Source organism: Stappia sp., assembly GCF_040110915.1.
Taxonomy (GTDB): Bacteria; Pseudomonadota; Alphaproteobacteria; order Rhizobiales; family Stappiaceae; genus Stappia.
The window spans coordinates 1,136,313-1,193,983 of the sequence record NZ_CP157793.1 but is presented as its reverse complement, the minus strand read 5'-3'; the positions used below and the strand labels follow the sequence as shown (position 1 = coordinate 1,193,983).

The following is a 57,671-nucleotide window of genomic DNA, read 5'->3' as shown; positions in this document are numbered from 1 at the left end:
GAGAACGCCGTGGCCGGCGACGGCAACGACACCCTGATCGGGAACGCCGGCAGCAACAAGCTTCACGGAATGCGCGGCGACGACACGCTGATCGGTGGCGCGGGGGGCGACCATCTGGCTGGAGGCGCGGGCCTCGACACGGCCGACTACTCAGCCTCCGACGCCGGTGTGAATGTCTCTCTGATGACCGGCTTCGCCGCGGGCGGCCATGCCACCGGCGATAGCTTCGACAGTATCGAGAACCTCATCGGATCGGACTACGACGATCTGCTCAACGGCGACGACACCGCCAACATCCTGCGCGGCGGCGCCGGCGGCGATTTTCTCAACGGCCGCGGCGGTTCGGACACCGCCGATTACACGGGGTCCGACGCCGGCGTGAACGTGTCCCTGCTGACCGGCTTCGCCGCCGGCGGTCATGCCGCAGGGGACAGCTTCAGCAGTATCGAAAACCTCATCGGGTCGACCCGCGATGATCTGCTCAATGGCGATCACGACGCCAACATCCTGCGCGGCGGCGCCGGCGGCGACTTCCTCAACGGGCGCGGCGGTTCGGACACCGCCGACTACACCGGCTCCGACGCCGGCGTGAACGTGTCCCTGCTGACCGGCTTCGCTGCCGGCGGACATGCCGCAGGCGATACCTTCGACAGCGTCGAGAACCTCATCGGGTCGGCCCACGACGATCTGCTCAACGGCGATCACGACGCCAACATCCTGCGCGGCGGCGCCGGCGGCGACTTCCTCAACGGCCGCGGCGGTTCGGACACCGCCGACTACACGGGCTCCAACGCCGGGGTGAACGTGTCTCTGCTGACCGGAACCGCCACGGGCGGACATGCCGCCGGGGATACCTTCAACAGCATCGAGAACCTCACTGGATCGGCTTTCGGCGACATTCTGAGCGGCGGTCACGACGCCAACATCCTGCGCGGCGGCGCCGGCGGAGATGTCCTCAATGGAGATGGTGGGGCCGACACCGCCGACTACACGGGCTCCGATGCCGGCGTGAACGTTTCCCTGCTCACCGGGTTTGCCGCGGGCGGGCATGCTGCAGGCGATACCCTCAACAGCATCGAGAACCTCATCGGGTCGGCCTTCGACGACCTTCTCAACGGCGATCACGGGAACAACATCCTGACCGGCGGCGCCTCGAACGATGTCCTGCGCGGGCGTGGCGGCGCGGACACGCTCGTCGGTGGAACCGGCTCGGATACGGCCGACTATTCCGACTCCGATGCAGCCGTGAACGTCTCCCTGCTGACCGGCTTTGCCGCCGGTGGCCACGCCGCGGGAGACACTTTCGACAGCATCGAAAACGTCACAGGATCGGCCCACGACGATCTGCTCAACGGCGATAACACCGCGAACATTCTGCGGGGCGGCGCCGGCGGCGACTTCCTCAACGGGCGCGGCGGTTCGGACACCGCCGACTACACCGGCTCCAACGCCAGCGTCAACGTGTCCCTGCTCACCGGCTTCGCTGCCGGCGGGCACGCCGCAGGCGATACCTTCAACAGCATCGAGAACCTCATCGGGTCGGCCCACGACGACCTTCTCAACGGCGATCACGGCGCCAACGTCCTGCGCGGCGGCGCCGGCGGCGACTTCCTCAACGGCCGCGACGGTTCGGACACCGCCGACTACACCGGCTCCGACGCCGGCGTGAACGTGTCCCTGCTCACCGGATATGCAGCTGGCGGGCATGCCGCCGGGGATACCTTCAGCAGCATCGAGAACCTCATCGGAACCGCCTTCGACGACATTCTGAGCGGCGATCACGAGGACAACATCCTGACCGGCGGCGCCTCGAACGATGTCCTGCGGGGGCGCGGCGGTGCAGACACGCTCGTGGGCGGAAGCGGATCGGATACGGCCGACTACTCCGACTCGAATGCGGCTGTGAACGTCTCCCTGCTGACCGGCTTCGCCGCCGGTGGCCACGCCGCGGGTGACACTTTCGACAGCATCGAAAACGTCACAGGATCGGCCCACGACGATCTGCTCAACGGCGATAACACCGCGAACATTCTGCGGGGCGGCGCCGGAGGCGACTTCCTCAACGGGCGCGACGGTTCGGACACCGCCGACTACACGGGCTCCGACGCCGGGGTGAATGTGTCCCTGCTCACCGGATATGCAGCCGGCGGACATGCCGCAGGCGATACCTTCGACAGCATCGAGAATCTCACCGGATCGAGCCACGCCGATATTCTGAACGGCGATCACGCGGACAATATCCTGACCGGCGGTGCCGGAGATGATGTGCTCCGGGGACGCGCCGGTGTCGACACTTTTGTCTTTCACGAGAATTTCGGCAATGACACAATTGTCGATTTCGAAGACGGCATGGAGTTCCTCGACTTCAGCGAACACAGTGGTGTGAACAACATCGGAAATCTGACAATTGCCGCGTCATTCGGCGATGCGACGATCTCCGACGCATTTGGGAATTCGGTGACCATAACCGGAGCAGCCGGCCTGATTGACGGCTCTGACTTTATCTTCTGATCGACCATGTAAGCCCGCCCCGCTCCTCCCGCGAAGCCGGACCGGGGAGCGGGACGCGCGCCTCAGCCCGGCGAAACTGGCCCGCTGACCCTAACGGAGGATATGCGCGAGCACGACAGAGCATGGCCATGCCGTCTGACCGAAGAAACACGGCGTAAAACCCTTTGATGTTTCATCTGGCAGCACTGTCATCGGACACTGATTGTGCGCCGGCAGACAGGCATTGCATATGCGGCACCTGCCGACCCCGGCCATCCATCCCCTCCGCGCGATCCTGGCTTCGGCTTCCATGCCGGCCTGAATGTCGACCGCCGTGCAGCGCAAACACTTGCCTCAGCCCCAGTCCGGTAAATGGCCGGAACTGCACCACGGCACCAGAATGCTCGCGTCGACCAATCCCTCTCCACGACATTTTCCGGAAAATGATTCCTGATTTCTGGAGGCATGCGCATTTTCTCAGGCGATACTGTCTCAGCCCGACGCGCAGTATCGACAAAGGCCACCATCTGTCTCGCGGCGCAGCAATTGAAAGGATGTCGCGATCCGGCGACACTGTTGAGGCTCCTCTGCCTGCCCCACCCCACGGCTCGCCAACTCCCACGACATCAGCAGACCAACCCAACCACGGTGTATTCCCCATGGTACGCTTCATGTCATTCGTCACTCGACACGGCAAAGCGGGCAGGTAAAATCAACCCGAAGTGTGACGACTGCCCATACTCTACATCCGCGGCGTCTTGCCCACGCCTGACGATCCCCGCAATGCATCATCACAGGAAAACTATGCATTCTTGATAAGATTGATCAATATCAACATGATTTGTATATTTCCAAACCTGCCTATACGGTGACTGCTATGCATTGGCAGCTTAATTTCATCGCCAGGATCGAAATTGCATTTCAACCGGACTGAGAGGACGCAATTCTTGAACGCAAATCCATCCGACCCGATCGAGACACCTGTGCCACACTCTTCTCCCGAGGGCGCCGGGACGACCGCCCAACCGGCCGTCCCCCATCAAATAAAAGAAATGACGGATACGGACCTCCTCCGCCGCCTCAATCTCTCACAAATCAGGTTGGAGCAAGTAACTTATCTAACCACCCTCGACGCACTGTTGGAGTCGCTGGAAGATCGCGTTACCCATGCGCTGGATGACGGATTCTCAAACGACAGGTTAAAAGGACTCTGCGGCACCACAAATCGGATGGCATGCTCGTATCGTATTGCGACCGGCCACTTCATGCGACAAGGCGGCATAAATATTTCTGGCGACGAACGTCTTCTCAGGATATTCAATCTCTTAGATCGCATTATTTATACTATTGAGAAACGCTCTAAAAAAAAGGCTGCATCAATTGAAGATTGGGCAAATCAGCGCCTTGACATATCTTCCACACTTCGAATTCTCGTAGCCCGCGCACTTTCTTTTCTTCTTGCTCAATCGTATGAGTACAACTTAATCCATGTCGCGATCCCTAATGCAATAAATATAGTCGAACAACGTTTGGATCTGGCTATATACGTGCCATCATTTCATTTTATCCGATTCCAATCCAGCAAAGACCCACTTCTAAATATCCTCAACGAGAGACGAGACGATTTATGTAATCTGTTTTTTGGCGTTAGATCAAACACGAAATCAGAGAAACCGGGCTTCATTCATATCGCCAATCATCCGGCGGAATACAAATTGATATTTGACGACCTTGTTCGAAACCTCATTCAATTTAAATCCTTGGATGCATTTTCCCAGTGGGCGCGACGGCACTATTTGGATTGCGGCCGCACAGACGAATTTGCAATTAACACACTTCACCGAGATGCATACTTTATCGACAATGCAACATTGGACTCGGGCAATGATCTGATTGAGACGGAATTGCGAAATCCCCGGCTCTTATTTCAGAACAATCTCGATCTCGCGCGTGCCTTCCTGAACTCCGGCCACTACAAACTGGCGAAAAACCTGGCGCGTGAAATCGACGTGACAGCTCTCGCGCCCACCGATATCCCCTCCTACCTTGATATCGCACGCCTCCTCGACTTCGATGATCGCTTAATCAAATTCTTCCAAAAGGAGATGGCTGAACCCACCGATGAAGCGACAACTTCCCCGGACCCGTTTCATGTTTCAAGACGAATGATTTACGAGCGAGAAAGTATCGACCATTTGGTGATAAAGGATTATCGGGACCTAACCGAATTTTTTATTCGAAACGGCCTCATTGATCCGAATTCCGGAGAAAATTTGTCCGAAGGAGACCATATTCTCCTTTTTTGCACTCAAGAGGACCGAGTGGGGCCGAACCTTGTAGCGCCCCTACTTCCTATTTTGAGTAAGAATGGCATGAAATTCAGAAACTTGGTCGAGGATGAATACTCCAATACTTTTGTAAAGAATTGGGAATATGGCCCCCGACTTTCGTTTGATTTTCGACACGTGTCTGGGAAGCCAGCCGACGACAAAACCTACCTCATGAATTGGGAAATAAATCCGAAAGAACGCATCATTTCCGCGGATGGAATTAACGTATTCGAGGGAATATATGAACGTGTATCCAGATGTCTCAAGGTTTTTGACATTGACTGGAATGCGCCTGCAACAAGGCACTATTTTTCATTCTGGATGAGACAAACAGATAGACTTCTCTTTTGCCTTAATGATGTTTTAAGGGTCGCTAAAGAAAAAAATATTCGGATCACCCTGTTTAGCCTTCTGGGGCACTACGCGCCATACTTTGCAATGAAGGCCTTTGCGGAAGTGCATTCAGACTACTTTTCTCATGTAACGCTCAGTTCCGCATACGAGAACTGGAGAAGCAATGTTTCCGGTCATCCCCTGACAACGCTCGCTTTCATTAATAACACTCGCAATCCAACGCCATCGCAAGCGTCGTTCGGGACGAGGAATTCTTTCGAAACGTGGTACGAAAAGCAATATCTTCCCAACAAGTCTAAGTATGACGAGATTTCAGACAGCGTCACCCTGGTGAACCGGTCCGGCGAAACAAATGACTATGCAAAGGCGTTACTGACCGAACTGGCTTCCCACAAAAATAACGGTAAAACGATCCTCTGCGCGTTGGGCAAGATCCCATATGATCTTGCGGTTCCTTACCAGGGCGGACCTGCACATAGAGATATGAAGGACTGGCTGAATCATACTGTCAGTCTCGTCAATGATTGCAGTGACACGATACTTCTTGTAAAGCCGCATCCGCACGAGGTGAACTTCAGTATTTCGAACTGTGCCAACCAGGGGTTCCTGGATCTTGTTGAGGTTGATTGCGGTCAAAACATCACCAGGTTGGCACACCGGGGTCTCAACCTTCAGGATTTGGCCGAGTACGTGGACCTGTTTTTGTGTTGGAACGGGTCGTCCATCGCCGAACTCGGCGCGCAAGGTCACAAGATCGTTGCGGCCGACGATTGGGCTGCAAAAAATTATCCGATCAACGTTTTCATGCCCAACGATCGACCGCACTATGAGAACATTATTTCAAACCCGAAGACGGTTCAGATGAAGGATGATTTTTTTGAATTGAGCCGTGCCTATACAGCATTTCTTGTGGAGGCATCTTTTGCAATTGATTATCCCTACTGCAAGCGATCATCGACCAATGTCGATTTCAATCGATGTTGGATCAACTGGACAGAAATTAGCAAGGAGAGCCTTGATCGCTTACAAATGAGGGAACAGGAAATTGTTGATGCTTTTATATGGATGAGATAACATTTATTAATCGAAGCGATATTTTGAATTCAGTTTTTGAATGGTTTCGCACACGACTTTGTTCAGGATTTGTACAATACCGAAAGCGATATAGCCGGAGGACGAGTATGTCGCGTCTTCGCAAAGGAGTCATTGCTCAAGGCCATCGCAACGTTCCAGAAGCGCAGCCGGCTACCGGGCGCTGCAAAGTGTCTTGTTCCGCCATTTACACCAACAGATGGCATGTCGGTTTCCACCGACCGCGGAAACAGGTTTCGGCGCCTCCGGGGCGCGTGCTCGGCGTCGCGGCGAACGAGCCGGCCGGCAGGGTCACCCCGCTGCAACTTGGGATGTTACGCCAATAGGGATCTTCGCCCGTCTGGCTCTGGCTTCAAGTGCTGGATTTCCATTCATTGCGCCTCGGCGGGCAAGTGTTTCGGCGCCAGCTGGCGTCTCGCACGCCGCAGTGCTGTGCGGCAGGCTTTTGCAGGCTCAGCCCATGCCCCACCATCCCGCGCGCGGTGTAACGCATCGGCACCAGTTTTTGCGGCAGAGCATCATTTCATGAAAACTTTCTCCACTGAAAACAGCACACAAAGAGGGCTGGCCTGAAACGTGGATCATCGAGCGAGAGGCTCAACCAAAGACACCTTTTCGTCGGCATCAACTCTTCCCGTCTATTTTCAACTTTCCTCTTCAGTAAGTTTGCCACCACCCAAAATTTGTTTGATTCTATTTATTCCCCCAATCTCTACGAAGCTTTCCACAAAAGCAAACTCTGCTATTACACTATTTATGAATTGTCTTGCATCACGGCCTGAGTTGTATAGAAACAAGCATAGTGCATTTGATATTGTGAATAGGACCCATGAACAGCGGAAAAAGCGGAAAGACGCTTCCAAGCGTCGTCAAGCTCGGCAAAAGCATCGGCTTTCTTCAGCGTGCGGTGCGGTCAGTCACCGAGTCGGTTGGGCACAAAAACGCGATCGCGACACACGAAAGTTCCGGCCTGTCCGGATTGAATGTCAAGCTTGAAACAGCTTCGCAGGTGCCCGAACTCATTCTTGAAGCTGCGAGCCAGGCCGTTGTCGAGTACAATGATTTCGACGACAAGTCGCTGCAACGCTGCGGGGACGCTTATCGGAAACTTCTGCGGAATTCGAAAGCTATCCTCTGCTATGAGTTGCTCATTTCAAGGGGGCGAAAGAACCAACTTGTTCAGACTTTAACAGATATCTACATCGCCGCTGGCGACATCGAGAATGCGACTCAATCATTAAACAAGATCGATCCGGATACTCTCACGAAACGAGGGCTCCTGATTTACAGCCAGTCGAAGTTCACTATTCTTCGGACCCGGGGGAAACTTCGCGCGGCCTACGTCTATTTGCGAGATGTCGTTGAGTCGGCCGGGCTCGATACGCCCGGCGTGCAGATTAAACTGGCGGAGGCCGAACGGCAGCTCGGGCTCTACGATCTCGCCTTTGAGCGCCTCAACAAGAAGCTGAAGGCCCATTCCGGAAATGTGAATTACGCTCTGCAGGTGGCGGGGTGTGCGAGCGAGCTCAACAAGCTCGATCAGTCGATGGGCATGATCAGCATGCTCTATTCCAGCCACAAGCCCGATCCCAGCATCACCTTGCGATACGTCCAGACGCTTTGGCAAGCCGGCGACGTCGACACCCTGCACGACGTGCTTGACACGGCGCTCCGACAGAAAATGTCGCATCCTCCGCTGCTCAAGTTTGCGCGAGAAATAGGGTATGTCGATAAGGTTGCGAACCGATATTGCGAAAGAATGGCAGATATTGTCCGCTCGAGTGCGGCGACCGCGACAGATGTCGACCAACGGAATTTTGCGCATCGCTTTCTGGAACTCAATCTTTTCGAAGAAGCCCGCGAAGCTGCCAGTATTTACCTGTTGAAGTATCGCGATTCTGCCCATGCTTTCTACGTACGGGGTGCCGCGAATTTCTATCTTGATGACAACGAGGCGGCGACGGAAGACTTGTTGAGGAGCGTCGAGCTCAATCCGGGTTTGTTCGAAGCCTATGGGCTGCTCCTGCATCTGCTCCCGCGCGCGCCAGGGGGGCTGGAGACGTTCATCGAACTCCTCGACCGTCGGGACGCGTCGCACCCCAAGTATTCGATGCGCGGGGAGGACGGCCGCCTGGGTCTGCTGGACATCGAGCGCAGTCAGAGCAGCTTCATGAGCGGCGATTTCAATCGCGGCATTCGCGTCAAGCAGGAGCGCCCGGTCTGCCGGTTCCTTGAGCACAAGTTTCCGGAGCAGTACAATTCCTTCAGGAAACCGGCGTTTTCCGCGTCGCGGAAGGACAGCATTCTCATCATCTGCGAAGACGGCGTGGGCGACGAAATCCGCTGGGCGCAATTCTACCCGGAGCTTCGCCAGCACTTCGACCGGATAGAAGCGATGTGCGAGCCGCGCGCGCTGTCCCTGCTGCAGCGCAGCTTTCCGGACATCGTCTTCCATCCCTTCAAGCGCCGGCTGATGGAAGCGCCCGGGGACGGCGACCAGGGCCGGTCGAACAATGTGCCCTATTATGCGCTCGCCCGTCTCATCGGCAATGACGTCTACGAACGCCTCGGCGAGTTCTCGGAGATCCGCATGACCTCGGACATGGTCCTGGGCATGTGGGAGAAGTCGCCAACCCGGCAGCCCCCGATGGACGGTGCGGGAAAAGGCAGCTACCTGACCCCCGATCCCCAGCGTCGGACCAAGTGGGAAAAGCACTTCGAGGAGGTTGCGGGGCAGAAGGTCCGCGTCGGACTGTTGTGGCGCAGTTCGCTGCGGACGCCGCGACGCTCCAAGCACTACATGGACCTTGAGGATCTGACCCCGCTGCTGAACGTCAAGGGGATCCACTTCGTCTCCCTGCAGCACGAGCACACCCGCGACGAGCTCCTGTTCTGCCGGGCTTTCGGGATCGAGATCCTCGAGGAGGCCGACCTCTTCGAAGACTTCGAGGATGTCGCCGCCGTCACCGCCAATCTCGATCTGATCGTCGGCGCCAACTCTTTCCCGGCGGAGATGGGCGCTGCGGTCGGGACACCGTGCTGGCAGCTGGGCACCTTCTGCAATGCGGTCCTCTTCCGGCTCGGCGACTCGAAAGGCGAGGCGGACCGCCTGACGTGGAACACCACGATCATCCGCACCGATCAGGATGAAGGCTTCCAGGGCGACCGAAGGGAGATGACCCGCCGCGTCGCGAGCGAGGCACAGCGACGCCTGGGCGACTTCGTCACCGCGCACCGAAAGGAGAACGCATCGTCGTGATGCCGCCGGGGCGAGGCCGGCCTGCCGGGAGGCAGGCCGCTGGACGGGGCGCCCGCAGGGACGCTCCCGGCCGTTGCAACGACTCCGGAGCGGTGGACACCGGCGGTTCAAGACGCGATGTTCGGCGCCGGGCGCCGCGACTGTCAGCCGATCGGACGTGCGGCGCGCGTTCTGGAGGGAAACGGATCACGTGAGAGTTGCATAAATGTCGCAAATCTATCGGATTATCGCGCCGTCGCGCCCCGGGAGAGGGGCCGGGCCAAGCAGACGGGCAGCCAGATGACGGTCGCAATCATTCCGGCGCGCGGCGGATCGAAGCGCATACCGGACAAGAACATCATCGACATGATGGGTCGGCCGATGCTGAGCTGGCCGATCACGAGTGCGCTCGAGAGCAGTGTCTTCACGCGGGTGCTGGTCAGCACCGACAGCGAGCGCATTGCCGATGCCGCGGTTGCCGCCGGCGCCGAGGTGCCCGGACTGCGGCCGGCGGAAATCTCCGACGATCTGTCGACCCTGGATGCGGTCATTCGCCACGCGATCACGGCGTATGACATCGCCGATGAATGGGTTTGCGTGATCTACGCCACCGCGGTGCTTCTGCGCCCCGAAACGCTCGCCCGGGCCCATGACGCGGCCCTTTCGGCGCCGGCCGGTGCCGACTTCGTGATGTCCCTTCTCCCCTTCCCTCACCCGATCCAGCGGGCGGTCGCCCTGGAGGAGGGGCAGGTTCGGATGCTCGATCAACGCAACACGCGCATCCGGACCCAGGACCTTGAAATGCGGTATCATGACGCAGCACAATTCGTTTTCGGGCGGCGCGATGCGTGGCTTGCCGGTCGAACCGTCTGGGACAGCACAACCCGTGGAATCGTGCTCACTCCCGATGAAGCCGTCGATATCGACACCCCCGACAGTCTGAACATGGTCGAGGCGCTGTTGCGCCATCGCCTGAGTCCAAACGAGAGTTAGTGTCATCACTATTCAGTCGACACCCCAAACCATTGCCTTGCGGTACGTTTCCGATGCGGACAGCGACGATTTGCTTCGCTGGCGCAATATGCCCCATGTGCGCGCCTCGATGATCAATCAGGCCGAGATCCGGCCGGAGGATCACAAGGCGTGGTGGGCCAGGGCGCGGGAAGACGCGAGCAAACGCTTCCTGATCGCCGAGCGCGACGGCATGCCTCTGGCGGTGATCAACTTCTTCGATATCGATCCGCAGGAGGGCAGTGCCTGGTGGGGCTTCTACCTCACCGATCTCGCGGAGAAGTCGGGCGACGGCCTGGCCATGTGGATCGACGTCGAGAGCCTCGCCCTGCGATTCGCCTTTGAGGTTCTTCGTCTTGAAACCCTGTTGTGCGAGACGCGCGCCACCAACGATCCGGTGCTGATGCTGCACGACCGTTTCGGGTTCGAGACCCTGCCGAGCGAGGGGTTTCCCAACGCCCTCGCGCACGATCTGGTCGTCAAGCGATACACCAGGGACATGTTCGACAGCATGAAGTCCAGGACCTTGTCACAGACTGCGGCCGCCGCCGCCATGCCCGAGGGCGCAAGTGGCGATGACACCCTTGCGCCGGACATCCCGAGCCTCGTCATCGTCGGCGCGGCGAACTGGGACGAGGTCGTCACCGATCTGGGCGACGCGCAGCAGGCGCAGACCCGCCAGCGCCTGCACTGCTACACGCCGCCCTTCGGTCAAGGCATGATGGACCTGCTCACGCCGGACAGCGAACTGCGCAAGGCCAACCCCGATTACATCGTGATGGCCGAGCGCTTCGAGGATTTCATGCTGCCGCTGGAGACGCCGTCGGAGTCCATGCTCGAGGGCGTTCTCGCGCGCTTCGCGGACTACACGGAGCAAATCCGGGAAATCCGATCCGCCCTGGACGGCCATCTCTTCGTGCACGACATTCGCCCCGTGCGACCGGCGATGACCACCTTCCAGGATGCCACCGCCGGCCGCGGCGCCCTTGAACGGGCGGTGCGCCAGATGAACGACACCCTGGCCGAGCTCTGCGACGGTCTTGCCGATTGCACGCTGCTGCCGATCTCACGCCTGATCGACGAGATCGGCGAGGATTCCGCGGATCCCGGGAAGTACTGGCTGATGGGGCGCTTTCCCTTCGGGCCGAAGTTCACCCCGGCCTATCACCGGCTCCTGACCGGTGCGCTGATGGCGCTCAACGGACAGACGGCGCGCGCGCTCGTGCTGGATCTCGACAACACCATGTGGGGAGGCGTTGTCGGCGACGACGGGACGTTCGGTCTCGATCTCGGCACCGACTTTCCGGGCAACCAGTTCGTTGCCTTTCAGCATTTCGTCAAGTCGCTGGTGTCGCGCGGCATCATTCTCACGGTCTGCAGCAAGAACACCGAGCATGTTGCCCTGGACGTGTTTCGCAACAACCCGAACATGGTCATAGGCGAAAGCGACCTCATTACCCATCGCATCAACTGGATGCCGAAGTCGCAGAACATTCTGGAGATTTCGAAAGAAATCGATCTGGGCCTGTCCTCGCTGATGTTCATCGACGACAATCCGATGGAACGCGGCGAAGTGCGGCAGAATTGCCCCTGCGTCATCGTGCCGGAGATGCCGGCCGACGTCTCCGACTGGCCCCGATTTCTTGCCGCGCATCCGGCGCTCAGCGCCGAGCGGCTGATCGACCAGGACCGCGACCGGGCCAAGAAATACAAGATCCGCGCCGAGATCCAGCGGGTCGAAAAGACCTCGACGGACCGCAACAGCTTCCTTCGCAACCTCGGCATGGGCATCGAGATCGCGAATGTGACCGATGCCACCCGGCCCCGCGCGCTGCAGTTGATCGCAAAAACCAACCAGTTCAACACCACGACCCGGCGATATTCCGAGGCGGAGGCGAATGCGATCATCGCCGAGGGCGGTGACATCCTGACGGTCCGCATCACCGACCGCTTCGGATCGGACGAGGTCATTGCCGTCCTGGTGGTCACCTACCGCGACGACAAAAGCGCCTGGATCGACAATTTCGTGATGTCCTGCCGGGTTCTGGGCCGCGGCGTCGAGACCGCCATCCTGGCGGAGATCTGCAAGCGCGCCCTTGCACGGCAGTGCAAGACGGTGACGGGTCCGGTGTTCGAGACGGACCGGAACCACCCGTGCCGGGACGTCTACGCGCGCCATGACTTCGTCACCGAGGACGGCGAGCATTTCGTTCTCGATCTCGGCAAGCCGGTCGCCTTCCCCGACTGGTTCGACTACATCTGACCTGAGACGTCCATAGAGTGCAGACCAAGCACGCGACACCTGGAGACGGAACAGCTGCATGCTCAAGGAAATCGGAGCCCTCTGGGTCGACCACGTTGCGGTGACGACGGGGTCCTTCGAAGAGACTTCGCGCCATTTTCTCGCCATGCCGGGCGCCCGCACCTTGCGCGGGCCCGGCTGGAACAACAGCCAGAAGGTCCATTTTCTGTTCGTCACATTCGGCGGCGACCTCTGCATCGAGGTTCTGGGACTGCCGGAAAACGGCGATTCGCCGATTGCGGCTCATGTTGACGGCGGCGGCGGCGCCTATCACTTGTGCTATGCGGTCGCCGATCTGGACATGTCGCTAAAGGCCGCGCGCTCGGTCGGCGCACGGGTGATCGTCGAACCGCGTGCCGATGACGCCTACGATGGGCGCCGCGTGGCGTTTCTGATGCACCCCGCCCACGGGTTGTTCGAACTCGTGGAAGCCTACGGGAGCTTCGCACCGCGCACGTCTCTTCCCGAACTGCCGGCCGCGACCGCGCCGGCGAAACCCTCCGTGAATGACGATCTGGCCGCGGACCTCGAGAGCGCGTTCCGGAAAATCTTCACGAAAGGCCTTCCGGAGGCACGCGACAGCTGGCGCATCGGCGAGGTCGAGACCTGGGATTCGCTCGGTCACATGCGGCTGGTCATGGAGGTCGAGCGGCGGTTCGACGTTTCGATCCCCTCGGCAAACCTCTCCAGACTGCGCAGCTTCGACGATTTTCTTTCCTTCCTTTCACAGCAGGATTGACGAGGCTTTCTGTCGATGTCCGGCGTGTTCGCAATTCGCACAGATGCCAGTGCCGCAATCGGCTCCGGCCACATACGGCGAATGACAATACTCGCCCGCTACCTCAAGGCTGAAGGGCTGACCACGCTTCTGCTTTGCGGGCCCGATACCGAGGCGGTCCTGCCGGCGGTGCGCGATGTGTTCGACACGGTGACGGTGATCGGGACCGAAGACGACGGCGTTGCCGCCCTGGCTGGGCAGGATGCGGAGCTTGTGGGCGTGTTCTTCGATCACTATGGCCTGGGCGCCGACACGCACCGGATGTACCGCAAGGTCGTGCCGTTCCTGGCGGCAATCGACGACATGGCCGACCGTGTTCTGGATGTCGACATGGTGTTCGACGTCAATCTCGGACGCGACTCGACGACCTACTCCGGACTCGTGCCGGATCACACCGAGTTGCATGTCGGCAGCCGGTTCCAGATCATCGACCCGATCTTCGTCGGACTGCGGCAGGCATGCCTCTCGCGTCGGCAGCAGGACCGCGAGGGCATCGCCAGGCTGTTCATCGCAATGGGCGGCACGGATCCATTCGGCATGACGGTGCAGGCGCTGGAAACCGCGGCAGAGACCCTCCCCGAAGCGCGGATCGATGTCGTGGCCGGATCGATGACCGCGGATCTGCCGCACCTGCGCGCCAGCGCGGCCAGATACGGGGATCGTGTCGCCTTGCATGTCGATGCGACCAACGTCGCCCAGCTCATGTGTCAGGCCGATCTCGCGATCGGCGCCGGCGGCACCATGACGTGGGAACGCAATTGCCTCGGGTTGCCCTCTGTGGTTCTGGTTCTCACCGACAACCAGACCATGGTCGGAAGCGCAATGGCGGCGGCCGAGGCCGCCATCGTGCTGGACGCGCAAAAAGGCTATCCTGATCGAGGCGTGGCGGATGCGCTGACGTTCCTCGCGCATCACCCCGAGACGTTACGAGACATGGGCCGGAAGGCCGCCGAACTCGGCGGCGAGGATGGCGCGGCACTGATCGCCAGGACCCTGAACGCCCGTATTGAAGAAAACCGCAAGACAAAAGAAGAGGCTTGACCATGCAGGACATCGCCATCGCCGGCCGGAAAGTGGGCCCTTCTCATCCCAGCTTCATCATTGCCGAGCTGTCGGCCAACCATAATCACGATATCAATCGCGCCCGCGAGATCGTGAAGGTCGCCGCCGAGTGCGGGGCCGACGCGATCAAACTGCAGACCTATACCGCGAACACGCTGACCTTCGACAGCAATGACGAGAGTTTCCAGGTCAGTGGCACGATCTGGGAAGGGAAGAACCTCTATCAGCTCTATGAAGAGGCCCATCTGCCGTGGGAGTGGCACGAGGAGCTGTTCGACTATGCCCGAAGCCTGGGCATGATCGCCTTCTCGACGCCGTTCGATTTCACGGCCGTCGATTTCCTCGAGAACCTCAATGTGCCGCTTTACAAGATTGCGTCGAGCGAGCTCGTCGACATTCCGCTGATGCGCCGCGTCGCGGCGACCGGCAAGCCCGTGATCCTCTCCACCGGGATGGGGGAACTGGCCGAGATCGACGAAGCCGTCCGCACCTTGCGCGACAACGGTTGTTCCGACCTGATCCTGCTGAAGTGCACCGCGGCCTATCCGGCGCCGATCGAGGAAGCGAATCTGGCGACGATCCCGCACATGGCCCAGCTCTTCGATGTGGTTGCGGGGCTTTCCGACCACACACCGGGCAGCACCGCGCCCGTCGTCGCCACCGTGTTGGGAAGCCGGGTGATCGAAAAGCACCTCACCCTGCGCCGTGCGGATGGCGGACCGGACTCCGAATTCTCGATGGAACCGGAGGAGTTTGCCGACATGGTCAAGGCCGTGCGGGCGGCGGAAAGCGCGATCGGCACCGTGCGGTACGCGCCGACCGCGAAGGAGATGCGCTCGCGCGACTTCCGCCGGTCCCTCTTCGTGGTGGCGGACGTCAAGGCGGGTGACCCCTTCACGCCGGAGAACGTGCGTTCGATCCGCCCGGCCACCGGCTTGCATACCCGCCACTACGACGATGTCCTCGGCAAGACGGCGAGCCATGACATTCGCGCCGGAAAGCCTTTGGAGCTGTCCGACCTGGCCGGGTAACCGGCATCACGTCATCCCGCCCCCCTTGATCGGATGTCGCAAGCCCTGAACTCCTTGCGTCATTCGATCAGCCCCTCGCCAACGGCGGCGAGCCTCTCCAAGGCCGGGTTCCCCGGCGCCTCCCGTGCCGGAGGCTTTCTCCGGCACGGCCCTTGTGGCGCTTCACCTGAAGGAGGTGAAAAAGGCCGTGGCTCCTTGGCAGCCAACGCGGTTCTGGCGCCTCGCCATCGCACGTCTGGCCGCCGCGTCTCGCCTCTCGGGCGGTTTCGGGCAGAACCGTGGCATGCCGCTGCAAGACAGGATCCGGCAGATCGTCAGCGCCGAGGTCCGCCCGCCCTTGGCTGAACCGGCAACGCCCGGGTGGCGCCTGCTCAAATGAGCACCTGTCGTGACTTGAGCATGGCTACAAGATCCGCGCTGTCTCACCGAAACCGCACGCCGGCCAGGACAATATTTCCATCGGTTTGCAATAGAACGGTGGACGATGTGCCCTCCCACAACTAGCAAACAGACATAATGGCGTGGATATTGTTTTTTAAGCGGAATTCCCACAAAGCACTTCTCAGGGCCAATATTTCACTTTATACCCCTGTGGAGTGAATCAAATATCCAGGCATTAGACATGGTTGACGTGAAAGTTATCGCAGAAATTGGATGCAATCATAAAGGCGATATGGATATCGCGAAAAAACTCATCCAGGTGGCGAGCAATATTTGCGGCGCTCATGTCGCAAAGTTCCAGAAACGCCACAATCGTGAGCTGCTTACCCCGGCCGAATACGATGCCCCGCACCCGACGCCGGCGAATTCATACGGGGCAACCTACGGCGAGCATCGCGAATTTCTGGAGTTTTCGGTCGGTCAACACCGCGAACTGCAGGAAGAGTGCCGTCTGGCGGGCATCGACTATTCGACCTCGGTCTGGGACCTGACGTCTGCGCAGGAAATCGCCGCGTTGAAGCCGAACATGATCAAACTGCCGTCGGCGACCAATCAGCACTTTGCGGTCCACGAGTATCTCTGCAAGAATTTCGACGGCGAGATCCATGTTTCGACGGGCATGACGACACGGGAAGAGACGGAACGCTGCGTATCCTTCTTCGAAAAGCACGGGCGCGCGAAGGATCTTGTGCTCTATGCCTGCACCTCAGGCTACCCGGTTGCTTTCCAGGATATCTGCCTGCTGGAGATCAACCGGCTGCAGGAGCGCTACGGCGACCGGGTCAAATCCATCGGCTTCTCCGGACACCATCTCGGGATCGCAGCGGACATCGCGGCATTGGCCGTCGGCGCCACCGGATACCATCAGTATGGCCGGGGCGAGTTCGGCTGGATCGAACGCCATTTCACGCTCGATCGCACCTGGAAGGGCACGGACCATGCGGCAAGTCTGGAACCGGACGGACTTCGCCGACTGTGCCGCGATGTCCGCCATGTCTCTCAGGCCCTCACCTACAAGCCGTCGGAACTTCTGGACGTGGAACTCGCTCAAAGAGACAAACTGAAGTGGCGGGAGGACAAGCACGGTGCCAACATTCGATCCATTTCGTGAAATGGATGTCGTCGCCGTTATTCCCGCCAGAGGCGGTTCGGTCGGGCTCCCGAAGAAGAACATCCGGCCCATGCTGGGTATCCCGCTGGTGTCACGAACGGTGACAACGGCTCTGCGGGCCAAGTCAATCACGGACGTCTATGTCTCGAGCGACGATGACGACGTGCTTCGACTGGCCCGGGACGCCGGCGCAACCCCGATTGTCCGGCCCGATGCCATCAGCGGCAATGATGCAAGCTCGGAGAGCGCGCTGCTGCACGCCCTCGACTGGATGTCCGGGCGCGGGCGGGCCCAACCCGACTATCTCGTTTTTCTTCAATGCACGTCGGTCTTTACAAGACCTGGCGATATCGACCGCGTTGTTCAAACCATCGTCGATCGCGCTGCGCAAAGCGCGTTGTCGGTCGTCGAGGATCACGGTTTCATCTGGCGCGAGGGTCCGGACGGCTTCGCGGCCGGCGTGACACACGACGAAAAAAGGCCCCGGCAACGTCGGCAGGACATGGCGCCGCGATACCGGGAAAACGGCGCCATCTACGCCATGCACGTTCCAAGCTTTCTGGAGCGCAAAGAAAGATTCTGCGGATCGGTGGTCCTTGTGCCCGTCGACGGGCCGGCTCTCGAAATCGACGACGAGAACGATTGGGATATCGCGGAGAGCCTCTTGTCCCGCGTCCCGGGGGATCACGACCGCCCCGCTGCGCCTGACGGCGGGCGACGGATCAAGGCCGTCGTCACCGATTTCGACGGCGTTCATACCGACGACTGCGTTCTGGTCGATCAGAACGGTCTTGAATCCGTTCAATGCAACCGTCGCGATGGCCTTGGGATCGAGATGCTGCGCGAACGTGGCGTTCTGTTGCTGATCCTGTCGAAGGAAGCAAATCCCGTTGTCCGGGCCCGCGCCGCAAAACTGAAGATGCAGGTGCTCAACCAGATCGACGACAAGCTTCCGGTGCTGGACACCTGGCGGCGCGAGCAGGGGCTCGAGTGGAGCGAGATTGCCTATATCGGCAATGATATCAATGATATTGACTGCATGAGAGCCGCCGGCGCCTCCTTCGCGCCGGCCGACGCCCACAGTCAGGCCCGTGAAGCCGCCGGGCGCATTCTCTCCAGTCCAGGGGGACGGGGGGCGATCCGGGAGATGTCGGATATCCTGATCAACGAGAAGCTGCTGGCGGTGCCCGACAAATGAAAGTACTGGCGCTGGCAGGCTATGACTCGTTCCTCAACACGGTTCGACTGATCGCACCCTATTTCAGAGCAGAGGGCTGCGATGTGGACTTCGCGCTTGTCAAGGCGCGGCAGCGGAAGCAGATTTCCAGCGTCCAGATCGATGAGATGGGGCTCGCGGCCCCTGTGCGGACGACCACGATCGACGGCCTGTTCAAGAACGACCGGATTGCGTCCTACGACATCGTCCTGTCTTGCCTGGAAGGGATGTCGACGCGTCGCCTGTTTCGGCATTTGGCCGCACTCCCCGACAAGCGCCCGTTTGTGATCAGCGTCTATCCGGGGCTGCTCCTGCGGTATGCCTATGACGGCCTCTCGATGCGGGCGCCCGCGGACAGGCTCTGGCTCAATTGCCCAAGGGACATGGACGCCTACACCGCGATGTGTGCAGCCTTCGGCATCGATGCCTCGAACGCGCGCGTGCTCGGAAACGGGTCCGTGCTGGAGCGCATCGACCGCCGTCCGGACGCGGCCGACGGTCCGGTGGTGTTCTTCGAGCAAGCCATCATTCCGCGCTACTATGAAGAGCGTAAATTCCTCATCGAGCAGCTTTGCGCGCTGGCGCGACGCAACCCCGGGCGCGAGATCCTTATCAAGGCCCGCGCGGCCGGAAAGAAGGCGACGCTTCATCGAACCTGGCATCCGATCGAGCATCTTCTGGATGAGGCCGCGCAATCGCCGGCAGGCGTTCCCGACAACCTTCGTCTGACGGAGGAGCGCGCCAGCGAATTGCTGAGCCGGGCCGCCCACTGCCTGACCATTTCCTCGACGGTGGCGGTCGAAGCCCTGCATGCGGGGGTCCCGACCACCCTGATCTCCGATTTCGGGGCCCACGACGACTATGGGCTCCCCTATTTTTTCGGCTCCGGATTGTTGAGACCGTTCGATCAGGTCGACCTCGACGCCCCGCCGACGTGCGACGACGCATGGTTGTCCCACGCCACCGGGAACCCCACATCGACCGTCGCACAGCTCGCCCGGGACGCGGTCGACGCCGCCCGCATGCCGCACGGCGCCCTCGACCCGCAGCGGTTCACCCCCATGAACTCGCTTGCCTTCGAGACAGGCATCATGAAGGCGTGGGGAATGACCTATCTGATCGACCGAAAATTCAAATCGAAGCGGATGCCGTTTTCGGATCTTCTCCGGCGTTTTCATCGCAGGAAGACCTAGAGCATTTCTCGTGAATGCTTAATCATTCGAGATGCTCTATGTCTCTGGTTTTACGCAACTTCACGAGCGAAAAAGTCTCCAACTCTTGCTGAAATCGCTCCAGGCTCCGGGCGCAATTTGCCTTCCGCCCACCTTCGCCGACCCGCATCCCGAAATTGATCCGCACCGCAAGTGCGGAGACCGGCGCCGTTGGCTGCAGCGGCCGATACGTCGAGCGCGACGTCGGCCCCCTGCCCGCCAGGCACCGAGGTCGCGCTGCCGGCCGGTACTCACCCGGGAAAATCCAGGATCCGGCCAAACCCCTGCATCACTCCGGCGCCAGACCGCACGAACGGGACGCCCCCTCGCAAGCGACTGCGCTCGGAGCACGCACTCGTTCGGCGCACCGAAAGCGGCATTGATCGACATCGTGGAATCCGCCGGGATAGCGAACGCTGCGAAAACAGCCCCCTGTCTCGGACTGCTTTTCGCCACCCCAAAGACACCGACCGCATTGCACCTCGGCGCGTGGCGCGCGCCAGCGCCATCCGGTTCGGCGTCATATCTGCGATGGAGTACCGACGCCCCACCGGCTTCGCGAGGGGCCACGCTCCGGACGCCGCCCGGAGCTCTCGCCGGTCAGCTCAAGACCTTGTGCAAGGCCTCGATCACCGTGGCCTGATCCTCGGCCGACAGCGTGGCGTACATCGGTATGGCCAGCATACGGCGGTAGTAATCCTCCGCCCTGGGGCAATGTCCCGGCTTGAACCCCAGTCCCGCATAATACGGCTGAAGGTAGACCGGGATGTAGAGCACATTGACCCCGATCCCCAGTCCGCGCAGCCGGTCGAATGCCTCGGCGCGATCGACGGGGGCGTCGTCGTTGATCAGGATCGGATAGAGATGCAGGCCCGAGCGCTGAAACGCCGGCTGGTACGGAAGCGTGATCGGCAGATCGGCCAGGCGGGCGTCATAGACCTCACGCAGGGCATGCCGTGTATCGATATAGCTGTCCAGACGCGTCAACTGGCTCCGCCCCAGCGCCGCCTGGATATCGGTAATCCGATAATTGTAGCCAAGGTCGATCTGTTCGTAATACCAGCCTCCGTGCGGAGTTCCCTTCATCTGGGCCGGATCACGCGTAATGCCATGGGTGCGCAAGCGGTTGAGCCGCGCGGCGAGTTCCGCATCGTTCGTCGTTGCGACGCCCCCCTCCGCGGTCGTGATGATCTTGACCGGATGAAACGAGAAGACGGTGATATCGCTATACGCGCAATTTCCGATCTTCCCGTCCCGGTAGTCACCGCCGATGCAGTGGCTGGCGTCCTCGATCACGCGGAAGCCGTATTGTTCGCGCAGCCGCCCCAGGCGCTCCATGTCGCAGGGCTGCCCCGCAAAATGCACGGGCATCACGATCTTGGGGAGTGTCCCGTCGCGTTCGGCCGCCGCGAGCCGTGTCTCGAGCTCATCGAGACACATGCCGTAGGTCTGCGGATCGATGTCGATGAAATCCACATCCGCCCCGCAGTACAGCGCGGCGTTGGACGAGGCGACGAATGTGTTGGGAGATGTCCACAGACGATCGCCAGGGCCGAGATCGAGGGCGAGGCACGCAAGATGCAGCGCCGCCGTTGCCGAACTCATCGCGATGACGTGCCGCACACCGCAATAGGCCTCAAGGTCCTGCTCGAAACCGCGAATCGCAGGCCCCTGGGTGATGAAGTCCCCCAGAAGCACGGCGTTCACGGCATCGAGATCCGCCTCGGCGATGTCCTGGCGACCGTAGGGGATCATTGCATCGCGACCCGATTGAAGGACACGATCTCATCCACGGTCAGGAAGTGGTCATTCGTTCCCGAATTGAACTCGAAGCCGCGCTCCACGCGCTTGCCCACTTCACCGATCGCACTGGTCTCGAAGTCGATATCGCGGTCATGGAAGCGGATCGTCGGCTGCAACACGAAGTGCTCGTCGAACTCCAGCGTCAGATGGCTGTCATCGGCCGGGCACATGATCTCGTGCAGCTTTTCGCCCGGACGAATGCCGATCTCATGCTGGCCGAGGTCCGGCGCCATCGCGGTGGCAAGGTCGGTGATCCGCACCGAAGGAATCTTCGGAACGAAGATCTCACCGCCGTACATCCGCTCGAAATTCTTGAGAACGAAGTCCACGCCCTGCTGCAGCGAAATCCAGAAGCGGGTCATGTTCTTGTCGGTGATCGGCAAGCTTTCCGCGCCATTGGCGATCAGCTTCTCGAAGAACGGCACGACGGAGCCGCGCGATCCGACGACGTTCCCGTAGCGCGCCACCGAGAATCGCGTCCGCTTGGGGCCGACCATGTTGTTTGCGGCGACGAACAACTTGTCCGAGGCAAGCTTTGTCGCACCGTACAGATTGATCGGATTTGCCGCCTTGTCCGTGGACAGCGCGACGACCTTCTCGACATCATTGGCGAGCGCGGCGTGAATGACGTTCTGCGCACCGTTGATGTTCGTCTTGATACATTCCATCGGATTGTATTCGGCGGCAGGAACCTGCTTCAGCGCGGCGGCGTGGATGACATAGTCAACACCTTCCATCGCCCTCACGAGGCGACTTCTGTCACGCACGTCACCGATCAGATACCGCATCTTGGGACTGTCGAACGTCTGTGCCATGTCGAACTGCTTGAGTTCATCCCGCGAAAATACGATGATTTTCTTCGGGTTGTAGCGCTCCAGCAGGGTCTTTACATACTTTCGACCAAAGCTGCCGGTGCCGCCGGTGATCAGAATAACTTTGTCATCAAACATCTTGTGCATTCCCATGACTGCATTGAGTGCTCCATATCCGCTTTCGCTCGCGAACGCAACTCCTCACCCCCGCTCGGCAAGGTGGTCGTTCGGCAAATATTACGCGGCAGAAAATCCGAATAGAAATCGGTCAATTCTTTTTTATACAGCGCATTTTTCGCAATTTGCTTCGAACGATTGAAACAAGGTTTGCGGGGCGTTCTTATTGGCGATACCGCGCGACCGTTCGCGGATACCAATACGGGCTTGATCATTTCGCACGGCTCGAAAATGACGTATTGAAGCCCGGTTCAATGCTCCGGAGTAACGATGCCCTCGGTTCTTTTGTTTGCCGATATGGACAGCCAGATTATCGGCGCCCTGCCCTTCGCCCGCAGTTTTGCAACTGCCGGCTGGGACGTGACATTCTGCGTGCCCAGGCCCGACCACATACCCGCCCCGCTGCTTCGTTCCGTGCAGGACGACTTCGCAATCGTGAGCGAGCCAATCGTCACCCTCGCCTTTTCAGATCTGCTGGATGGCGTCGATGCGGTCGGCATCTTCGCCGCAGGATCGAAGATCGCCCGGTTTCGCGCGGACATGGCGCTGGTCTTTGCCATGGCCGGATCGCGACCGTTCATCTTCACCGGCTACAATGGCGTGGTCTACGAGCGTTATGAAGAAGGCGTCTTCTGGCGCCTGGGTTACGATGTCATCTGTCTGAACGGCCCCAGGGACGCGCTGCTGTTCCAGGCCGCGGTCACGGGGAGCCGCTTCGCGCATCAGCCGTATGTGATCACCGGCCTCAACAAGCCGAGGACCGAATCCCTGCCGACGCCGCGACCCACAGCCGTATTTGCCGAACAGGTCATCGTCCCGCAGACCTACACGGAACGACGCTGGATGTTCCGTGGCCTGAGCGCGCTTGCGGCCCACAATCCGGACTGGGATCTCATTATCAAGCCAAGGATCCGGCCCGGCGAGCGCACGTTTCACCGAAGCGTTCTTCACCCGGAGCAGGCGATCCGGCGCGCGCCCGCCAATCTGCGCATGTCCTACGAGAGCCTGGAGACCCTGCTGGCCAGCGCCAGCCTGCTTCTGACCGTGTCGAGCACCAGTTTCTTCGACGCCATCGCCGCCCGGGTTCCCGTTGCCGTGATTGGCGACTTCGGGGTCAGGAATTCGATCGGAACCCACTATTTTGCGAACTCGGGCGTGGTGACCTATCTGCGCACACCGGAAAAACTCGAGGACATCGTCACACGGCAGCCCTCGAAGGACTGGCTCTATGCCTCGGGCGCGACAGACGCACACTCTCCCGAGACCCTGATCGAGGCCATCGGCCGCTGGACCCCGGGCCCTCTCCCCGAGGCGATGCCGGTCGAGCAGATGGCCCCTCTGTCCTCGACGGAAGCGGCTGCCTCGGCTGCGGATCGCGCGGTATCGCACGGCAATACAGCGCTGCGGAACCGGAACTTTCGCGGCGCGCTGACCTCCTTTGCATCCGCCCTGGAAGCCGAACCAGCCTGCGAACCGGCGGTGCGGGGCCTCGTGACCGCCCTTCTGGAAACGGGCGAGATCGAAGAAGCCAGAAAACACTACGAGACATTCCCTCAGATCGTCCGCGCAAATCAGAACAGGAAAACGCCCCTCTCGTCGGTCGTCGCAAAGACCATTGCCCGGCTGGGGGCCTCCCTGTCCCTCCGGCCCTGACAGAAAGCCAACCGCCAGCCTTTTCCGCGCCCGCCTCCCGATGGCCGTAGACCCTCTTCGCCCTCGCGCCGTCTCCGCCCCGCCAGGCGACGGAAGTCCTCCAGTTTCCCGCCGGCGCCACGGCATCGGATTCCATCGGTGGTCTTCTGCTGCGCGCCGCATACTTGAACCTCGCCACTCCGCATGATATCGCGACGGCTGCGATCCGGAGACAAACATGTCCAACCTTTTTCAGATAAGACAAAAAATCTCTCAGCGAATTCCGCCCGACAAACGCCACATAATTCAGGATGTATTGTACTTCTTCTTGTATAATGTAACTCCGATCCGGCGCTGTTTTTTCTTTAACAGCGGCTACGTACCTTCCAATGACGAACTTGCCGATATCGAGCCGTTCAAGGATGAAATCCTGCAAGCGACTTTGTGCGACGTCATCCTCTGGCAGAACTGCAAGACGCACATCTCCCCTGAGGCAGAGATTCTCGAAATCGGCTGCGGTCTTGGCGGCGCGCTGCACCTGGCGCGCATGCGCTATCCCGATGCGCGCATAACGGCGATCGACAAGAGCAATGCCGCCGTCCGGCGTGCACGCAAGCGCGCGAAAGATCTCGATGTAACCATCCAGTGTTCTGCGGCCCAGGACACGCCGTTTGAAAACGACCGGTTCGATTTCATCTACAGCGTCGGCACAGCGAGCTATGTCGGTCTTCCGCCGTTCGTCAAAGAGGTATCGCGGATCATCAAACCGGGCGGAATCGTTTCGTTTTCTTCGGGCTACACGAATGCCACGTTCCAGAAACATGAAAAGAAAATTAAGAAACTCTGCAAGGACTACGGCTTCGAGTTGGTCAGCATGTCCGACATCACGAAGAATGTCTTCGATGCGATTACGGCCGACGCCGGACGCCGCGAGAAACTGATCTCGAAGGTGCCCTCGCCGTTCAGAGGCTATGCGCGAGATTGGGCCGACATGCCCGGGACCATGCGATATCAGCAGTATGTCGAGGGCAAGCGCCTTGACTACATCTGCGCACTCAAAAAGACCTAGAGCATTTCTCGCGAATTCTGAATCACCCGAAGTGTTCCAGGTCTTTTTTCACGCAGCTTCGCGAGCGCGAGAGCCTTCAATTCTTTCTGAAATTGCTCCAGACATCAAGACGCCGTCTTCTGACTGTCTTCGTAGTAGGAAATGGCGTCTTCCACATCCCCAAAATACTTCAGTCCCGCGTTTTCCAAAACATACCCCACCTCGCAATACCGCCGCAGGACGCCGTTGCTATGCGAGATCATGATGATTTTTGATGTCTCGAGTTTTTTCTCGAAGTATTCATTGCATTTTTCCTTGAACTTCGAGTCGCCAACCGCGGTTATTTCGTCGACCAGATAATAACTGAAGTTGATCGCCATGCTCACGCCAAAGGCAAGCCGCGCTTTCATACCGCTCGAATAGGTTTTGATCGGGAGGTGCATCGACTTCCCGAGCTCGGCGAATTCTTCAACGAAATCGATGACATAATCCGGATCCTCGCCATACAGGCGCGCGACGAAGCGCGCGTTCTCCACGCCCGTCATGGACCCGTTGAAGCCTCCCGAGAAGCCGAGCGGCCAAGAGATGTTGACCGGGCGTTTGATGCGACCGCGATCGGGCAGTTCGGCCCCGGCAATCAGGCGCATCAAGGTCGACTTTCCCGCTCCGTTCGGCCCGAGAAGCGCAATGTTCTTGTCCGCCGGAAAATCGAGCGTGAGATTGTCGAGGATAACCTTTCGAATGCCGCCAAGCTTGTAGGTCTTCCGAACTCCCCGGAACCTTATCATGCCGACACGGCCTCACTTCTGGTGTTTTCGGTAAATACGCTCCATCGCGAAGGCGATGACAAGCAATATCCCTACGTAGCCCATCATATAGGGCACGTCGAGGGTCTCGCTGGAGTAGGCCGAGTAGTAGCCGGTCCGAAGCCAATCGATCGCATGCATCAAGGGATTCCACGACAATATGTACCGGATGTCGGGAGGAAAGGCGTCGGGAATGAAGAAAACGCCGGAAATAAAGAAGAGCGGTCGTGTGATGATCGCTTCCACGCGGCGCCACGTCGGCCAAAGAAGAAGAAGCACCGCATTGATCAAGCCGGCGCCCAAACCCAACAGCGCCACGAACGATATTGCAGCGAGAACGATGTGGAGCCTGGCAGGAAAGTCCGCCACCCCGAGAAGGATGAGCCCGCCGAAGAAGACAATAAATACAAATAGATAAGTCATCGTGATAAGGAGAAATCGGGCAATCACGACGTCCACTTCTTTAACCAGCGGATAAGCCATCAGCCCGCGATTGGCCTCGAAGACAGCCATGAGCGAACTCGAGAGCTTGCTGTAGAGCTGATAGGTAATGATCCCGGTCGCGAAGAACAGCGCGAAGCTCGTTCCGATCGGCGGGTGACGCGTCACGACCGAGAAGATGAGGGTCAGGATCGCAGTCCCAAGCACAGGCTCCAGGATCGCCCAGAGGTAGCCCATCTGCACGGCCCCGAAAGTGACCTTCGTTTCCCGCAAGACCAGCGCCCCAATCACACGCGCCTGGATCTTGAGCGGGTTTGCGGATGTCGACTGGCTGGTCATTCAGAAGCTTCACAAGGTTTCGACGACACGTGCGCCCGCTCCCCGCCTTCACATGCCGCATGTGCGCCAAGCACGACAATGCGGCAACGCGGCGCACGAAGGAGACCGATCCGTTCCCCCTTGTCGCACATCGGCTGCTGGCCGCGCAGGCGAGACCGGACGGTCATCGCTACGCCAGGCGTTATCGCATGTGGTCGCGGATCGAGTAGGCGATCAGGACGCCGATGCTCCAAAGGATCAACGCCACGAGAAAGACGAGGCCCGTGTTGAGCAGACGCTGCGGATAGATTGCCTGCTGGGGCAGAGAGGGGCTCTTGAAGACCGCAAGGAAGCGTTGCTGGCGATCCGCTTCCATGCGAGCGCGCTCGAGCGAGGACAGGGCCGTCGCATAGGCCTGCTGGGCGAATTCCTGTTCGACCTTCAGCCGTTCATAGTCCGCGAGAAGGCCGGAGAGATTCGATCCGACCGACGGATCATCGCTCGTCCGCACACCGACCTCATTCTGCTTGAGCCGCAACTCCTGCTCGAGCGACTCGATCTGCTGCCGGATCTGCCGCACCGAGGGAGCGTCCGGATCGAGGGACGTCAGCATCGACCCGAGACGGGAACGCAAGTCGATCAATTCACGCTCGATCCCGGCAACAAGCTCGACCTGCGCCGCCGCACTGGCGGTCGGATCGATGGCATTCGAAGTCGAGCGGAAGTCGCGCATCTCCTCCCGGATGATCTTGAGGCGCAATTCGGCGGAGGCGACTTCCTTCTTGGCGAATTCAACGGCATCGTTGCGCGCCTGCTCGGACAGCCTGTTGATGAGGTTCTGGGAGTAGCCGACGATCAGATCGGCCACCCGCTCCGCATCTTCCGGACTGAACGCCTGGACTTCGAACGTGAGGATGGAGGATGTGTTGTCGTAGGACGTGGATATCATCCAATCCCAATACGCAACGATATCTTCGATCGGAGCCGAAACATCGAGCCGATAGAAGAAATCGACGTCCTCTCCCCCATAGGCACGCTGAAAATCGATATCCTCTCTGAGGCTCTCGAGGAGTTCCCGGCTTCGCAGATACTCAAGCAGGATGTAGGAATCGGTCGTGGTGGTGCCCACGCTCGACAACCCGGTTATCGCGCCCAGGAAGTCCCCTCCCGCCACCGAGCTGTCCATGCTGCGGACCGAAAACCCCGCCCCGGCTGCATAGCGATCGGATGCGATGAAGGCGAAATAGATCGCACCGCACAATGTCGGGATCACGACGCACAAGATGAAGGAAAGCTTGACCGCCAGGTGACGCAGCGCGCGCGGGCGCAGGTCGAATTCCGTCGTCCGCGCGATCGCGGCCGCGGCCTTGTCGATCCTCAAGGGAATGACCGGCGCCTTGGCCTTGACCTCAGTCACCTTGGAGGTTTCGGCCTTGGCCGAACTCGCCGCCTTGCTTTCCGCCGTTTCAGACATGGATATCATTCATTCCCATTTGCTGGGGCAATTCCCACAACCAAGGAGCACTATATCGCACTCGCGCTGAAATAGGTTAACGAACCGACAGCCCCGGCAAGGCGCAATCCGCCCCGCGCAACCACCGTGGACGGCCGCATCTGGATACAACGATACAGCTTTCCGGGCAATCCGCTCTATGACGCACGACTATGGCGGAAACACGAGTGTCTGGCCGGCGTTGCCGATGACGTCGTCACGGGTCCCTCCGCCCCGCTTATCCGCCCCACCGACCGGCAGGCATAGACTGGTGGACCTCGAGATTTCACGAAGAGCGACGCAATGACGACCACCGCACGCTTGTCTCTGCCCCTCATCGCGGCCAACCAGGCGCAAAAGCACATCACGCACAATGAGGCAGTCATCGCCCTGGATGGACTTGTCCAGCTGTCCGTTAAGTCCGCAAGCGCGCCCGCCCCGCCCCCCGCCGTGTCCGAAGGCGATCTCTATCTGGTCGCACCCGGCGGCACCGACGCCTGGTCCGGACAGGACCGGACGATCGCCGCCTGGTCCGACGGGACGTGGACCTTTCAGGCCCCGCGCGAGGGGTGGCGATGCTGGATCGAGGACGAGGCGCGCCTGGTCGTCTTCACCGGCGCGACCTGGCAAGACGTCAGGCCCGCCCCCGATGGCTCGATCCGGATCGCGGAACTGGCCGTCAATGCAGAGCCGAGCTCGGAAAACCGCCTGACCGTCAGCGCGCAAAGCATCCTTTTCGACCACGACGGCGGCGATCAGCAGGTCAAGGTCAACAAGGCGGCGACGGTCGACACCGCAAGTCTCCTGTTTCAGTCCGGCTACACAGGCCACGCAGAGCTGGGTCTGACCGGGAGCAACGACCTCTCGTTCAAGGTCAGCGACGATGGGGCAGCATGGGTGTACGCCATGCATATCGACGCCGCGACGGGGCAGGTCGGGATCGGGACCAGCGCGCCGGAAGCGCCGCTGCATCTCAACGGGACATTTCTCGTGTCCGGCGGAGCCCGGCTGTCGGGCAGCGCCCACCCCCACCTCTATCGGCTTGGCGGCAACCTCAACATCGAGGGCCGCACGGATGGCGGAGCGGGCGGGCAAATCCGGCTTGCGACGGAAGGTACGGAACGGGTTTGCATTGCCGCCGACGGCCATGTGGGCATCGGAACGACCTCTCCCGAAGAACGCGTGGATGTCGCCGGCCTGACCAGGGCCCACGGTTTCTATTCCGGCGAGATCCTGATCGCGCCGGACGGCGTTGCCACCGTGACCCCGCCGGTCAAGAGCGGCCTCATTGTCGTGAGCAACAATCCCTATTCGGACTACCCGCAATCCCATCGAGCCGGCGCGGCCCTTTTCGATGTGGGCATCACGCCTTGGGCGACCATGGCCTTCGGCGGCGGCTACTTCGGCGTCTTCGCCACCGACGTCACAGGGACGACCGGGACCCCGACTCACGTCACCGTCGGCGTCGTCGAGGACGCGATCCGGATCGAAAGCCGGCTCACATCGACAACGGCCATTCGCTACACAATCATTGGGTGATCCCATGACGCATTCGACTGTCAGCGAACCGCAGCTCCCGCCGGAAAGGTTTCCGCGATACACCGGCCCGGACGCGCATCCCGGTCAATTCTGGGTAGAGGGCCGCCTCGTTGCCGGCGCAACCACGGAAGCGCAAGCGCGCGCGATCCTCGAAAGCCTGTCCGATACGCCGGACACGGGGCCGATGGCGACGGAAGTGAAGCGGGAAGCGGAACGGCGCATTCTCGCCGTGATGAGCGAACACCGGCAGCGCAACACGTTGGCCGCCGGGCTGCAGGCCACGCTGGCCCACGGGCCCGACCCGGCCGACTGGCCGGACGACCTGCGCAGCCGCCATGCGGCGGCGATGGCCGACTGGGCCCGGATCGAGGCCATCCGTGCGGCCTCCAACGTGCTTGAGGCGATGGACCCGATCCCGGCCGACTTTTTCGACGGCCGCCACTGGCCCTGACGCCGGCAGGCCGCGCGCCATCGGCGTGCGGCAGGGTCAGCGTGCGGGAGGGCCAGCGTGCGAGAGGCTCAGTGCCGCCCGGAGCGGTGCGCCCAGCCGGTGAGGCGCATTTCCAGCCAGGCCATGATCGCATACATGCCGATGCCGAGCACGGCGAGGGCAACAAGGCCGGCCCAGACCAGCGGCACGTTGAACTGCGACTGTGCCGCCAGCATCATGTGGCCGATGCCGGAATTCGCGGCCACCGTCTCGGAGATCACCGAGCCGACGAAGGCCAGCGTGATCGCGATCTTCAGCGAGCCGAAGAAATACGGCATGGAGCGCGGGATGCCGACCTTGAGCATGATGTCCATCTTCTTCGCGCCCAGCGCGCGCAGCACGTCCTCCATTTCCGGCTCGATGGTGGCCAGCCCCGTCGCCACGTTCACGACGATCGGGAAGAAGGCGATCAGGAAGGCGGTGAGAACGGCCGGGACCGTGCCGATGCCGAACCAGATCACCAGGATCGGTACCACGGCCACCTTGGGGATCGAGTTGAAACCGATCATCAAGGGGTAGAGCCCGGCGTAGATCGCCCGGCTCCAGCCGATCGCCAGCCCCAGCGCCAGTCCGCCGACGACGGCGAGCAGAAAGCCGAGTGTGGTGGTCCACAGCGTCTGGATGGAATTGGTCCAGATCGCCGTCCAGTATTTGACGATGGCGACATAAATGTCCGAGGGCGCGGGCAGGATGTAGACCGCGATGTCGAAGGCCTGCACCGCGCCTTCCCAGACGGCGAACAGGCCGAGCGTCCAGACCCAGGGGGCAAGCTTGATCCAGCGTTCGCTCATGCCGCCGCCCTCGCGTCCGCGATATGACCGCGCAATTCGTGAACGATGTCGTTGAACTCCGCCTCATAGGTCAGGTCGATGGGACGGGGCCGCTCGAAACCGACCTCCCGCTCCACGACGATCCTGCCCGGACGCGCACTCATCACGAACACCCGGTCGGCGAGAAACACCGCCTCGCGCAGATCGTGGGTGACCAGGATGACGGTGAACTGCTTTTCCGCATGCAGATCGCGCATCACCTGCCACAGTTCCTCGCGCGTGAAGGCGTCCAGCGCCCCGAACGGCTCGTCCAGCATCAGGAGGGCCGGATCATGCACCAGCGCACGGCACAGGTTCGCGCGCTGCTGCATGCCCCCGGACAATTGCCAGGGGAACCGGTCGCCAAACCCCTTCAGCCCGACGATCTCCAGGAGATCCTCCGCGCGCTTGACGTAGGCCGCGCGCTCGCGCCGAATCTTGCGACGGTGCGGCTGCACGATCTCCAGCGGCAGCATCACGTTCTTCAAGGTCGTTCGCCAGGGCAGCATGGAGGGGTTCTGGAAGGCCATGCCGGCCACGGAGACGGGGCCGTCCACCTCCTTGCCGGCCACCTCCACGGTGCCCGCCTGCGGCCGGATCAGGCCGGTCGCGAGTTTCATCAGGGTCGACTTGCCGCATCCCGAGGGGCCGACCACGGCGGCGAACTCGCCCTTGCGCACGCGCATCGTCACGTCATCGAGGGCAAGGGTCCCCTCCCCGCCGGCCTGCGCGCCATAGGCCAGGCGAACATCGCGCAATTCCACAAATCCGGTCACGGAGCTTCTTTCATGATCTTCTTGGAGCTTCTTCTTGGAGCTTGAGTGCCGACCCGGTCCGGCTCGACGCGCCCGATGCGGCCCGAACCGCCTTGCGCGCCCCTGGACGCGGCCGCCCGACGGTCTGGGCCGGGTGCCGGCATCGCGGCGGCGGCGCCTCGCGATCCCGGCAACAGGGCGGCGCGGCCCGAGGACCACGCCGCGCCCGGGCCTTACTTGATCATGCGCTCCTCGAGCGGCGGAAGGTAGCTTGCATCGAAGATCCGCTCCGGCGCCGGCGGCGTGTCGCTCACGCCCATGGAGACCTTGAGGTGGTCGATGGACTTGGCAAGCTTGTCCATGTCCACGCCGCCGAAGCCGTTGGCCTTCACCGCCGGCGTCGCGATCGAGCCCTCCACGGCCATGGTGATGCGGTCGATCTCCGTCGCCTCGTCGAGCACGGCGTTGCGCTCCAGCACATGCGGCACGGACGCCGCCGGGTCGGCGATGGTGTCGAGGAACCCCTTGGTCAGGGCCCGCAGGAAGCCCTTGACCGCCTCCGGGTTGGCCTCGGCGAAGTCGGTGTTGACCATCACCACGTTGCCGTAGAGGTCGAGCCCGTGCTCGCCCATCAGGATCAGCGAGATGTCGTCCGGGTCGACGCCCTGCGCCTTCAGGTTGATCACCGAGGAGAAGGAAAAGCCGAAGATCGCGTCGACCTGGCCCTGCGCCAGCATCGGCTCGCGCACCGGGAACCCGACGCTCTCGATGGTCATGCCGGAGGTGTCGAGGCCAGCGACCTCGACGAAGGCCGGCCACTGGCCGAAGGCCGCGTCGGGCGGCGGGGCGCCGAGCGTCTTGCCCTCGAGCGACTTGGGATCCTCGGTCACGCCCTGGCTCTTGCGGCCGATCACCGCGAAGGGCGGGCGCTCATAGGCCATCATGACCGCCTTGACCTTGAGGTCGGGCTGGTCGTCCATGAGCTTGATCAGCGCGTTGACGTCGCCGAAGCCCATGTCGTAGGCGCCGGTCGCCACGCGGGGGATCGACTCGCGCGAGCCCGCGCCGCTGTCGATGGTGACGCTGAGGCCCTCCGCCTCGAAGTACCCCTTGTCCTGGGCGATGAAGAAGGGCGCGGCCGGCGCCTCGAACTTCCAATCGAGCGTGAACTTGATCTCCGTCTCGGCCATGGCCGCGGGCGCGGCCAATCCAAGCGCGAGCGCAAATCCAACCAATCTCCGCATGACAGTCCCCACTGGCGTTTTTATCAGGTTCGCCGTTGAGACTGCCGCGCCGATGCCCAAGGATCAAGCAGATTCACGCCTTGCCGAAAATATCGCCAGAGGCGCCCATTCCCTGGGCAGTCGGCCATGGCCAACAAGCTTTGGGTCGGAGAGGTCCGGGCCAGGGCGGCCCGGACGGGGAAGACAGCGCAGCCCTAGATCAGCTTGCGCTCCGAAAGATAGGCGATCACCTCGTCGGCGATCGTCTCGGGATCGCGGCCCACCGTGGCGAGGCGCAGTTCGGGCGCCTCCGGCGGTTCATAGGGACTGTCCACGCCCGTGAAGTTGGGCAACTCCCCCGCGTCGGCCTTCCTGTAGAGCCCCTTCGGATCCCGGCGCCGGCAGTCCTCGATCGGCGTGTCGACGAAGATCTCCACGAACTCGTCGTCGCCGAGCATATCGCGGACCATCTTCCGCTCGGCGCGGAAGGGCGAGATGAAGGAGACCAGCGTCACCAGCCCGGCCTCGGTGAAGAGTTTCGCCACCTCCCCGACCCGGCGGATGTTCTCCACCCGGTCGGCGTCGGTGAAGCCGAGATCGCGGTTCAGCCCGTGGCGGATGTTATCGCCGTCCAGCGTGTAGGTGAGCTTGCCCTGAAGGTGCAGCTTCTTCTCCACGATGGAGGCGATGGTCGACTTGCCCGAGCCGGACAGGCCGGTGAACCACAGCACCACCGGCGCCTGGCCCAGCCGGTCGGCGCGCGCCGCCTTGTCGACGTCGAGCGCCTGCCAGTGGATGTTGCTCGCCCGGCGCAGCGCATACCACACCATGCCGGCCGCCACGGTGGCGTTGGTCAGCCGGTCGATCAGGATGAAGGCGCCCGTCTCGCGGTTTTCCTCGTAAGGGTCGAAGGCGATCGGCGCGGCGAGCGCGAGGTTGCAGAAGGCGATCTCGTTGAGCGCCAGCGATTTTCCCGCCACATGCTCGAAGGTGTTGACGTTGATCTTGTGCTTGATCTCCGTCACCGTCGCCGCGACCGTGCGCGCGCCGCTCTTGAGATAGTAGGATCGGCCGGGCAGCAGCGCGTCGTCGGCCATCCAGATAAGATGGGCCGCCATCTGGTCGGCCACCTCGGGCCGCGCGTCGGAGGCCGCGAGCACATCCCCGCGGGAGATGTCGATCTCGTCGTCGAGCGTCAGGGTGATCGCCTCGCCCACCCGCGCCGAGGACACATCACCGCTCGCGCCGATGATCCGGCGCACCTTCGACGTCCTTCCCGAGCCGGCGACGACCACCGCGTCGCCCACCGCGACGCGCCCGCCCGCCACCGTTCCGCTGTAGCCGCGAAAGTCGAGGTTCGGCCGGTTCACCCACTGGACGGGAAAGCGAAACGGCGCGTCGAGGGCGTGATCATCCACCGGAACCGTTTCCAGATGCGCAAGCAGCGTCGGCCCCTCGTACCAGGGCATGCGCTCGCCCGGCGTCGTCACGTTGTCGCCGAAGCGCGCGGACATCGGGATCGCGACCAGCGTGTCGAAGTCGAAGCCGCTGGCGAAGGCGGCGAACTCCGCGCGGATTTCCTCGAAACGCGCCCGGGAGAAATCGACGAGGTCGATCTTGTTGACCGCCAGAACCACGTGCCGGATCCCCAGAAGCGACGCGATATAGGCGTGACGGCGCGTCTGAGTCATCAGGCCGTTGCGCGCGTCGACCAGCAGCACGGCGAGATCGGCGGTCGAGGCGCCGGTCGCCATGTTGCGCGTGTACTGCTCGTGGCCGGGCGTGTCGGCCACGATGAACCTGCGCTTGTCGGTGGCGAAGAAACGATAGGCCACGTCGATGGTGATGCCCTGCTCGCGCTCGGCCTCCAGGCCGTCGACGAGCAGAGCGAGGTCGATGTCCTCGCCGACCGTGCCATGGCGGCGCGAATCGCGCTCCAGCGCCGAGAGCTGATCCTCGAAGATGAGCTTGGAATCGAACAGCAGCCGGCCGATCAGCGTCGACTTGCCGTCGTCGACGGAGCCGCAGGTCAGAAAGCGCAGCTGGTCCTTGCCCTCCTGGGCGGCGATGTAATCCAGAACGGCCGAATCGGTCGCCTTTTCATGCAGTGTCGCGCTCATGATCAGAAGTACCCCTCGCGCTTCTTCTTTTCCATGGAGGCGCTCTCGTCGCGGTCGATCAGACGGCCCTGCCGCTCGGAGGTGCGGGCGATGAGCATTTCGCGGACGATCGCCGGCAGTGTGTCGGCATCGGATTCGATGGCACCGGTCAGCGGATAGCAGCCCAGCGTGCGGAAGCGGATCATGCGCTCGCGCACCACCTCGCCGGGGCGCAGCTTGAGGCGGTCGTCGTCGACCATGATCAGCATGCCGTCGCGCTCGATCACCGGGCGCGGGGCCGCGAGATAGAGCGGCACGATCTCGATGTTCTCGGTCAGGATGTATTGCCAGATGTCGAGCTCGGTCCAGTTCGACAGCGGGAACGCGCGGATGGACTCGCCCTGTGAAATCCGGGCGTTGTAGAGGTTCCACAATTCCGGGCGCTGGTGCTTCGGGTCCCAGCCGTGCGCGGCCGTGCGGAAGGAAAACACCCGTTCCTTGGCGCGGCTCTTTTCCTCGTCGCGCCGCGCGCCGCCGAAGGCCGCGTCGAAGCCGTGTTTGGTGAGCGCCTGCTTCAGCGCCTCGGTCTTCATCACCTGGGTGTGCACCGACGAGCCGTGATCGAGCGGGTTGATCCCGCGTTCCAGCCCTTCCGCGTTGGTGTGCACGATGAGATCGAGGCCAAGCCGCTTCGCCATGTCGTCGCGAAAGCGGATCATCTCCTGGAACTTCCAGGTGGTGTCGATATGCATCAGCGGAAACGGCGGCTTCGACGGGTAAAACGCCTTCATCGCCAGATGCAGCATCACCGCCGAATCCTTGCCGATGGAGTAAAGCATCACCGGATTGCGAAATTCGGCCGCGACCTCGCGAATGATCTGGATGCTTTCCGCCTCCAGACGCCGCAGGTTGCTTCGCCGCACCACCTCCATATTCATATCGGCACTCCGTCCAGAACCTCTTTGATCTTGAGGCTAGAAGGACAGTCGTGCCTGTGGGAGGAACCGGATTGCGATTATTCGGGCAGGGGTAACCGTTTTTTCCAGAAAACCCTTTTCCGGAAATGCCGAGAAGACGCCAGGGGGCCGAAGGGCCGGTTCGCCGATCAGTCCGCCAGCGCGGCCACGGCCCGATCGATCAGGGCGCGCGTGGCAGCCGCGAGGAAGCCGGGGTTCGCGAAGTCCGCGTCCTGCGCCTGGCGCCGCTTGCCATAGGCGAAGGGCGTTCCGTCAAGCGCGGTCACCAGCCCGCCGGCCGCCGCGAGAACCGCGTGTCCCGCCGCCGTGTCCCATTCCATCGTGCGCCCGAAGCGCGGATAGAAATCCGCCGCCCCTTCGGCGAGCATGCAGAACTTGAGGGAGGATCCGATGCTGACACGCTCGCCGATGGCCATGCGGTCGAGCAGACCGTCGATCTGTTCGTCGCGATGCGAGCGGCTCGCCACGGCGACCGGATGCGCCGGCACCGGCCTGCGCACGCAGATCCGCCGCCAGTCGCCGATCCGCCCCTCGTCCACCCGCGCGGCCCAGGCGTCCGCCCCGCCGCCGGCATCCCCGCGCGCCGTCCGGGTGTCGCCGGCGAAGATCTCGCCGCGCGCCGGGGCGTGAACCACGCCCATGACGGGCGTCCCCGCTTCGATCAGCGCGACATTCACCGTGTAGTCGGGACGACCGGCGACGAATTCCCGCGTTCCGTCGAGGGGATCGACGAGGAAGAATTTCCCGGAAATCTCAGGGACCTCTCCGGCCGCCGCGGCCTCTTCCGCGACCACCGGGATATCCGGAAAGGCCGCGCGCAATCCGGCCAGCACGATCTCTTCCGCGGCCCGGTCGGCCTCGGTGACCGGGCTTTCGTCGCCCTTGCACTCCACCGTGAGCCCGGCCTGCGCATGGCTCAGGATCGCCTCGCCGGCGGCGATACACAAACGGGCGAGCCCCTCCAGCTCCGTCGATGGCTTCATGCTGGCACCCGCCCTTTCCGTTTCCGTTGTCGTGCGGCGGGTCGTCAGATCCCGCCGCCCACGGCACCCTTGCCGATCCCGCGATAACTGAGCCCGGCCTCCGCCGCGTCCGAGGCCTGCCAGATATTGCGCATGTCGACCACGGCACGCCCGCGCATGCGCCGCGCGATCTCGGAAAGCGAAAGCCCGCGATAGACATTCCATTCCGTCAGCACGGCGACGGCGTCCGCCGCGTCGGCGACCTCATAGGGGTCGTCCCGCCACTCAAGGCCCGGAAGCAGCGGTTCGGCCTGTGCGCGGGCTTCCGGATCGTGCGCGATCACCTGCACGCCGGCGGCCTGCAGCGCCGGCACGATCGCCAGGGACGGCGCGTCGCGCACGTCATCGGTGTTCGGCTTGAAGGCGATGCCGAGCATGCCGACGGTCTTGCCCGCCGGCTCCGGCCCGAGGCTTGCCAGGATCCGCTGGGCCATGTCGCGCTTGCGGCGGTCGTTCACGTCGATGGTGGTCTCGACCAGACGCAAGGGCGCCCCGTGGCGCTGACCCGTCGCGGCCAGCGCGCTGGTGTCCTTGGGAAAGCACGAGCCGCCGTAGCCGGGTCCGGCATGCAGGAACTTGCCGCCGATCCGCTTGTCGAGGCCGATCCCGCTCGCCACCTTCTGCACGTCGGCGCCGACCTTTTCGCACAGGTCGGCGATTTCGTTGATGAAGGTGATCTTGAGCGCCAGGAACGCGTTGGCCGCGTATTTCGTCAGTTCCGCGTTTTCCAGGGTCGACACCAGGATCGGCGTCTCGCGCAGGTAGAGCGGCCGGTAGAGGCGCCGCAGCACGTCCTCGGCGCGCGCGTCCTCCGCCCCCACGACCACGCGGTCGGGCCGCATGAAATCCTCGATCGCCGAGCCCTCGCGCAGGAACTCCGGATTGGAGGCGACCGAAAAGGCCACGCCGGGGCGCTCCGCGCGAATGATCTCGGCGACCTTCCGGCAGGTCCCGACGACGACCGTCGACTTGACGACGACGACGGTCTCGGGCCGCATCGCGCGGGCGATCTGGCGGGCCGCCTCGAAGACATAGGTCAGATCCGCCTCGCCGTCGCCGCGCCGCGACGGGGTCCCCACGGCGACGAACACCACGTCGGCGGCCGCGACCGCCTCGTCGAAGGCGGTCGTGAAGGCAAGACGGCCGGCCTTGAGATTCCGGTCGATCAGATCGTCGAGACCCGGCTCGTAGATCGGAACCTCGCCCGCCTTCAGCCGCGCGATCTTGTCCGCGTCGACATCGACGCAGGTCACATCGAAGCCGAATTCGGAAAAACAGACGCCCGAGACGAGACCGACGTATCCGGTTCCGATCATCGCAATACGCATGACACCTCCACGGTCTCGCAACATGGCCGGGGTCGCGGCCCTTCGCGGAGACCCTTCCGCACACACCCCGGATTTCCCGCCCGGCAATAGAACCGGCGCACGACAGTTTTGTGTCCGCGGAACCAGGCGGGGCCTAAGATGCCCGCACGGAACGCCCGCGCCGGCGCCGTCTCGACCGGCGGCGCTTTCGGCACAGCGCGTGGTGCGGGACGGACGGGCCGCTTTGGTGTCCGCTTGTCAGGGCATTGTCAAGCCGATACCCAGAGCGTGACGACGCGCCGCGCGGCGCGGATCGGTCTCGCTGCCAGGAGGACGACATGGCGATACTGGTGACCGGCGGCGCCGGCTATATCGGAAGTCATATGGTCTGGCGACTTCTCGACGCCGGCGAGACGGTGGTGGTGGTCGACAACCTGAGCACGGGGCATGACTGGGCCGTCCCGGCGCAGGCGACGCTCGTCGAGGGCGACATCGGCGATCCGGCGACGCTGGCGCGGGCCTTCGGACAGGTCGGGATCGAGGCGGTGATCCACTTCGCCGGATCGGTGGTGGTGCCGGAATCGCTGGCCGATCCCCTCAAATACTATCGCAACAACACCTGCGCCTCGCGCGCGCTGATCGAGGCCTGCGTCGCGCGCAACGTGACAAGTCTCATCTTTTCATCGACGGCCGCCGTCTATGGCGAGCCCGAGGCCTGCCCGGTCGCGGAGGACGCGCCGAAGCGCCCTGTCTCGCCCTATGGCACGTCGAAACTGATGACCGAACTGATGCTGGCCGACGTCGCCAGAGCGAGCGGGCTGCGCTACGCGGCCCTCAGGTACTTCAACGTCGCCGGCGCGGATCCGCAGGGGCGCACCGGCCAGTCGACGCAAGGCGCGACGCATCTGCTGAAGGTCGCCTGCGAGGCCGCGCTCGGAAAGCGCGACGGCCTCACCGTGTTCGGGACGGATTACCCGACCCGCGACGGAACGGCGGAACGCGACTACATCCATGTCAGCGATCTGGTCGAGGCCCACTTCCTGGCGCTGAAACGGTTGCGGGACACCCGGGAGAACTTCACCGTCAACTGCGGCTACGGGCGCGGCTATTCGGTTCTGGAGGTGGTGCAGGCGGTCCAGGCGGCGGCCGGATCGCCCTTTCCGGTGCATCACGGCGGGCGGCGCGCCGGCGACCCGCCGCAGGTTATCGCGGACAATGCCGCGATCGTGAAGCTGCTGGACTGGGAGCCGCACCACATGGACCTGGAGCGCATCGCACGCGACGCGCTGGCGTGGGAGCGGCATCTTCAGACGCGCAATTCACGGTTGGTCTAAACTACATTACGCCTTGATCCTGTGCGCGTCTTGGACAATAAAGCGCACGCGCGAGCCCGGGTCGCAAAATGCTTCGCCACGCGCATTCGATACGGTCGGGGGCTTGCGTATGCATCATCTGTTTTGAAACGGTCCGCCCAGGTCGCCAAGCGGCCGGACAGCCGGGCGTGCCAGAACATGGTCTTTCGACATGCCAACTGCTGATCCAGAAACCGGAAGCTCCGTTACGTTTCAACCATCGAGAGCGTATTAAATCCGACTTGCCCCCGGGTCATGATGGTTCCTTTGCGTCCGTGCGGAGCCATGATACCTCTTCTCCCGGTCGCCGGCTTTGCATACCCTTGAATAAAACCGGTCTGGAACCGGGCCAATTGCGGAAGAACACCGAATGTCGTTGCGTGCACACAAGACCATCATCTCAGGCTATGCAGCGCGGCTTCCCGGCGCCAATTCGGTCGATGATTTCTGGTCGTTGCTGAGCGAGGGGCGGTGCTCCGTCACGCAGGTCACGGCGGATCGGTTTTCCACCGAACGCTTCCTTCATCCGCTCAAGGGGGCAGCCGGACGCAGCTTCACCTTCGCCGCGGGCCAGATCGACGACGTGTGGGGATTCGACGCCGGCTTCTTCGGCATTTCGCCGCGCGAGTCCGCCCAGATCGATCCGCAGCAGCGCCTCTTGCTGCAAACGGTGTGGGAAGCTCTCGAAGACGCCGGGTTGAAGCCCTCCGACCTCGCCGGCTCCGAGACCGGTGTCTATGTCGGCGCCTCCGGACTGGACTACCATCAGCGTCTGCTGTTCGACATGCCCGCCGTCGACATGCAGTCGATGACCGGCAACACGCTGTCGATCGTCTCCAACCGCATTTCCTATATCTTCGATCTGCGCGGACCGAGCTTCACGCTCGACACCGCGTGTTCGTCCTCGCTCGTCGCGCTGCATCAGGCCGTCAGCGCCATCGAAAGCGGCCAGATCGACACCGCCATCGTGGCCGGCGTCAATCTTCTGCTGAGCCCCTTTTCCTTCATCGGCTTCGCGCGCGCCTCCATGCTGTCGCCGCAGGGCCTGTGCCGGGCCTTCGACGCATCGGGCGACGGCTATGTGCGGTCCGAAGGCGCGGTGGCGATGGTGCTGCGGCGCGACGATGCCGATCCCAGCCCGCGGGCGCGCATCGTGGCGACGGGCATCAACGCCGACGGGCGCACCGCCGGGCTGTCGCTCCCTTCCGCGTCGTCGCAGGCGGTTCTGCTCGACGCGCTCTATCACGGTCTGGAAATCGACCCGAACGACCTCGCCTTCATCGAGGCGCATGGAACCGGCACCCAGGTCGGCGACCCGGCGGAGGCCTCGGCGCTCGGAAGCGTGGTCGGCCGCTCGCGCAGCGCGCCGCTGCCGATCGGATCGGTCAAGACCAACGTCGGCCATCTGGAACCGGTGTCGGGCCTCGTCGGCGTGCTGAAGTCGGTGCTTGCGCTGCGCCATGACACGTTCCCCAGGTCGCTGCATTTCGATGAGCCGAATCCCAACATCGACTTCGCCGACCTGAACCTTGAGGTCGCGGCCGCGCCCGTGGCGCTGGAGCGCAAGGACACGCCGCGTCTTGCGGGGATCAACTCCTTCGGCTTCGGCGGCACGAATGCCCATGCCATCGTGAGCGACGGGGCGGAGGTCCGCGCGCCGCAAAGCACGGTTCCGGACACCGCGCCCCTCGTCCTGTCGGCGCGCAGCGAGGCGGCGCTGAAGGATCTGGCCCGGCGGTACGCCACCTGCCTCGACAGCGCGCCCGCCGAGGTGTCGGCCGGCGCCATCAGCGACGCCACCGTGCGCCACCGCGACCTGCTCGAACACCGGCTGATCGCGCTCGGCACCGCCGAGGAGAAGCGCGCCGCCCTGCGCGCGCACGCCGACGACACCGCAACCGCGCAGGCCATCAGCGGAAAGGCGGCCGGGCGCACGGGACGCATCGCCTTCGCCTTTTCCGGCAACGGCTCGCAATGGGCCGGCATGGGACAGGCGGCCTACCAGACCGAGCCGGTGTTCCGCCGCGTGTTCGAGGCGGTCGACAAGCATTTCATGGCGGAGTCCGGCTGGTCGCTGGTCACCATGCTGTTCTCCGGCGATCTCGATACCGAGATCGAGCGCACGGAGATCGCACAGCCGCTACTCTTCGCGCTTCAGGTGGCACTGGCCAGCGCGCTGCGCGAGCGCGGGGTCGAGGCCTCGGCCGTCGTCGGGCACAGCGTGGGCGAGGTCGCCGCGGCCTGGTACGCGGGGCTGGTCGATCTCAAGACCGCGACGTCGATCATCCACGCGCGGTCGACACAGCAGGAAGTGGTGCGACACCTGGGGGGCATGGCCGCGCTTCTGCTCGCCGAGGACGACGCGCGCGCCGCGCTGGCGGAAGCCGCGCTGCCGGGGCTGGAGCTTTCCGCCGTGAACTCGCCGCGCAGCGTCACGCTCTCCGGCCCGAGCGAGAGCATCGACGCCTTCGCGCGGCTGGCGCGCAAGAAGAAATGGGCCTTGCGCAAGCTCACGATCGCCTACCCGTTCCACAGCGCCCTGGTCGACCCGATCGAGGCGCCGCTGAAGACCGCTCTCGGCACCATCGCGCACAGGCAGGGCGGGATCGCCTTCCTGTCCTCGGTTCACCCCGAGGCGGAGACGATCGTGCCGGATGCCGACTACTGGTGGGAAAACGTGCGCCGGCCCGTGCGTTTCGCGGATGCGGTCCAGACCCTCGCCGAGCGGCACCCGGTCGATCTCGTGGTGGAGATCGGTCCCAAGCCCGTCCTGCTCAACTACGTCCGCGACACGCTGCGGGCGGCGTCCGCGCCGGCGCCGGTTCTCGCCACCTTCGACAAGCCGAAGACCGACGCCGAAAAGCCCGACAGCATCGAGCATCTGGTCGCCCGGATCGTCGCCCATGGCGCGACGCCGGATTTCGACCGGCTCGTCGGCCCGGCCGGCAAGAACCTTCCGCCCCTGCCGCATTACCCCTGGCAGACGGTGCCCTATGTCACGCCGGAAACGGGCGAACGGCTGAACGTCACCGACCGGGCCTCGCCGCTCGCCGGCGCGCGGCTGCGCGACGACGACACCACCTGGTACAACCTGATAGATACCGACCTCCTGCCGTTCCTCGCCGATCACAAGGTGGAGGAGGCAACCGTCTTCCCCGCCGCCGGCTTCGTGGAAATGGCGCTGCGCGCGGCCCTGGATTTCACCGGCACGGCCACGGTCGAACTGTGCGATTTCGAGATCGTGCGCCCCTTGCTGCTGGAAGCCGGCAAGACGGTCGAAACGCGCATCCGGCTGTCCGCCGACGACCGGGTGATCGAGATCTGTTCGCGGCCGCGTCTGGCGGACGCGGACTGGTCGATGCATGCGCAGGCTTCGTTCCGCACGCTTGCGGCGGCGAGCGACCCGCAGGCGCCCTCCGGTGCGCCGGGCGAGACCACCATCACGCAGGAGGCGATCTACGCGCTCACCGAGGCGCATGGTCTCTTCTACGGCCCCGCCTTCCGCCTTGCCTCCACGACCGTGCTGCGCGGCGAACGACAGGCGGACGTGACGCTGGCGCCCCCGTGCGACGGCGTCGATCCGGACCGCTTCGCTCTGCATCCCGCCCTTGCCGACGCCGGCTTCCACGGTCTCTTCGCCCTGCTCGCCGCCCATGTCGGGGGCGAAGAGGGAACCGGGTTCCTGCCGGTGCGCTTCGGCGCCATCGAACTGCATGCCGCCCAGGCGGTGCCGACGCGCGTCGAGATCGTTCTGGAGCGCGCCAGCCCGCGCTCGATCGTGGCGACCTTCGACTACCGCGACGACGCCGGCGTCCTCGTCGCGCGGCTGCGCGGCGCGCGCTTCCGCGCCGTGCAGTTCCAGATGGCGCAGGACGGCGGCGCCCTCGCCTATCGTCTCGACGCGCGGCTGCTGAGCGGCGACGCCTGCGAGGCAACGCCTGCGCCCGCCGATGTGATCGCGCTGGCGCGCGATGCGGGGATTGTCGTCGCCGATGCCGACGCCGAGGGCTTTCAACCGGCGGACGAGCCGCTGCTGCTCGACGCGCTGGCGCGCACGATCGTCCATCGCAGTCTTGCGGAGGTGCTTGGGCCGGGCCCGACGCCCCTTGCCGCCGCCGTGGCCGACGGCCGGCTGGCGGAGACCGCCGTGCCCTTCGCCGGCCATTTCCTGCACGAACTGGCGCAGCAGGAGCTTGCCGAGGAAACCCCGGAGGGCTGGCGCCTCCTCGACCTGGAAGAGGCGCTCGATCCCGACGATCTCGTGCAGTCGCTCTTTGCCGGCGTCGGTGCGCATGGTCCCGAGGCGACGCTGCTGGCGCGGCTCGCCGACGACCTGCCCGACGTCCTGCGCGCCGGCCTGCCGGACCGCGCACCGGAGTTCTTCGCGCCCGGCCTCTACGACGCCTATCGCACCGACGCGCCCGGCATGAAGGCGCTTGCCGACGGCCTCGCGGGGATCGCCCGGCGGGTGATCGCCGACTGGCCGGCGCACAAGCCGCTCGCCGTGCTCATGATCGGCGCGGATCAGCCGGCTCTGGCCCAGACGCTGGCCGCCGCGCTGCCGCAGGACCGCGCCGTGCTCACCGTGACCGACGCGACCCGGACAGCGCTCGACCGCGCCCAGCGGCAGTGGCACGGGCGTCCCGACACGCGTTTCGTTCCCTTCGAGGCCGAGACCCTCGCCGAGGCCGGCCCCTTCGATCTGGTGATCGCCTGCAACGCGCTCACGGCTCTGGCCGGGGCGGCGCTGAGCGATCTTGCCCGCGCGCTGGCCGGCGATGCCCTGCTGCTCGCCGCCGAACCGGCACCGACGCTTTCGGCGGATCTCATCCACGGCATCGGTCACGACTGGTGGACCGTGCTGCCCGGCACCGACTTCGCCTTTTCCGCGCGCCAGAGTGGCGCGGACTGGGCCAAGACCCTGCAGGCCGGACCGTTCGACGCGGTCGAGACGGCCGCGCTGGATGGCGCCCTGATCGAGGCGAGCCTCGTCGCGGCGCGGCCCAGGGCGGTCGCGCAAGCGCCGCAGGACCCGGCCGCCCGCGCCAACGGCGCGGGGCGCGAGGACCAGTCCGCCGACACAAGCGCCCTGCTGGTGCTGAGCGATGCCGACGGCCACGGCCGGGCGGTGGCGCGCAGTCTGAAGCGCTGCCTGGAGGAGCGCGGCCTCACCGCCGCGCTCGCCGAAATCGGCGGCGAGACCGCCGTGACCGCGGCCGGCGACTGGACGCTGGATCTCGACGATCCCGACCTTTTCGCGCAGAACGCCGATCTTCAGGCGGCCTGCGCGGGCGGAGTGATCGACCTGACCGGCGCGTTCCGCGACGACGATGCGCTTGCCGCGGTCGGGGACCGCACCTGGACGCTCACGCGCCTGCTGACACGCTGCGGCGCCCGCGCCGGACAGATCCTCGTCGTCGCGCCCGACGGCGCGCGCGCGCATGCCCTGTCGCGGACGCCCGACCCCGTGCAGGCGGCGATCTGGGCCTACGGTCGCGTCGCGATCAACGAATTTCCCGATGTGACCCTGCGCCTGCTCGATCCGGGCCGGCACCGGGATCCGAGTGCCATCGCCCTGCGCATCGCCGCCGAGATCGACGCCGCCGACGCGGCGAACGAACGCGAGATCGTGCTCGACGGGGACCGCCGTCTGGGGCTGCGTCTCGACCGGCGCACCGATCTGCCGGTCGTCGGCGAGGGAGCCGCCCCGACCCCGGCCCTGCGTCTCGAAATGGGGCAACAGGGCCTGCTCGACCGCCTCGCCTGGCGCGACATGGAGCGCGCGCCGCTGCAAGGCGACGAGATCGAGATCGCCGTGGAAGCGACCGGTCTCAACTTCCGCGATGTGATGTGGGCGCTCGGCCTTCTCCCCGAGGAGGCGCTGGAGGACGGGTTCGCCGGCCCGACGCTCGGCATGGAGTGCTGCGGGCGGGTCGTCGCCCTGGGTCCCGACGCGACCGATCACGCGGTCGGCGACCGGGTGATCGCCTTCGCGCCGGCGTGTTTCGCCACCCACGTGCGCGTGTCGCAGACGGGGTGCGTTCCGGTGCCGGGCAATCTGCCGGCGGAAGCGGCCGCGACCATCCCGGTCGCCTTCCTGACGAGCTACTACGCGCTGGTGCATCTGGCCGCGCTGCAGCCGAAGGACACGGTGCTCATCCACGGTGGCGCCGGCGGCGTCGGCCTCGCCGCGATCCAGATCGCCCGGCATGTCGGCGCGCGGATCATCGCGACCGCCGGATCGGCGGAAAAGCGCAGCCTGCTGCGCCGTCTCGGCGTCGCACACGTGCTCGATTCCCGCTCGCTCGCCTTCGCCGACGACATCCGCCGGCTGACCGGCGGCGCCGGCGTCGACGTGGTGCTCAACTCGCTGTCGGGCGAGGCGATGGAGCGCAGCATCGACGTGCTCAAGCCCTTCGGCCGCTTTCTGGAACTGGGCAAGCGCGACTTCTACGCCAACACCCATCTGGGCCTGCGGCCGTTCCGCCAGAACCTGAGCTATTTCGGCATCGACGCCGACCAGCTGCTGGTGCATCAGCCGGCGCTTGCCCAGCGGCTGCTGCGCGAGTTGATGGCGCTGTTCGAGGACGAAACGCTGGTGCCCCTGCCCTACCGCGATTTCGACGCGGACGACGCGGTGGCCGCCTTCCGGCTCATGCAGCAGGCGGGGCACATCGGCAAGATCGTGATCCGCCCGCCGGAAACGGTCGAGGCGCCGGAAACGCTGGCGCCCGTCGCCCTCGACGCGCAGGCCGCGATGGTGGTGATCGGCGGCTTCGGCGGCTTCGGCGCCGCGCTGATCCGCCGCCTTGCCGACATGGGCGCGCGCACCGTGGCGGTGCTGTCGCGGCGCGGCGCGGCGGCGGACGGCGCCGCCGACCTCATCGCGGAGATGGCCGCACGCGGCGTGACGGTCACCGCGCATGCCTGCGACGCGACCGACGAAGTCGCACTTTCCGAAGCGCTGGCAAACGTGCGGGCCAAGGCCGGGTCGATCGGCGGCGTGTTCCACACCGCGATGGTGCTGGACGACATGCTGATCGCCAATCTCGACCGGGCGGCGATCGACCGGGTTCTCGCCCCCAAGGTGCGGGGCGCGGAGTTGCTCGACCGCCTCACCCGGCAGGATGCGCTCGCGCATTTCGTGCTGTTTTCGTCGGCCACCACGCTGGTCGGCAATCCCGGACAGGCGAACTATGTCGCTGCCAACGGCTACCTTGAAGGCCTGGCCGCCCGCCGCCGCGCGGAAGGACTGCCCGGCCTCGCCGTGGCCTGGGGCGCGATTTCCGACGCGGGCTATCTCGCGCGCAATGCCGAGGTCGGCGACAAGCTCGCCCGCAAGCTCGGCCGCCATGCGCTGAGCGCGCGGGAAGCGCTCGACGGCCTCGCCCGGCTGATGGCCGAGCCGCAGGACGACGTGAAACGGGCGCTCACCGGCTACGCGCGCATCGACTGGGCGGCGGCGCGCCGCGATCTGGCGCTGCTCGGCACCGGATTCGCCGAGCGGCTGGGCATCGACGGCAGCGACGACAGCGGCGGCGAGGCCGGCGCGATCGATCTGGCCGCGCTGCTCGAGGGGCTAGACCGGGCCGGCGCGATCGAGAAGGTCTGCGGACTGCTCGCGACCGAGATCGGCCGCATCCTGCGGATCGATGCAGCCGAGATCGAGCCGGGCAAGCCGCTGACGGATGTCGGCATGGATTCGCTGATGGCGCTGGAGCTGCGCATGGCGGCGGAACGCCAGTTCGGCATCGACATTCCGTTGATGTCGCTCGCCAATGGCGCCACACTCGCCGACATGGCGGCGCGGATCGTCGATCAGGTGCTGTCCGGCGAGACGGGCCCCGCCCTGTCGGCGGACGCGAAGGCGAACGCGATGCAGCATCTCGGCGAGGATGCCCTGTCGGACGCGAATGCCGAAACGCTCCAGGATGTCGCCGCCCGGGTCGAGGAAAAGACGAAGGACATGAGGTCGTTGTTGTGACGCAGGGTCCGAAGGATGGCGGCGGCGCGGATCGCCGCAAGCGGCTCGTCGCCGATCTGCGCGCCAGCCGCAAGCCCGCGCGGCGGACCGACACGCCCGAGCGCCCGGTGACGAGCGGACCCGCGGCGACCGCCAGGGCCTTCGATTTCTCGCAGCTCCCCGCCTTCCGCCAGCTCGGCATGCACCGCGCGGCGGCCGAGATGATCGGCCTCGACAACCCCTTCTTTCGCCCGCATGACGGCGTCGCCGGCGCGACCACGACGATGGACGGCACGCAGGCGGACAATTTCGCCTCCTACAACTATCTCGGGCTGAACGGCCATCCGGAGGTCAACGCGGCGGTGACCCGCGCGGTCGCGCAATATGGCACGAGCGCCTCGGCCAGCCGCGTGGTCGCCGGCGAGCGCCCGATCCACCGTGAGCTGGAAGCCCGCCTCGCCGCCGTGCACGGCACCGAGGACGCGGTGGTGATGGTCAGCGGCCATGCGACCAACGTCACGACCATCGGCCATCTGATGGCGGGCGAGGATCTGATCCTCAGCGATTCGCTGGTCCACAATTCGATCAGCGAGGGCGCGCGTCTCTCGGGCGCGGCGCGGATGAATTTTCCGCACGGCGATCTGGACACGCTGGAGGCGCTGCTCGCCGAGCACCGCCACAAGTTCAACCACGTGCTGATCGCGGTCGAGGGCATCTACAGCATGGACGGGGACTTCCCCGACCTGAAGCGCCTGATCGCGCTCAAGTCCACCTTCGATGCCTGGCTGATGGTCGACGAGGCCCATTCCGTCGGCGTGCTGGGGGCGACGGGACGCGGCATCGCGGAACATTTCGGCATCGATGCGCGCGGCGTCGAGATGTGGATGGGCACCTTGTCGAAGACGTTTTCGTCCTGCGGCGGGTATATCGCCGGGTCGAAGGCGCTGTGCGACTATCTGCGCGCCACCGCCCCGGGCTTCGTCTTCTCGGTCGGCCTGTCGCCGGCGCTTGCCGCCGCCGCGATCGCCTCCATCGAGCTGATGGAGCGGGAGCCGGACCGGGTGCGACGGCTTGCCGAAAACGGCCGGCGGTTCCTGACCGCCGCCCGGGCGGCGGGGCTCGACACGGGACCGAGTGCGGGTCTGAGCGTGGTGCCGGTGATCGTCGGCGATTCCATCGCCGCCGCGACCCTGTCCAACCGGCTGCTGGCGCGCGGCATCAACGCGCTGCCCATCGTCTTTCCGGCGGTCGCGGAAAAATCCGCCCGGCTGCGCTTCTTCATCACCAGCGATCACAGCGCCGAGCAGATCGACCGGGCCGTCGCCGCGACGGCGGAGGAACTGGCCCGTCTGCGCGAGCAGAACACCGGGTTCGGCACGCTGGTCGCGCGCGCCCGGCAAATGGGCTGAGCCGCCCGGCTGCCCGGCGTTTCCTCCCCGTCCTTTCGCTCTCTCTGTGCCCTTTACAGGCCCAGCTTGCGGCCGAGCCAGGACAGTTCCTGACGCAGGCGCTGCAGCATCCGGTGACGCTGGCTCCCGCGTCGCGCGACCAGCCGGTCGATCAGGAATTCCGGCGGGCAAGGGTGCAGCGAGACCGGATCGATGGTGACCGGGTAATCCACGAAAGCGACATGGGCGAGCGTTTCGAGATCGAGCGGCGTCTCGCGCTCTTCCCCGCGCGCGAGGTTCGGCGTGGTGTCGCGGGTCAGCCCCCATCCGGCGTAGAAGGGCATGCCGTGCACGGTCACGGGCACGCCGCGCAGCAGCGCTTCGAAGCCGGACAGCGAGGAGAAGGTCTCGACGCGGTCGACGATCTCCAGCAGGTCGAGAATGTCGTGTCCGGTCACAACGCGGTCGGCGAGCCCCTCAAGCGCGCGCGCGTCGATACCGCCCTTGCGCAGCCCCGCCTCGACGTCCGGATGCGGCTTGTAGAGAATATGGGCGTCCGGGTTGCGCGTGCGCGCGAGCCGCAACAGGTCCAGATTGACGTTCTCGGTGCCGGCGCAGTCGATCAGGGCCGAGCGAGACCGGCGCACGCCGGCATCGTCGCCGACCTGCCCCGGCACCAGCACGATCTCGCGATCCGCCGGCAGTTCCGGCAGATCCTTGCCCCCGCCGACATTGTACTTCGTCACCCGCGCCGCGCGGACCCGCGCGATCAGGAGGCGGGCACGCGCCCGTTCGACCTCCGAGAGGCGACGGCCGCGCAGGAGCGTCTCCATGCGGCTCGGCCCGCTTGCATCGAAATAGATCCCCTCGTCGTCGAAGGCGAGCGCCGCGCCGGGCGCGAGACCCGCGCCGAGCCCGACCGAGCGCAGGAAGCCGTCCTCGATCCGCCAGAGCTCGACCTTCGCCTCGGTCGCGCGGCGGACGGCATCCCCGTCGACCGCCGCCGCCCAGCCGAGCACGCGCCCGCCGGTGCGGCGCGCGGCGGCAATCGCCGCCTCGGCATCGGCGGCGAAGTCCAGCGGCCGCTCCGGCGTCGAGAACGCGGCGCGGATGGCCGCGCGGTTCCAGGATTTTGCGCCGAAACAGACGGCCGGCCGGGCGGCAAGCGCGGCGTGACGGCGCATGGCGGCCAGTCCGAGGCTCGCCAGCCCCGCCGGAAGGGCCGCGTCCGCGTCATAAGGGCTCGGGTGAACGACAGCACGCGTGAAGGCTGACGGCAGCGCGGCGTCCGCCCCGTCCGGTCCGACGAGATCGATCAACGCCCGCGCCACCGCAGCGCGCATCGGATCGCCGGCGTCCGGGAGCCAGTCGACCGGAGACCGAGCGCCCCTATGGTCGAAGGCCCCGCGCGCGGCCGCCATCAGGGACGCGCCGGCGCGCAGGTGCTCGGGAGCGATGGGGAGACACAGCAGCAGCGTGGCGCCGGCGAACGCATGCAGGCCGTCGCCTTCGAGCGGCGCGCCGGCGGCCAGCGTCAACGGAACGCCGCGCGCCCGGGCGATCTCCCGCGCCGGACCGGCGGCAGGCGCGCCCGCGCCGATCACCACCCCGTCGAGCCGTGCGGGCGGTGTCGCACCGGCAAGGATGCGCGCCTTGAGCGCCGCCGCGAGGGCGGCACGGTGCGGAGAGAGATCCGGGTCCGGGCACCAGATGCGGGGCTTGCGCGCGCGGCTCATAGCGGCACTCCGAGCGCCCGCGCCCGCGCAAGTCGCGGCGGCGGCTCGACGATCGCCTCGCCCGGCAGCGCATCCGGATCAAGCAGACGCGCGGAGATCGTCTCCACCGCCTCCTCCAGCCCGGCGCGATTGTGGATCGACCCGCGAAGCTGGCTCGTCGCCAGCAGGGCATGCAGCAGATCGGTGACGAGAGCGGGATCGGGCGTCGTCGGCGCGCGCCAGAAACCGTCCAGATCGCCCTGATGCGTCAGCCCCGGCAGGTCGAACAGCGTCGGCGCCAGGGTCTTGACCGGAACGCCGGCGCGCAACGCCTCCAGTCCGGCGGTGGAGGTGATCGTCGCCACGCCGCGCGCCCGCGTAAACAGATCCGGAAGCCGCCCTCCGTCAAGCAGCACGATCCGCCCGGCCGACGCATCGGCGCCCGCCAACCGCGCCACCGCGCGCCGCCAGTCGACCGTGCCATTGTCCAGCGGATGGGTCTTGACCACCAGCCGGGCATCGGCCGGCGCGGCCCTCACGAAGGACGCCACGATGGTCTCCAGTCCGTCGACCACGCTCGCGAAGGGCGACTGGGCGATGACCTGATAGTCGCCTTCCACCTGCAGCGGCAGCACGAAAAACGGCGCCTCATCGGTCAGAATCGTCTGCTGGAGCTGCTCGGCCTGCCGCTTGCGCGCGCTTGCGCCGATCAGCCGCCGGAGCCACAGGGCATAATCGACCAGCGGCGATTGCGGCGTGTGCCGGCGGTATCGCGGGGTCAGCCACGACAGGAGCAGATTGGGGATGTGGTAGGACACGTCCTGCCAGGCCTCCAGCGCGAAGGACCCGGGATGGCGCGGCGAGAGGTCGCGGTCGCGCGCGCCGGCCGCCAGCCGGCGGATCGCATCGGGATCGTCGGGGAAGCGGCTGAGGACGTTCAGCCCTCCGCGTTCCAGCGTCATGAAGCCGGGCCGCAGCACCCCCAGTTCGGTGACATGCACGCGCACGCCCCGGGCCTCCGCCGCCAGCACCGCCGGGCGATGATAGGGCCGCGTGTCGCCATGCAGGACGAGGTCGGTCACCCCGGCCTCCTCCAGAAGCGCAGCCACGCGATGCGGCCAGTCGGCGAGCGATCCGCGGTAGAGTTCTGTTCCCTCTCCATGCCAGTGTAGCCAGTCGCCGACGCAGAAATTCACACGCCGCACCCGGTGCCCGGCCGCGAGCACGCGCGCACCCAGACGCCGGTAGAGCGGCGACAACGGCCCCTGCAGGAAGAGGAAGGAGCGCGCGCGGCCCGCATCGGCGCAGGGCATGGCCGCCCTCTCAGCCGCGCCAGGCACGCCACCACCGCCCGACCCTGCCGCGCGCCGCCCATTCGTCGCGGAATGACATGGGAATGCCGAGCGCGCGCGCGGCCGCGCCGCGCGGCGCCGGCTCCACGGTCGCGGCCGGGGCATTCACCCGCCCCTCGACGATGCGGGCCGCCAGCGTGCGCGCCGCCGCCGCCTTGCCCTCGCGGGTGTAGAAATTGCCCTGGATCTGGATCGTCTGGCCCATCAGCCGCTGCAGGGCCTCATAGACCTCCGGGTCCGGTGCCTGCGGCCCGCGCCAGAACCGCTCGAGCGGCAACTGACAGGTCACCCCGGGCAGATCGTAGACCGCGATGCCCAGGATCTTCACCGGACACCCGATCCGCACGGCATGCAAGCCGGTCGTGGAATTGATCATCAGCGCGCCGGAGGCGTGTCTGAGCAGCGTGACGAGATTGCCCCCGTCGACGAAATGCACCCGGCGCTTGACCCGATGCTTGCGCGCGAGCTGACGCACGATCCGGCGCCAGGGCTCGATCCCCTGGTCCATCGGGTGCACCTTGACCACGAATTGCGCCGCCGAATGGGCATGGCGGGCGAAGGAGGCGATCGCCTGATCGAGCGCCTCGGCCTCATGCTCGAAGGGCGCGTTGTAGCGCAGCTGATAGTCGCTTTGCAGTTGGAGCGGGAAGACGAAATACGGACAGCGCGACTCGATCAGGTCGTCGATCAGGATCTTGGCCAGCCGGTCGCGGCGGCGCGACATGACCAGCCGGGGCACCATCGCCAGATACTCGAAGAACGGATGGTAGTACTTGTCCTGGCAAAAAAACGGAAAGAGCGGGAGCGCCAGCGCATTGAGGACGTGAAACACCACCTCGTGCGTCGCTTCGAGCCAGAAGGGATGACGGTAGCGAATGGTCATGTCGAGCGGCGGCAGATCGGCCGCGGCGGCGCGAATGGCATCCGTATCGACGGGAAACAGGGAGCGGGCGGACATGCCGTCGCGCTCCGCGGTGATCCAGTCGGGGCGCAGGTAGCCGTTCTCATAGGCGACCGCGCAAATCCCGTTGGCGCGGGCGACGTCGAGCGCGGCGGAATGATAGGGAAACCGGTCCTGGTAGTAGGCGACGTCGGTGACGCCGTGCCGGCGCACGAAGTCCTCCAGAAACGTCGGCCAGTCCCGCAGACGTCCCCGATAGGTGGTGCAGCGCCGGTCATTCCAGAGCAACTGGTCGGAGAGGCTGAGATTGATCCGCAGCGCCCGATGACCGAGGCGCTCCAGCTCGTTGGCGACCACCTTGGGGAAATCGGAGGGAGGGCCCTGCAGAAACAGGACGGTTCGCCGCGTGTTCTCCTGTCCCATCGGTTTCAACCGCCTGTTCGAGCCCCCGCACGCGCACCCCGCATCACCGCGCGGAGCGGCGCGCCGGGCCGCGCGATACCGCTCGCCGCGTCAGTCGACGAGCGCGTTGGCGGTGTTCACGTTCGACAGGAGCGGACCGATGATCTGCAGGAACTTGCCGAACTCCGCCGTAGGATGGTTCGCGACGTAGATGATATCCTTGTCGCGCATCCCGAAGGAACGGGCAAGGAAGAAGGCTTCGGCCTGACGCAGGTTGAGCTTGTAAACCACGGGCACGCGGGCGGTGTGGAACTTGTCCGCGACCTCGCCCTTCAGCTTGCGCACCAGCTCGCGGTCCTCGAAGCGGAACAGGAAGATGCCGGCGGCATCGGCGAAGAAGTCCTTCAGGCCGCCCACCTGCGCCAACCCTTCGGCGAGCGAGACAGATTCCGTCTTGAAGGGAACCAGCTTGGTCTCCTTCACCGCCCCGAAGGCGGAGAAGGTGCGCGGCTTGTGCGTGACGAGCACATTGTCGCCCGGGGTCAGCCAGATGTTGTTTTCCGGATATTCGATCAGGTCGACGAGGCGTGCCTCGCCCGACGCGCCGCCGCGCTTCAGGGTCACGACCGTCTCATAGGTCGCCTCGCGCGATCCGCCGGCCCGCGCGATCGCTTCCAGCAGACGCATGCCGCGCACCGACATGGTGTATTGGCCCGGCTTGGTGACATCGCCGACGACGACCACGCCGCTGCTCTCGTTGCCCTCGACCATCACGAGCACCTGCGGCTCGATCGCCTTGCCCTTGAGGCGCTCCTCGATGGCGGCGCGCAGGTTCTCGACCGACCGGTCGGCCGCGCGCACGCGTCCCGCGTAGGGAATGAAGATGTAGCCGGCCTCGTCCACCACCGCGGGCACGGTCACCTGCTTGCCGTCGGTCGTGGAGAACAGACCGTCGGGCGCGGCTTCCCAGATGGTGACCATCAGCCGGTCGCCGATGCCGAGCCGGGTCGCCCGCCCACCGGCGGACACCTTGCGAAAATGCGCGGAAAACGGCTTCGGCCGATAGGCGTGGAGGGTCGAGATGGACTCGCGATCGACGGTCACCAGCGCATAGCTGTTGCGAACTGCGTCCCCTTCGATGTCTTCGGAGGAAATGGTGATTGCGGCTGGCCCCTGCCCCGGCAGGCCAGCGCAGGCCGCGAGAACCAGACTGCAAAATGTAATCACCAAAAAACGCATGAAACCCTCGGAAACCTTGGCGCGACCCTCGCGCTCAGCGATCATGAGTTAGCACCGGCGCCCGACCCTGTCCAAGCGCGAGACGGGCTCGGCCTCCCATGACGCCGAAGTGTTGTGGATATGCAACAACCTTGCCGGCATAAGTTAAAGAAAATCATAAAATTCAAGCCGTCAGGCGAGGACTCCCCATATCCGACGGGGTCTTCGCATCTGCGGCAGTCGAATCGTCATGCGCGGAGTTTCGTGCCATAAGCATCCTGACGCGGGACTGCGGACGCGGGGGATCGGGGCGACCCGATTCAGACGCGGTCAACCATTCGCACGCCACACTCCGGCTGGAGACAGTCCGGCACGGGCGATCCGGCGGTGAGGCGTGACCTTAGCCGCCGCGGTCGCGCATCGGCCTGCCCGCATGGTCCGCGGGCGTGCCCGAAGGCATGGACCACGAGGATGAACCGGCGCCGGAACCGCGCCCGCAAGCAGGAGAGACATCGCTCGACATGAGGGCCACCGCGCGATCTTGCCAGACGCATGGCGCCGATTCGTCCTGCCGCGACGCGGCGGCGGGTGGCCTGCGCGCGCGCGCCGCACGCGGCGCGACGCTGGCGCTCGTGCTTGCGCTGTCCACCGCCCTCACACCGGTGCCCGCCCTGGCCAGCGGTTTCTTCGACTGGCTGCCCTTCGTCGGCAACGACAGCGAGGACAGCGCCACGGAGGCGGTGGTCGATCCCGTCGCCTATACGGCGACGCTGACGATGACGGGCCCGGCCGACGCGGAGCTCGAGGCCGGGCTCGCCGGCGTCTCCGAGCTCCTGGACAAGGATGCCCGCCCGCCGTCCGGCGAGGCGGGTCTGGTTGCGCGCGCGCTCAGCGACTTCGAGCGCCTGGTCGGCAAGCTCTACGCGGAAGGCTACTATGCCGGAACGGTGGCGATCCGCGTCGCCGGCCTGTCGCTGGAGGACGCCGTCGATGCGACCGCCCTGCCCGGCCCCCGCCCGGTGCCGGTCGACATCGCGGTGCGGCCGGGTCCGCGCTTCGCCTTCGGCGACATTCAATTGACGGGCGACCCCGCGCCGGCGCCCGCCGCGACGTACGGCCTGGTGCCCGGCGAGGTGGCGCGTTCGGGCCGGATCCTGCGCGCGGAGGAGCGCATCGTCGCCGATCTGAAGGCGCGCGGATATCCCTTCGCCAGCATCGAACGGCGCGAGGTCGTCGCCGATCACGACACCGATACGCTCGATGTCCGGCTGACGGTCGCAACCGGCAAGGCGGCGCGCTTCGGCCCGGTGAGCGTGTCGGGCGCGCAAGTGACCGATCCCGATTTCATCGTCGCGCAGGCCCGGTTGCCGGAAGGCGCGCCCTATACCCCGGCGGAGATCGACCGCGCCCGCACGCGCCTGCTCGATCTCGGCATCTTTTCCTCGGTGCTTCTGGTGCCGGCGGAGACGGTGGATGCCGACGGACGTCTGCCGATCACCATCGAGGTGGCGGAACGCAAGCGCAATGTGATCGGCGTCGGCGCCAACTGGTCGAGTTCGGAAGGCTTCGGCGTGGAGAGCTACTGGCGCCGGCGCAATCTGTTCGGACGCGGCGAATTGCTGAGCCTCGAAGGCTCGGTCGGACGGATCGGCGACAACAGCCTGTCGGATCTGGAGTATGCGGCCCGCATCGCCTTCGAGAAGCCCGGCGCCTTCGGGCCCCAGACCCGCTTCCTCACCAGTCTGGAGGCGCGTCAGGAGATCCCCGACGCCTATCGCAGCCGCAACATCACCGCCGACGCCTTCGTCGTCTACGACCGCAGCGAACAATTGTCGCTGAAGCTCGGCGCCGAGGTGCAATATGCCAGCGAGACCGACGCCTTCGGCTCGGAGCGCTATCTGCTGACCGGGGTGATCGGCGAGGTCGCCTACGACACCCGCGACGACAAGCTCAACCCGACCGAAGGGCTCAACGCCCTGCTGTTCGTGGAACCGGCCTATGACATCAAGGGCGGCAACGCGATGCTGTTCACGCGCGGGTCGGTCTCCGCCTATCAAGCGCTGGACGACGCCAAGCGTTTCGTGCTGGCCGGTCGGCTGGCGGCGGGCAGCATCGTCGCCCCGTCGGTGCGCTCGATCCCGGCCGCGCGGCGCTTCTTCTCCGGCGGCGGCGGCTCGATCCGGGGCTATGCCTATCGCAATGTCGGCCCGCGCCGGGCCGGCGAGGTCACCGGCGGGCGCAGCTTCGTCGAGGCCTCGGCGGAGGTGCGCATGAAGGCCACCGAGACCATCGGGCTGGTCGGCTTCGTCGATGCCGGCAACAGCTACGATGCGATCCTGCCCAACTTCGACAACGGGGTGAAGATCGGCGTCGGCGCCGGGGTGCGCTATTTCACGCCGGTCGGGCCCTTGCGCCTCGATGTCGCGGTGCCGCTCGATCCCGAGAAGGACGACCCCGCCTTCGCCGTCTACATCGGCCTCAGTCAGGCGTTCTGACGCGGCACGGCCGATCGTGTCGAGAGATCGATGCTGAGAGATCGATTCAGGCGCGCTTGAGGAACCGATTCAGGTTTCCATGCGTTTCGCGAGTCGCATCAAGGTCTTGCGCGCAGCGGCTGCGATCCCGATTCACCGTGTCGGCAACGCCCCGACGTTAACCGATGCTTAAGCTCTCGGCGTCGATTTCGAGAGTCCGGTCAACGGCCTGGCGGCCACTCTTCAGGTTCCGATTCCGGGTCAACGCCTTCAACCGCACCTTCACCGTGCCGTCCGTGCCATGATTTCGCTTCAACGCGAATCGATAAGACACTGAGCGGCGATTCAGTTTCGCCCCCTTTGGGTCGAGCGTTTGCGGTCTCGCCCCCATGCGAAGGATCCCATGCCCGCGCGCACCTTGAAAGCCAAAGCCCTTGCCGTCGCGGGCGCGCTGCTGCGCCTGACGGTCGGGCTCGTGCTGATCGCCGT

37 protein-coding genes (2 of these 37 cut by a window edge) are annotated in these 57,671 nt (G+C 64.4%); 21 read left to right on the top strand and 16 right to left on the bottom strand.

What is annotated here, in order from left to right:
• The 12 genes from ABL312_RS05170 to ABL312_RS05115 all read left to right on the top strand — a co-directional run.
• Positions 1 to 2,511, top strand: partial view of a S8 family serine peptidase gene (locus ABL312_RS05170; protein ID WP_349360304.1) — the 3' portion only. It extends 1,968 nt beyond the left edge of the window; only the last 2,511 of its 4,479 coding nucleotides appear in the window; its start codon lies beyond the left edge, outside the window; its stop codon occupies positions 2,509 to 2,511.
• 926 nt (positions 2,512 to 3,437) lie between these two features.
• The gene (locus ABL312_RS05165; RefSeq protein ID WP_349360303.1) at positions 3,438 to 6,248 is read left to right on the top strand and encodes a hypothetical protein; all 2,811 of its coding nucleotides are present in this window, start codon (positions 3,438 to 3,440) and stop codon (positions 6,246 to 6,248) included.
• An 847-nt stretch (positions 6,249 to 7,095) separates the two neighbouring features.
• The gene (locus tag ABL312_RS05160; RefSeq protein WP_349360302.1) at positions 7,096 to 9,525 is read left to right on the top strand and encodes a hypothetical protein; all 2,430 of its coding nucleotides are present in this window, start codon (positions 7,096 to 7,098) and stop codon (positions 9,523 to 9,525) included.
• A 279-nt stretch (positions 9,526 to 9,804) separates the two neighbouring features.
• Positions 9,805 to 10,497, top strand: coding sequence for a pseudaminic acid cytidylyltransferase (gene pseF / locus ABL312_RS05155; protein ID WP_349360301.1), 693 nt, complete (start codon positions 9,805 to 9,807; stop codon positions 10,495 to 10,497).
• A 70-nt stretch (positions 10,498 to 10,567) separates the two neighbouring features.
• Positions 10,568 to 12,778: an HAD-IIIC family phosphatase gene (locus ABL312_RS05150; RefSeq protein ID WP_349360300.1), complete on the top strand. Its 2,211-nt coding sequence runs from the start codon at positions 10,568 to 10,570 to the stop codon at positions 12,776 to 12,778.
• A gap of 58 nt (positions 12,779 to 12,836) precedes the next feature.
• The gene (locus ABL312_RS05145) at positions 12,837 to 13,556 is read left to right on the top strand and encodes a VOC family protein (protein ID WP_349360299.1); all 720 of its coding nucleotides are present in this window, start codon (positions 12,837 to 12,839) and stop codon (positions 13,554 to 13,556) included.
• Positions 13,557 to 13,571: 15 nt separating this feature from the next.
• Positions 13,572 to 14,636 (top strand): UDP-2,4-diacetamido-2,4,6-trideoxy-beta-L-altropyranose hydrolase, encoded by a 1,065-nt coding sequence (gene pseG, locus ABL312_RS05140; RefSeq protein ID WP_349360298.1) that lies wholly within the window; start codon positions 13,572 to 13,574, stop codon positions 14,634 to 14,636.
• A gap of 2 nt (positions 14,637 to 14,638) precedes the next feature.
• Positions 14,639 to 15,688, top strand: coding sequence for a pseudaminic acid synthase (pseI, locus tag ABL312_RS05135; protein ID WP_349360297.1), 1,050 nt, complete (start codon positions 14,639 to 14,641; stop codon positions 15,686 to 15,688).
• A 124-nt stretch (positions 15,689 to 15,812) separates the two neighbouring features.
• The gene (locus ABL312_RS05130) at positions 15,813 to 16,067 is read left to right on the top strand and encodes a hypothetical protein (RefSeq protein ID WP_349360296.1); all 255 of its coding nucleotides are present in this window, start codon (positions 15,813 to 15,815) and stop codon (positions 16,065 to 16,067) included.
• Between the two features lie 243 nt (positions 16,068 to 16,310).
• Positions 16,311 to 17,240, top strand: coding sequence for an N-acetylneuraminate synthase family protein (locus ABL312_RS05125; RefSeq protein ID WP_349360295.1), 930 nt, complete (start codon positions 16,311 to 16,313; stop codon positions 17,238 to 17,240).
• Positions 17,215 to 18,438: an acylneuraminate cytidylyltransferase gene (locus ABL312_RS05120; RefSeq protein ID WP_349360294.1), complete on the top strand. Its 1,224-nt coding sequence runs from the start codon at positions 17,215 to 17,217 to the stop codon at positions 18,436 to 18,438. Before ABL312_RS05125 ends, ABL312_RS05120 begins: the two co-directional genes overlap by 26 nt.
• Positions 18,435 to 19,649 (top strand): DUF6716 putative glycosyltransferase, encoded by a 1,215-nt coding sequence (locus ABL312_RS05115; RefSeq protein ID WP_349360293.1) that lies wholly within the window; start codon positions 18,435 to 18,437, stop codon positions 19,647 to 19,649. Before ABL312_RS05120 ends, ABL312_RS05115 begins: the two co-directional genes overlap by 4 nt.
• A 618-nt stretch (positions 19,650 to 20,267) precedes the next feature.
• Here the strand turns inward: ABL312_RS05115 and pseC are convergent.
• Positions 20,268 to 21,422, bottom strand: a complete 1,155-nt coding sequence (pseC, locus tag ABL312_RS05110; RefSeq protein ID WP_349360292.1) for a UDP-4-amino-4,6-dideoxy-N-acetyl-beta-L-altrosamine transaminase — start codon at positions 21,420 to 21,422, stop codon at positions 20,268 to 20,270.
• Positions 21,419 to 22,420, bottom strand: a complete 1,002-nt coding sequence (gene pseB / locus ABL312_RS05105) for a UDP-N-acetylglucosamine 4,6-dehydratase (inverting) (protein ID WP_349360291.1) — start codon at positions 22,418 to 22,420, stop codon at positions 21,419 to 21,421. Before pseB ends, pseC begins: the two co-directional genes overlap by 4 nt.
• A gap of 309 nt (positions 22,421 to 22,729) precedes the next feature.
• Here pseB and ABL312_RS05100 point away from each other — a divergent pair, with 309 nt between their 5' ends.
• On the top strand, positions 22,730 to 24,112 hold the full coding sequence (locus ABL312_RS05100; protein ID WP_349360290.1) for a tetratricopeptide repeat protein: 1,383 nt from the start codon (positions 22,730 to 22,732) through the stop codon (positions 24,110 to 24,112).
• Positions 24,113 to 24,329: 217 nt separating this feature from the next.
• The gene (locus tag ABL312_RS05095) at positions 24,330 to 25,160 is read left to right on the top strand and encodes a class I SAM-dependent methyltransferase (RefSeq protein WP_349360289.1); all 831 of its coding nucleotides are present in this window, start codon (positions 24,330 to 24,332) and stop codon (positions 25,158 to 25,160) included.
• 104 nt (positions 25,161 to 25,264) lie between these two features.
• On the opposite strand, the gene ABL312_RS05090 is transcribed toward ABL312_RS05095, so the two are convergent.
• The 3 genes from ABL312_RS05090 to ABL312_RS05080 all read right to left on the bottom strand — a co-directional run bounded on the left by ABL312_RS05090 (position 25,265) and on the right by ABL312_RS05080 (position 28,178).
• Positions 25,265 to 25,927 (bottom strand): ABC transporter ATP-binding protein, encoded by a 663-nt coding sequence (locus tag ABL312_RS05090; protein WP_349360288.1) that lies wholly within the window; start codon positions 25,925 to 25,927, stop codon positions 25,265 to 25,267.
• Positions 25,928 to 25,939: 12 nt separating this feature from the next.
• Positions 25,940 to 26,725 (bottom strand): ABC transporter permease, encoded by a 786-nt coding sequence (locus ABL312_RS05085; protein WP_349360287.1) that lies wholly within the window; start codon positions 26,723 to 26,725, stop codon positions 25,940 to 25,942.
• A 181-nt stretch (positions 26,726 to 26,906) separates the two neighbouring features.
• Positions 26,907 to 28,178 carry a lipopolysaccharide biosynthesis protein gene (locus tag ABL312_RS05080; RefSeq protein WP_349360286.1) on the bottom strand — a complete coding sequence of 424 codons (1,272 nt, stop codon included), beginning with the start codon at positions 28,176 to 28,178 and terminating at the stop codon, positions 26,907 to 26,909.
• Positions 28,179 to 28,499: 321 nt separating this feature from the next.
• Here ABL312_RS05080 and ABL312_RS05075 point away from each other — a divergent pair, with 321 nt between their 5' ends.
• Together ABL312_RS05075 and ABL312_RS05070 are read left to right on the top strand one after the other, a co-directional pair.
• Positions 28,500 to 29,735, top strand: a complete 1,236-nt coding sequence (locus tag ABL312_RS05075) for a DUF2793 domain-containing protein (RefSeq protein WP_349360285.1) — start codon at positions 28,500 to 28,502, stop codon at positions 29,733 to 29,735.
• Between the two features lie 4 nt (positions 29,736 to 29,739).
• Positions 29,740 to 30,186 (top strand): hypothetical protein, encoded by a 447-nt coding sequence (locus ABL312_RS05070; RefSeq protein ID WP_349360284.1) that lies wholly within the window; start codon positions 29,740 to 29,742, stop codon positions 30,184 to 30,186.
• 68 nt (positions 30,187 to 30,254) lie between these two features.
• Here ABL312_RS05070 and ABL312_RS05065 read toward each other — a convergent pair whose 3' ends face one another.
• From ABL312_RS05065 to ABL312_RS05035, 7 genes are all read right to left on the bottom strand, one after another.
• Positions 30,255 to 31,016: an ABC transporter permease gene (locus tag ABL312_RS05065; RefSeq protein WP_349360283.1), complete on the bottom strand. Its 762-nt coding sequence runs from the start codon at positions 31,014 to 31,016 to the stop codon at positions 30,255 to 30,257.
• Positions 31,013 to 31,810 (bottom strand): ABC transporter ATP-binding protein, encoded by a 798-nt coding sequence (locus ABL312_RS05060; RefSeq protein WP_349360282.1) that lies wholly within the window; start codon positions 31,808 to 31,810, stop codon positions 31,013 to 31,015. The genes ABL312_RS05065 and ABL312_RS05060 overlap by 4 nt, the downstream gene beginning before the upstream one ends.
• 212 nt (positions 31,811 to 32,022) lie before the next feature.
• On the bottom strand, positions 32,023 to 33,033 hold the full coding sequence (locus tag ABL312_RS05055) for an ABC transporter substrate-binding protein (protein ID WP_349360281.1): 1,011 nt from the start codon (positions 33,031 to 33,033) through the stop codon (positions 32,023 to 32,025).
• 194 nt (positions 33,034 to 33,227) lie between these two features.
• A complete protein-coding gene (gene cysN / locus ABL312_RS05050; RefSeq protein WP_349360280.1) occupies positions 33,228 to 35,132 on the bottom strand; it encodes a sulfate adenylyltransferase subunit CysN in 1,905 nt (634 codons plus the stop codon).
• Positions 35,133 to 35,134: 2 nt separating this feature from the next.
• Positions 35,135 to 36,049 (bottom strand): sulfate adenylyltransferase subunit CysD, encoded by a 915-nt coding sequence (cysD, locus tag ABL312_RS05045; RefSeq protein WP_374730177.1) that lies wholly within the window; start codon positions 36,047 to 36,049, stop codon positions 35,135 to 35,137.
• Positions 36,050 to 36,216: 167 nt separating this feature from the next.
• Positions 36,217 to 37,071: a 3'(2'),5'-bisphosphate nucleotidase CysQ gene (cysQ, locus tag ABL312_RS05040; protein ID WP_349360279.1), complete on the bottom strand. Its 855-nt coding sequence runs from the start codon at positions 37,069 to 37,071 to the stop codon at positions 36,217 to 36,219.
• Positions 37,072 to 37,115: 44 nt separating this feature from the next.
• The gene (locus ABL312_RS05035; RefSeq protein WP_349360278.1) at positions 37,116 to 38,438 is read right to left on the bottom strand and encodes a UDP-glucose/GDP-mannose dehydrogenase family protein; all 1,323 of its coding nucleotides are present in this window, start codon (positions 38,436 to 38,438) and stop codon (positions 37,116 to 37,118) included.
• Between the two features lie 317 nt (positions 38,439 to 38,755).
• On the opposite strand from ABL312_RS05035, the gene galE reads away from it, so the two are divergent.
• From galE to ABL312_RS05020, 3 genes are all read left to right on the top strand, one after another.
• Entirely contained in the window at positions 38,756 to 39,751 is a 996-nt protein-coding gene (gene galE / locus ABL312_RS05030; protein WP_349360277.1) for a UDP-glucose 4-epimerase GalE, read from the top strand.
• Positions 39,752 to 40,139: 388 nt separating this feature from the next.
• Positions 40,140 to 47,753 carry a type I polyketide synthase gene (locus tag ABL312_RS05025; protein ID WP_349360276.1) on the top strand — a complete coding sequence of 2,538 codons (7,614 nt, stop codon included), beginning with the start codon at positions 40,140 to 40,142 and terminating at the stop codon, positions 47,751 to 47,753.
• Positions 47,750 to 49,141 carry an aminotransferase class I/II-fold pyridoxal phosphate-dependent enzyme gene (locus ABL312_RS05020; protein WP_349360275.1) on the top strand — a complete coding sequence of 464 codons (1,392 nt, stop codon included), beginning with the start codon at positions 47,750 to 47,752 and terminating at the stop codon, positions 49,139 to 49,141. Before ABL312_RS05025 ends, ABL312_RS05020 begins: the two co-directional genes overlap by 4 nt.
• Positions 49,142 to 49,194: 53 nt before the next feature.
• Here the strand turns inward: ABL312_RS05020 and ABL312_RS05015 are convergent, their stop codons facing one another.
• From ABL312_RS05015 to ABL312_RS05000, 4 genes are all read right to left on the bottom strand, one after another.
• Positions 49,195 to 50,856, bottom strand: a complete 1,662-nt coding sequence (locus ABL312_RS05015; protein WP_349360274.1) for a beta-3-deoxy-D-manno-oct-2-ulosonic acid transferase — start codon at positions 50,854 to 50,856, stop codon at positions 49,195 to 49,197.
• The gene (locus ABL312_RS05010) at positions 50,853 to 52,148 is read right to left on the bottom strand and encodes a capsular biosynthesis protein (protein WP_349360273.1); all 1,296 of its coding nucleotides are present in this window, start codon (positions 52,146 to 52,148) and stop codon (positions 50,853 to 50,855) included. The genes ABL312_RS05015 and ABL312_RS05010 overlap by 4 nt, the downstream gene beginning before the upstream one ends.
• 10 nt (positions 52,149 to 52,158) lie before the next feature.
• A complete protein-coding gene (locus tag ABL312_RS05005) occupies positions 52,159 to 53,511 on the bottom strand; it encodes a capsular biosynthesis protein (RefSeq protein WP_349360272.1) in 1,353 nt (450 codons plus the stop codon).
• 90 nt (positions 53,512 to 53,601) lie between these two features.
• Entirely contained in the window at positions 53,602 to 54,729 is a 1,128-nt protein-coding gene (locus ABL312_RS05000) for a polysaccharide biosynthesis/export family protein (RefSeq protein ID WP_349360271.1), read from the bottom strand.
• Positions 54,730 to 55,229: 500 nt separating this feature from the next.
• On the opposite strand from ABL312_RS05000, the gene ABL312_RS04995 reads away from it, so the two are divergent.
• Together ABL312_RS04995 and ABL312_RS04990 are read left to right on the top strand one after the other, a co-directional pair.
• On the top strand, positions 55,230 to 57,203 hold the full coding sequence (locus ABL312_RS04995; RefSeq protein ID WP_349360270.1) for an autotransporter assembly complex family protein: 1,974 nt from the start codon (positions 55,230 to 55,232) through the stop codon (positions 57,201 to 57,203).
• Positions 57,204 to 57,585: 382 nt separating this feature from the next.
• Positions 57,586 to 57,671 carry the beginning of a translocation/assembly module TamB domain-containing protein gene (locus ABL312_RS04990; protein WP_349360269.1) on the top strand. Its footprint extends 3,973 nt past the window's final position, so only the first 86 of its 4,059 coding nucleotides appear in the window; the start codon lies at positions 57,586 to 57,588; its stop codon lies off the right edge, out of view.

What these genes read in the sequence shown, in the direction of transcription:
- ABL312_RS05160 (WP_349360302.1), top strand. Translation starts at nt 7,096, where the DNA reads ATGAACAGCGGAAAAAGCGGAAAGACGCTTCCAAGCGTCGTCAAGCTC.
- pseF (WP_349360301.1), top strand. Translation starts at nt 9,805, where the DNA reads ATGACGGTCGCAATCATTCCGGCGCGCGGCGGATCGAAGCGCATACCG.
- ABL312_RS05145 (WP_349360299.1), top strand. Translation starts at nt 12,837, where the DNA reads ATGCTCAAGGAAATCGGAGCCCTCTGGGTCGACCACGTTGCGGTGACG.
- pseG (WP_349360298.1), top strand. Translation starts at nt 13,572, where the DNA reads ATGTCCGGCGTGTTCGCAATTCGCACAGATGCCAGTGCCGCAATCGGC.
- pseI (WP_349360297.1), top strand. Translation starts at nt 14,639, where the DNA reads ATGCAGGACATCGCCATCGCCGGCCGGAAAGTGGGCCCTTCTCATCCC.
- ABL312_RS05125 (WP_349360295.1), top strand. Translation starts at nt 16,311, where the DNA reads ATGGTTGACGTGAAAGTTATCGCAGAAATTGGATGCAATCATAAAGGC.
- ABL312_RS05115 (WP_349360293.1), top strand. Translation starts at nt 18,435, where the DNA reads ATGAAAGTACTGGCGCTGGCAGGCTATGACTCGTTCCTCAACACGGTT.
- pseC (WP_349360292.1), bottom strand. Translation starts at nt 21,422, where the DNA reads ATGATCCCCTACGGTCGCCAGGACATCGCCGAGGCGGATCTCGATGCC.
- pseB (WP_349360291.1), bottom strand. Translation starts at nt 22,420, where the DNA reads ATGTTTGATGACAAAGTTATTCTGATCACCGGCGGCACCGGCAGCTTT.
- ABL312_RS05100 (WP_349360290.1), top strand. Translation starts at nt 22,730, where the DNA reads ATGCCCTCGGTTCTTTTGTTTGCCGATATGGACAGCCAGATTATCGGC.
- ABL312_RS05095 (WP_349360289.1), top strand. Translation starts at nt 24,330, where the DNA reads ATGTCCAACCTTTTTCAGATAAGACAAAAAATCTCTCAGCGAATTCCG.
- ABL312_RS05090 (WP_349360288.1), bottom strand. Translation starts at nt 25,927, where the DNA reads ATGATAAGGTTCCGGGGAGTTCGGAAGACCTACAAGCTTGGCGGCATT.
- ABL312_RS05085 (WP_349360287.1), bottom strand. Translation starts at nt 26,725, where the DNA reads ATGACCAGCCAGTCGACATCCGCAAACCCGCTCAAGATCCAGGCGCGT.
- ABL312_RS05080 (WP_349360286.1), bottom strand. Translation starts at nt 28,178, where the DNA reads ATGTCTGAAACGGCGGAAAGCAAGGCGGCGAGTTCGGCCAAGGCCGAA.
- ABL312_RS05075 (WP_349360285.1), top strand. Translation starts at nt 28,500, where the DNA reads ATGACGACCACCGCACGCTTGTCTCTGCCCCTCATCGCGGCCAACCAG.
- ABL312_RS05070 (WP_349360284.1), top strand. Translation starts at nt 29,740, where the DNA reads ATGACGCATTCGACTGTCAGCGAACCGCAGCTCCCGCCGGAAAGGTTT.
- ABL312_RS05065 (WP_349360283.1), bottom strand. Translation starts at nt 31,016, where the DNA reads ATGAGCGAACGCTGGATCAAGCTTGCCCCCTGGGTCTGGACGCTCGGC.
- ABL312_RS05055 (WP_349360281.1), bottom strand. Translation starts at nt 33,033, where the DNA reads ATGCGGAGATTGGTTGGATTTGCGCTCGCGCTTGGATTGGCCGCGCCC.
- cysN (WP_349360280.1), bottom strand. Translation starts at nt 35,132, where the DNA reads ATGAGCGCGACACTGCATGAAAAGGCGACCGATTCGGCCGTTCTGGAT.
- cysD (WP_374730177.1), bottom strand. Translation starts at nt 36,049, where the DNA reads ATGAATATGGAGGTGGTGCGGCGAAGCAACCTGCGGCGTCTGGAGGCG.
- cysQ (WP_349360279.1), bottom strand. Translation starts at nt 37,071, where the DNA reads ATGAAGCCATCGACGGAGCTGGAGGGGCTCGCCCGTTTGTGTATCGCC.
- ABL312_RS05035 (WP_349360278.1), bottom strand. Translation starts at nt 38,438, where the DNA reads ATGCGTATTGCGATGATCGGAACCGGATACGTCGGTCTCGTCTCGGGC.
- galE (WP_349360277.1), top strand. Translation starts at nt 38,756, where the DNA reads ATGGCGATACTGGTGACCGGCGGCGCCGGCTATATCGGAAGTCATATG.
- ABL312_RS05025 (WP_349360276.1), top strand. Translation starts at nt 40,140, where the DNA reads ATGTCGTTGCGTGCACACAAGACCATCATCTCAGGCTATGCAGCGCGG.
- ABL312_RS05015 (WP_349360274.1), bottom strand. Translation starts at nt 50,856, where the DNA reads ATGAGCCGCGCGCGCAAGCCCCGCATCTGGTGCCCGGACCCGGATCTC.
- ABL312_RS05010 (WP_349360273.1), bottom strand. Translation starts at nt 52,148, where the DNA reads ATGCCCTGCGCCGATGCGGGCCGCGCGCGCTCCTTCCTCTTCCTGCAG.
- ABL312_RS05005 (WP_349360272.1), bottom strand. Translation starts at nt 53,511, where the DNA reads ATGGGACAGGAGAACACGCGGCGAACCGTCCTGTTTCTGCAGGGCCCT.
- ABL312_RS05000 (WP_349360271.1), bottom strand. Translation starts at nt 54,729, where the DNA reads ATGCGTTTTTTGGTGATTACATTTTGCAGTCTGGTTCTCGCGGCCTGC.
- ABL312_RS04995 (WP_349360270.1), top strand. Translation starts at nt 55,230, where the DNA reads ATGAGGGCCACCGCGCGATCTTGCCAGACGCATGGCGCCGATTCGTCC.